Raw genomic sequence first — 56,335 nt, forward strand, 5'->3', positions numbered from 1 at the left:
AAGGAGGAGGCCGCAGGCCGGGGGACATTCGCGGAGCAAGGTACCCCGTCGGCGTGATCGCGCCCCGAACGACGACGACGACAGCTATTCACCTCAGTCCTCGATGCCGCGCTGCGCCGGGATGCCCGCCTTGAAGGCATGCTTGACGAGCGTCATCTCGGTCACGGTATCGGCCAGCTCGATGATCTCCGGCGGGCAGCGCCGCCCCGTGAGGACCACATGCACATGCTTGGGCCGCGCTCGCAATGTTTCGAGCACGCCTTCGAGCGGTAGCCAGCCATAGATCAGCGGGTAGGTGATTTCGTCGAGCACCACGAGGAAGTGCTCGCCCGACAGGATCGCCGCCCTGGCCTTCTCCCAGCCGTCGCGCGCGAGCTGGCCCGAACGTTCGAGGTCCTGGCTCTTCCAGCTGAAGCCGTCGCCGAGGCCTTCGATCGGGATGCCGATCTGTTCGAACATGCGGTGCTCGCCGAAGCGCGCCGATGGCACCTTCATGAACTGGTAGATCTTCACGGCCTTGCCGCGGCCGTGCGCGCGCAGCGCAAGGCCGAAGGCCGCGGTGCTCTTGCCCTTGCCGTCGCCGGTGTTGACGATGACGAGGCCGCGGCGTTCGCCTTCGGGCTTCTCGTAGGGCTTCTCGCTGGGAGGGGCTTCTATTTGCATGGGTTCTCTTGTCAGTTTCGGGGCTGCTGTTTCGGGGTGTGCGCGCACCCCGAACAACGCGCAAAAAACACAGCGCACGTCATAGCGGCAACGCAATCCACTGGTCCGCCACCCGGTGCACGCGGATGCGGTGGTCGAACACCTGTTCCAGTGCGGCGTGAGTAGTGGGGTCGCCGCAGCCGCCATGATGAACCACGCGGCCGCGGTCCATCACGACGAGCTCGTCGGCGGCCAGTGCCATCGGCAGCTCGTGCAGCACGCTGACCACGGTGCGGCCCTCGGCGACAAGCGCGCGCGCAGTCTGCATCCAGTCCGCCTGGTGCGGAGGGTCGAGGTTGGCGAGCGGCTCGTCCATCAGCAGCAGTTCGGCCTCGACCGCGAGCGCGCGCGCCAGCAGCACGCGCTGGCGCTCGCCACCGGAAAGCTGGCCCAGCGGACGATCGCGCCAGTCCCAGGCCTGCGTGCTGCGCAGGGCACGCTCCACGGCCTCGCGGTCGGCGGTACTGGGCGCAGCCAGCCAGCGTTGGTGCGGCAAGCGGCCGAGCATGGCGACGTCGTAGACCATCAGATCGTCGGCGCTGCCCTCGCCCGTGCCGCTCTGGCCCAGCCACGAGAGGCGCTGGGCGCGGATGCGCGCCGGCACCTTGGCCTGCGCCTCGCCGAAGAGCCGCACCTCGCCGCGGTGTGCGAGCAGGCCCGCGAGCGCCTTGAGCAGCGTCGACTTGCCCGCGCCGTTCGGGCCGACGATGCTGGTCCAGCGGGCGGTGGACAGCTGCAGGTCGATGTCGTGCAGCACCTCGGTAGCGCCCAGCGTAGCGCTCACGCGGTGTGCTTCGAGGGCCGGTGTGTGCCGCTCGCTCATGCCACGCCACTCCGTGCGCCGCGTCGGTGCATCAGCCACAGCAGGTAGCTGCCGCCCAGCACCGCCGTGAGCACGCCCACCGGCAGTTCCTGCGGCGCGATCAGCCAGCGCGCCAGCAGGTCGGCCGCCATCAGCAGCAAGCCGCCCATCAGCGCCGACAGGACGATCAACCGCGCGTGCGTGGTCTTGACGACCGAGCGCACGAGGTGCGGCGCGGCCAGGCCGACGAAGGCGATCAACCCGGTCTGCGCCACCGCCGCACCCGTGGCCAACGCCAGCACCACGACCAGCGCCGCGCGCATCGCGCCCAGCGGCAGGCCCAGGCTGCGCGCCGTGGCCTCGCCGAGCGCGAGCCCGTCGAGCACCGGCGCCAGCGCCCAGGCCAGCAGCAGGCAGACCGCGCCGACCATGGCCATCACCGCGCAGGCGCTCCAGCCGACGAGGCCGGTGCTGCCCAGGATGAAGCCCTGGATGGCCTGGAGGATGTCGGCCGAGGCGATGGTGATGAGGTCTTTCGCGGCGCCGAGCACCACGCCGACGATCACGCCGGCCAGCAGCAGCCGCAGCGTCTGCTGCACGCCGCGCGCCAGCATCAGCGTGAGCATCACCGCCAGCACCGCACCGAGGAAGGCCGCGCCGGTCAGCCCGAGCCGCATCACCCACTGCGTGCTGGCGGCCGAGCCGCCGAACATCAGCAGCGCCAGTGCCACGCCGAGCGAAGCGCCCGAGGCACTGCCCAGCAGGTACGGATCGGCCAGCGGGTTGCGGAACAGCCCCTGCGCGACCGCACCCGCCAGCCCCAGCAGCGCGCCGGCCAGCCATGCACCGAGCGTGCGCGGCAGGCGGATCTCCCACACGATCTGCAGCGCCACCGGGTCGTGCCGCGCCGCGAACAGGCTTTCGAAACCGGTGCTGCCGATGCCCAGCCCCAGCACCATCAGCGCGGCGCCGAGTACCAGCAGGCCCGCGCCGAGCAGCAAGACGCGGCGCAGGTGGGCCGTATGCCTGAGCGCCGCGTTCACCGCTTGCCGCCCTTGTCGCTCAGGCACTGCGCCATCAGGCGCGCAGCCTCGTCCATGCGCGGGCCGGGGCGCACGAGCACGTCGGATTGCGCAGCGTCGAAGCGGCAGATGCGGCCTTCGCGCACCGCGCGGATGCCGGCCCAGCCGGGGCGCTGCTCCAGCCCTTGCGCACTGCGCACGCTGACCATGATGAGATCGGGATTCGCGCGCACCACGTACTCGGGGTTGAGCTTGGGAAACGGCCCCAGCGATGCCGGCACGATGTTCCTCTCTCCGAGCCGCTTGAGCGTCTCGCCGATGAACGACGACTCGCCCGCCGCATACGGCGCGCTGTTCACTTCGAAATACACACGCAACCCCTTCGCACTCGCGGGCACCGACTGCGCGGCGGCCGACACGCTGGCATCGATCACGCGCCAAACCTTGGGCGCTTCATGCGTGCCGAGCACCTGGTCGAGCTTGTCGAGCACGCGCTGCACATCGGCGTGGCTCTTGGGTTCGAGCACCAGCACCTTCAGGCCCAGCGCTTCGAGCCGCTGCGTGACGCGCGACGACTTGGCGAGCAGCACCGCGTCGGGCCTGAGCGCGGCGATGGCTTCCACGTTCGGGTCGATGCCGCCGCCGAGCTGGGGCAGCGCCCTCACCTGTTCGGGCCAGTTGGAGTAGCGGTCGACGCCCACCAGCCGGCCGCAGGCGCCGAGCGCGCAGACCGATTCGGTCAGCGCCGGCAGCAGCGAGACGATGCGCTGCGGTGGTTGCGGGAGGCTCACGGAAACGCCGCGCTCGTCGACCAGGTCGAGTGCGTGCGCGGCCAGGGCGAAAAAGGCGAGGCCGAATGCCGCCAGCGGACTACGGATCTTCTTCATGCAGCAGGTGCCTTCAGACTCAGCGGCAGTCCGGCCGCCATCAGCGTGACGCGGCCGCAGGCGGCGGCCACGTCCTGGTTGAGCCGGCCGAGTGCGTCGACGAAGGCGCGCGTCTCGCGGCCCAGCGGAATCACGCCCAGTCCGATCTCGTTGCCGACCAGTACCACCGGCCCGCGCGCCTCGCGCAGCGCGGCCAGCAGCATCGCCACGTGCGTTGCCGGGGTGCGTGTCACGGGCCGAGCGTCTTCGGAGGGCATCGGCATCAGCAGGTTGGTGAGCCACAGCGTGAGGCAGTCGATCACGACCAGCGTCTCGGGCGAACTCTGCGTGACGACGGCGCGCGCGAGTTCGATCGGCTCCTCGATGGTGCGCATGCCGGGCACGCGCTCGGCACGGTCGGCCTGGTGGCGCACGATGCGCTCCAGCATCTCGTCGTCGTAAGCCTGCGCGGTGGCGATCAGCACGGCGCGGTGCGTGCGAGGCTCGGCGGCGATCCAGTCGATGGCGCGCTGCTCTGCCCGACGCGACTTGCCGCTCTTCTGGCCGCCCAGGATGAATTCGTGCTCGGCGGTCTTCGGCTTACTCGGTTGCGGCATGGCTCTCCAAATCGATGGGCATGGCGCCGAAAAGGCGGGCCGTGGCTTGCGGACTGGAGGCAAACCACGCGTGGAAATAGCTCGCGCGCACCGGGCCGTGCACGTACAGCGCCTCGCCGCTGCGCGCGCCCACGGCCTGCGTTGCGCCGGGCCGGGCCGTGTGGGCGGCAGGCGCGAGCGTCGTTTCGCAGCGCGAATAGTGGAAGGTGTGGCCGCGCAAGGTGTCGCTGCCGAGCGTGAGCTGCTGGGGTCCGAGGCCGGCGAGCCGCTTCTGCATCGTCACGCGGCCGGGCAGCAGGCCCCAGAGACGGTGGACCTGTGCATCGTCCTGCGTGGCCAGTTCGTCGAACAGCGCCATCATGCCGCCGCACTCGGCCCAGACCGGCTTGCCCAATGCAGCATGCGCGGCGAGCGATTCGCGCATCGTTGCGCAGGCGGCCAGCGCTTCAGCGTGCAGCTCGGGATAGCCGCCGGGCAGCCAGACGGCGTCGCAGGCCGGCAGGGCATCGCCCGCAAGTGGCGAGAAGAAGGAGAGCCGCGCGCCCAGCGCAGTGAGCACGTCGAGGTTCGCGGGATAGATGAACGAGAAGGCCGCATCGCGCGCGATGGCGATGGTGCGCCCGGCCAGCAACGCCGGGATCGCTGCTTCAGGTTCAGTCGCTTCGAAGCGCACCTGCGGCAGCTGACTGGCCTGCATCCTGCCGAGCGGCGTGGCGGCCAGCACATCGGCCGCCGCATCGAGCCGCGCCATCGCATCGCCGAGTTCGGTGGCGGCAACGAGGCCCAGGTGCCGCTCGGGCAGCGTGAAGCCTGCGTCGCGCGGCAAGGCGCCGAGCCATTGCGAAGGCTCGCGCAATGCGTCCTTCAGCATGCCCGCATGCCTTTCGCTGGCCACCCGATTCGCCAGCACGCCAGCCCACGGCAATCCGGGCCGGAAGTTCTGCAGCCCGTAGGCCAGCGCGCCGAAGGTACCGGCCATGGCGTGCGCATCGATCACCGCGAGCACCGGCAGGCCGAAACGCTCGGCAAGGTCGGCCGCGCTGGGCGTGCCGTCGAACAGACCCATCACGCCTTCGACGATCAGCAGGTCGCATTCGGCCGCTGCGGCGCGCAGGCGCGCCCGGCAATCGGCCTCGCCGGTCATCCAGAGGTCGAGCGAATGCACCGGCGCGCCGGTGGCCAGCGCCAGCCAGTGCGGATCGAGGAAATCGGGCCCGCACTTGAAAGCGCGCACCCGGCGGCCCTGGCGCGCATGCAGCCGCGCGAGCGCCGCCGCGACGGTGGTCTTGCCCTGCCCCGAGGCCGGGGCAGCCACCAGCACGGCGGCGCACGAGGCCGCCTCGGCACCGGCGGCGCCGCTTCGTGGCGAGGGTTGGCTTAGTGAGGCGTCCACTTGAGACCGACGTACGCAGTGCGGCCGGCATTGGCGTACAGCCGCGCGTACTGGTAGTCCTTGTTGCCCACATTGTCAACGCGCGCCACGAGGTTGAGGTCACGCGTGATCTGCGTGGAGGCCGACAGGTTCAGCACGGTGTAGCCGCCGAGCTTCACGCTGTTGGCTGCATCGTCGTAGCGGCGGCTCGATGTCTGCACCTCGGCGCCCAGCGTCCAGCCGGCAATGCGCCAGTCGGCGCCCAGGGTGGCGTGGCGCTGCGCGCGGCGGGCCAGCAGGTTGTGGGTGGCGAGGTCGCGCGGGTCCTGGAAGTCGAACGAACTGCGCAGCGTGACGTCGCCCAAGCGCTGGCTGCCCGACAACGTGACGCCCTGGTAGCGGGCGCGCGCGGTGCTCGAGTAGCAGCCGAACGAGGAGGCGCAGCCCTTGGCCGTTCCATCGAACCCGATCAGGTTGCGCACGCGGCTGCTGTAGACGACGATGCCCGCCTGCGTGGCGCCTTCGGTGAACTGCAGGCCCAGCTCGGCGTTGCGGCTCGATTCCGGCTTGAGCGTGGCCAAGCCGAATTCACTGAAGCGCTGATACAGCGTGGGCACGCGGAAGGCCGTGCCCGCAGAAGCCGTGAAGCGCAGCGATGGCGTGATGGCATAGCCGTAGGCCGCGCTGCCGGTGGTCTTGCCGCCGAACTCGCTGTCCTTGTCGTGGCGCACGTGCAGCTGCAGCGAATGCGGGCCCTGCACGAAGCCGTAGCCGAGCGAAATCGCATCCTGCGAACGATCGCGCGACAGCAGCTTGGATGTAGTGGTGGGCGCGTTTTCGAGTGCGTCCTCGCGGCGTTCGAGCGTGGCCGTCACCAGGTGCGGGCCGAAGCGGAACTCGTTCTGGAACAGGTAGCCGCGCAGGTTGGTTTCGGTGCGGTAGAACGAAGGCTGCGTCTTGTAGACCGACTGCGAATCGGTCACCTGCACGCGGGTGCTGTAGACGTCGTTCCACTTGGCTGACCAGGTCAGGCCGGCGGTGCGCAGGGTATTGGTCGACTCGTCGTCGCGAAACAGGATCGGCGGCCTGGTCCTGTAGGACACGGCGGCGTCGTAGCCGGCCTTGATCTCGCTGGTGAGCAGCGTGGCATCGATGCGCTGGTCGGGCGTGATCTGGAAGCCCAGCTTCACGTTGCCCGAGGTGCTGGTGTAGCCGTCGCGGTCGGGGCTGGCGTAGCCGTCCTTGACCACGTTGCGCTTGTTGGCGGGCTGCACGTTGTAGCCCTTGCTTTCCTCATGCGCCACGCCGAACGAATAGTCGAACAGGCCCGACTTGCCGCTCACGCCGCCTTCGATCTTGCGCAGGCCGTTGCTGCCGAAGCCGATGCCCGCGTAAGGCGCCACACCCTCTTCGCCGCGCCTGGTGAAGAGCTGGATCACGCCGCCGATGGCATCCGAGCCATAGACCGCGGCGGCCGGGCCGCGCAGCACTTCGATGCGGTCGATCTGCGAGAGCGGAATGCCTTCCCAGCCGGCGCCTCCGGTCGATTGCGAGTCGATGCGCACGCCGTCGAGGTAGACCGCCGTGAAGCGCGTTTCCGCGCCGCGGATGTACAGGCTGGTGGCGTTGCCCAAGCCGCCCGAGCGCGAGATCTCGATGCCGGGCAGGCGCGAGAGAACGTCGGCCACGCCGGTCGCGCCGCTGCGCTCGATGGTTTGCCGGTCGACGATGGACACGTCGCCCACCAGGTCCGACAGCGCCTGCGGCGTGCGGTTGGCCGTGACCACCGTTTCGCCGAGCGTGGGGGCCTCCTGTGCATGGGCCAGGCCGCCGAAGGCGGTAGCCAGCGCCAGCGGCAGGCAGGCGTGGCGGAAACGGCGCGCAGGAGCGCGGCCGCGAGAAAAGCAAACGTGGGAAATCATGGAATGAGCCGAACGAACGTCAATACCCCTCGCCGGCCTCCCCGCCGGCGCCTGGGCGCCATGGCCGCCCCATGCAACGATCACGCATGCGGCAGCCGCCTTGTTGGCCGGTATCCGGGCTGGCAGAACGACCCCTGCCGCCTTCCCAGGCGCCTGTTTCAGGGCACCCAGTGGCTTCGATGGAAAGGGGTTGGCGCCTTGCGGCGCCGTCTGCTTGACCGTTGCGGGGGCAGCGCAGGCGGCTTCGGCCTTGTTCCGACCTGGTGAGGTCGGGGCATCCACTCCTGCTTCCCGTTGAACCGCGGCGCGTGAACCACGCCGCAGGCACCAACGGGCGGGATTTTAGAGCCTGCCGGCGGCCGGTTAATTCGAAAGTTGCGGTCGCCGCTAACATCGGCGGCCATGATGCGGCCCGCCTCGGTTTTCCTGGATCTTCGTTCGGCGCTGCAGCGTCTCTTCGGCATCTCGGGCTGGCAGTCGATGCTGCTGTGGTCCATCGGGGCCGGCCTGCTGGGCACGCTGGCGACCGAAGTCTTCCGCGCGGCGCTCCTTGCCTTCGAGCACCTGGTGCTCGGGCCGGGCGAAGGGCTGGTGGCGATGGCGAAGCACCTGCCGTGGTGGGCGCGCGTTGCCTGCCCCACGCTGGGCGGGCTGGTGGCCGGGCTGCTGCTCGTGCTGGCGAAACGCGTCGCGCAGCGCAGCGCCACCTCCGACTACATGGAAGCCATCGTGCTCGGCGACGGACGCATCCCGGTGGCGCAGACGCTGGCGCGCAGTGCGTCGTCGCTGGTGAGCATCGGCAGCGGCGGCTCCATCGGGCGCGAGGGCTCGATGGTGCAGCTGGCGGCGCTGGCGGCTTCGCTGTTGGGGCGGGTGTTCCGCTTTCCGGCCGAGCGGCTGCGGCTGCTGGTGGCCTGCGGCGCGGCGGCGGGCCTGACCGCGGCCTACAACGCGCCCATCGCCGGCGCCTTCTTCGTCGCCGAGATCGTGCTGGGCTCGATCGCAATGGAGAACGTGGGGCCGATCATCATCGCCTCGGTGGTCGCCAACGTGGCGATGCGGGCGCTGCCCGGCTACCAGCCGCCGTACAGGATGCCGGCGTTCCCGGAGATCCATGGCGCCGACGTCATGCTGTTCTGCGTGCTCGGCGTGCTGCTGGGCTTTGCCGCGGTCGGCTTCCTGCGTGCGCTGCAGGGCAGCCGCGCACTGTTCTCGCGATTGCTGCTGACGCTGCCGTGGCGGCTGGCTTTGGGCGGCTTGGTGATGGGCGTGGTGTCTGTGCCCGTGCCCGAGGTCTGGGGCAACGGCTACAGCGTGGTCAATGCGGTGCTGCACACGCCCTGGCCGTGGACGTTGATCGCGATGGTGCTGGCAGCCAAGGCGGTCGCCACGCTGGCCACGGCCGGTTCGGGCGCGGTGGGCGGCGTGTTCACGCCCGCGCTGTTCTTCGGCTGCATGGTGGGTGCGCTGTTCGGCCAGGGCGTACAGGCGCTGTGGCCGGCCGCAAGCTCGGCGCCGTTCGCCTATGCCATCGTCGGCATGGGTGCGTTCCTGGCGGGCGCGACGCAGGCGCCGCTGATGGCGATCCTGATGATCTTCGAGATGACGCTGAGCTACCAGGTCATGCTGCCGCTGATGGCGGCGAGCGTCATCGCATATTTCGTCGCGCGCTCGGCCAACGCCGGCTCGATGTACGAGATCACCCTGCGCCGCAACGAACAGCGCGACGCACAGATGCGCTTGCGCGGGCTGCACATGCGCGACCTGGTGCAGCCGGCCGAAACGGTGGTCAGGCCCGAGGCGGACCGCGAGGCGATGAGCAAGCTCTTCCTGCAGCACCCCGTGAAGTACCTGTACGTGGTCGATGCGGACAACCGCTATCTCGGCGTGGTGCCGCTGTCGGCTCTTGGTACGGCACCTGCCGAGACGACCGCGAGCGCCTTGCTCTCACAGGCCATCCTGCCGCTGACCGCCGACACTGGCCTGGGCGAAGCGCTTCAGCGCTTCCTGGACCACCTGGGCGAGCGGCTGCCGGTGATCGAGAGCACGGCCAACCCGGTGCTGCTGGGCGTGGCAGCGAAGAGCGCGCTGCTCGCCACCTACGTGCGGCTGAGCGAGCCATGAAAGGTTTGATCGACGGACTGCGAGGTCGCAGAATCCGGATTGCGCCGCGTGCCGCGCCAGGCCTCGGCGGGACCGCCTCCCCGTGAAACTACAATCGCCAACCATGCCCGCCTCCAGCCCCATCGACCAGATCGCCGAGCGTGTTGAACGACTGCTCGTGCGTCACGAAGAGGTGCAACGCACCAATGCGTTGCTGCAGGAGCAGGTCGATGCGCTCACGCGCGAACGCGACGGCCTGAAGTCGCGCCTCGCCGCGGCTCGCACGCGTCTCGATGCCCTGCTCGAACGGCTGCCGGCTGAACCACCTTCCGAAGATTCCCCCGCATGAAGCAGATTGAAGTACAGATCATGGGCCAGAGCTATCTGCTCGGCTGCCCCGATGGCGGCGAGGCGCAGCTGCGCGAAGCCGTCGAACGCGTGGACGCGGCCATGTGCAAGATCCGCGATGCGGGAAAAGTCAAGGCCCGCGATCGCATCGCGGTGCTGGCCTCGCTGAACCTGGCGTTCGATCTGGCGGCACAGCAGCAGGCCGCAGCCGCACCAATGGCGGCGCCCGCCGTTGCCGCCACAGCAGACAGCGGCGATGCCGACCCGAAGGCCGCGCAACTCATTCAAAGACTCGATCAGGCCCTGGCCGGCGATGGACATTTACTCTGAATGAATCCCGCAGGGAGACAGACGAAGCGTAAAATCCACTCCGTCTGCAGACTGTGTCGGGCTTAATATTTCCTTGTTCCAATGCTCTCCGGAGCCGGGCTTGGTACATCGCTCGACGGGCGTGATCATCTCGCGTCAGATGAACCCGAAGTCCTGCTGCCCTCGCCCACCTGAACCCTGGTTCAGGATGCGGGTCCGGCACATCACCTGCAGACACCTATTCCTGCCACGGCCCCCTGCATCCACTGCATGGGGCCGTTGCTTTTTCCAAACTCCCCTCGCCTGACCTTCCCGTGAACTTCGCTGCCCTGCTCGACCCCATCCTGATTGCCGAACTCGCCGCCCTGGGCCTTGGCACCGGTTTTCTCGCGGGCCTGCTGGGCATCGGCGGCGGCATGCTGATGGTGCCGTTCATCACGATCATCATGGGCCATCGCGGCGTGCCGGCCGACCTCGCGGTGAAGATGGCGATCGCGACCTCGATGGCGACGATCATCTTCACGTCGGTGTCGAGCGTGCGCGCGCATCACAAGCGCGGCGCGGTGCGCTGGGACATCGTGCGGCGGCTCGCGCCCGGCATCGTCATCGGCAGCCTGGTGGGCAGCCTCGGCGTGTTCTCGCTGCTCAAGGGCACGGCGCTCGCCATCTTCTTCGCGCTGTTCGTGGGCTTCTCGGCCACGCAGATGTTCCTCGACAAGAAGCCCGCGCCTACACGGCAGATGCCGGGTGCGGGCGGCCAGCTCGCGGCGGGCGGTGTGATCGGCTTCATCTCGGGCCTCGTGGGCGCGGGCGGCGGCTTCATCAGCGTGCCGTTCATGACGTGGTGCAACGTGTCGATCCACAACGCGGTGGCGACCAGCGCGGCGCTGGGCTTTCCGATCGCAGTGGCGAACGTGCTCGGCTATGCGGTCAGCGGCCAGTCGGTGCAGGGCTTGCCGGCGGGCTCCTTCGGCTACATCTGGCTGCCCGCGCTGGCTGTGATCGCCATTTGCAGCGTGTTCACCGCGCCGTTGGGCGCGAAGGCCGCGCACAGCCTGCCGGTGAGGAAGCTCAAGCGCGTGTTCGCGAGCATCCTGTACCTGCTGGCGGCCTACATGCTCTGGAAGGGGCTGCACGGCTGATCCGTCGGGCGAAAAAGCCCTTCGCGCCCGAGGTCCGTCCCATTGCGGCGCGAAGGACCGCGCCGTATAACGGCCTCATGAAAATCCTCATCGCCGTCGATGGCAGCGCCTACACCCGCAAGGCGCTCGACTACCTGTTGTCCAACCGGGGCATGTTCGTGGACGGGCATCAGCTGGTGGTGGTGAACGTGTGCACCGGCATCTCGGGCCACGTCTCGCGCCACCTGAGCAAGGAGATCGTCGCGGACTACTACGCGGAGGAAAGTGCCAAGGTGCTCGACCCCGTGAAGGCGCTGTTCGCCGAGAGCGGCGTGAGCAACTACACGGTGGAATCGCGCCACGGCCACGTGGCCGAGGAAATCCTCAAGTCGGCCACTGCAGCGCAAGCGGGGCTGATCGTGCTCGGCACCCACGGCCATGGCATCTTCGGCCGCGCGCTGATGGGCTCGGTCGCCACCAAGGTGATCGCCGAGACGAACACCACGGTGCTGCTGGTGCAGTAGTTTTCTTCGTCGCTACTGCGTGCGCTGCTGCCGCCATTCGCGCGGCGAGCAGCCGAAGCGCTCCTTGAACGCGCGGCTGAAATGCGCCGCGTCGTTGAATCCCCGGCTGTAGGCGATGTCGGCCACGGGGCGGCCCGCGAGGCGCGGCTCCAGCAGGTCGCGGCTGCATGCCTCCAGCCTGCGCTCCCAGATGTACTGCGAGGGCGTGAGCGGCTCGCTCTTGAACACGCGGTGGACGTGGCTCACCGACGCGCCCAGCCCGGCCGCCAGCGTGCTCACCGACAGCGATGGATCGGCTAGCTGCTCGTCGATGCGCCGCTTCACGCGCGCGAGGTGGTAAGCCGCGAGATTGCTCAGCGAAGGCGCGCTCGCCACCGGCAAGGTCTGCAGCCCGGCCACCAGGATGTTCTGCACGCCGTTGGCCACCGCGAGGGCCGATGCCGGCTGCAGCGTGTCGATGTCCTCACGCAGCGTGCGGATCATGCTCAGCAGCAGGTGCCCCGCGCCTTCGCGTCCCGAAACCGTGGTGGCCGTCAGCGCCTCGGTGTCGCGCAGCTCGCTGCGCAGGCGCTCGCCGGGCAGCTTGAGCACGATCTGCTCGAAGGACTGGTCGAACAGCAGTTGGTAGGGCCGCGTGCTGTCGTACAGCGCGAAGTCGCCGGCCGACAGCACCGCATCGCGGCCGTCCTGCCGCACCACGCCCTGGCCGCGCGCCTGGATGCTCACGAGGAAGTAGTCGTCGCTGGAATGCGAGATATGCCCCGGCGTGCGCATCACCTTCTGCGGCCCCGAGGTGACGACCGACACGTCGAGCCCGGGCAGCGTGTGCTGGCGGATGCTGCCTTCGAAATCGCCGGCCTCGCCCTCGCGCACCGGGTCGCAGCCGAGCTGCACGTAGACGTTGCAGATCATGTCGGTCCAGTAGGCGAGCCGCTGGTCGCGCGGGACGGCGTCGGTGCTGAGCAACTGGGTCATCGGGGGTTCCTCGGAAAGCCTGGACAGCAGGAGCAGGCAAGGCATGCAACGCTGGAACAAGAACGCCGCCAAACCGGGTCAAGGCGTTCCGGCGGCGCGAATCTACGCTTCAAGCAACCCGCATGCCACAGCGCAAACCCGGTGCTTGCGGCCCACGCCCCGTTACTTCCATTGCATCTGGAGAAGCTTCATGCCGACCACCGTTCATCCCAAGCTGCGCGTTGCAGCAGTACAAGCCTCGCCCGTGTTCCTCGACCTCGACGGCACCATCGACAAGACCATCGACCTCATGGCGCAGGCCGCGAAACAGGGCGTGAAGCTCGTCGCCTTTCCCGAGACCTGGGTGCCCGGCTACCCATGGTGGATCTGGCTCGACTCGCCGGCCTGGGGCATGCAGTTCGTGCAGCGCTATCACGACAACTCGCTGGTGGTCGGTTCGGCCGAGTTCGACCGCGTCAGGGAGGCCGCGCGCAAGCTCGGGATCTGGGTGTCGCTGGGCTACAGCGAGAAGGCCGCGGGCAGCCTCTACATCGCACAGGCGCTCATCGACGACCAGGGCGACACGGTGCAGACGCGGCGCAAGCTCAAGCCCACGCACGTGGAGCGCACGGTGTTCGGCGAAGGCGACGGCTCCGACCTTGCCGTGGTCGAGACACCGCTGGGCAACATCGGTTCGCTCTCGTGCTGGGAGCACCTGCAGCCTCTGAGCAAGTACGCGATGTATTCGCAGAACGAGCAGATCCACTGCGGCGCCTGGCCGAGCTTCTCGCTGTACCGAGGCGCTGCCTACGCGCTGGGGCCCGAGGTCAACAACGCCGCGAGCCAGGTCTATGCGGCCGAGGGCCAGTGCTTCGTGATCGCGCCCTGCGCCACCGTGTCGAAGGCCATGAGCGAACTGATGTGCACCGATGCCGGCAAGCAGCAGATGCTGCGCACCGGCGGCGGCTATGCGCGCATCTACGCACCCGACGGCTCGCCGCTGGGCACGCCCTTGGCGGAAGACGAGGAAGGCCTGGTCGTTGCGGACATCGACCTCGGCATGATCTCTCTCGCCAAGGCTGCCGCCGACCCCAGCGGCCACTACTCGCGGCCCGATGTCACGCAGCTGCTGCTCAATAAGACGCGCCGCGAACCGGTCGTGGTGCAGCAGGCGGCGTCGCCGGGGCCCAAGGCCGAGCCCGAAGGCGCCGTGTCCGAGCCGGTCTCAGCCTGAAGCAGCGGAGGCACGCCATGGAATCCGCCATCGACGAGCACCTGAAGTGCCCCCGCACGCGCCATCGCCGCGTGGAAAACGACTACGTGCCGCCCTACCCCGTGTGGTCGGCGCGGGCCCCGGTCGCGGTGAAGCAGGTGGTGATGGGCTACTTCGGCGTGCAGTCGCGCGGCGCTGAAATGCAGGGCCGTGCCTGCGCCGCGCTGATGAAGATCGCACGCGACTTCGCCCTGCCCGACGGCCCCGGCCATCACGACCTGACGCATTACGTCGACGCCGAAGGCTTCGACAACATGATCGCCATCGCCTATTGGAGCGATCCCGCAGCCTACGCGCGCTGGTGCGCGACGCCCGCGGTCGACGCCTGGTGGCGCTCCGACGAGCGGCTCAGGGAAGGCCTGGGCTACTTCCGCGAGATCGCCTCGCCGCGCGTCGAGCACTTCGAGACCATGTTCAACACACCCGACCGCTTCGAAGGGGTCGGTGTGGTGATGGGCGGGGTCAGCGGCGAGCTGCAGGAGCACGGCTACTGGGGTTCGATGCGCGACCGCATCCCGCTCTCGCAGACCGACGCGATGGCGCCCTCGGGCATGCGCGCGGTGATCGCGGGTACGCCGGCGCCGGGGCAGCGCGTTCGCATCGCGGGCCACGAGAACCTCGCGATGATCCGCTCCGGCCAGGAATGGACCGAGACCACCGGCCAGGAACGCACGCTCTACCTGCAGGACATGGAACCGGTGCTGCGCGAAGGCATGGACTTCCTGCGCGACCAAGGGCTGGGCATCGGCTGCTACAGCAACCGCTATATGCGCCACCTCGACGCGCAGGGAGCGACACTGCAGAAGTCATTCGGCCTGAGCTACTGGCGCGCGCTGGCCGATATGGAGCGCTGGGCCGAGTCGCACCCCACGCACGTCGCGATCTTCGGCAGCTTCATGCGCTACGTGCAGGCGCTGAACTTCCAGCTGCAGCTGCGCGTGTACCACGAGGTGTCGGTGCTCAAGGCCGACGAGCAGAGCTACGAGTACGTCAACTGCCACGCGGGCAGCGGGCTGATGAACGGGCTCGCGCCCGCTTCGTAGGCAGTCTCAGGCGGCGAACAGCCCCTTGTGCTCAGCGCGCAGCAGCGCCTTCTGCACCTTGCCCATGGTGTTGCGCGGCAGCTCCGGCACCACGAAGCAGCGCTTGGGGATCTTGAAGTTCGCGAGCTTCGACTTGAGCTCGGCCACGATGGCATCGGCATCGAGCGAAGAGCCCGCCTTGGGAATGACGATGGCCACGCCCACCTCGCCGAAGTCGGGGTGCGGCACGCCGACCACGGCGCTTTCCGCCACACCGGCCATCTCGTTGATGTAGCCCTCGATCTCCGCCGGGTACACGTTGTAGCCACCGCTGATGATCAGGTCCTTGCTGCGCCCGACGATGGTGATGTAGCCCCGGCCGTCGATCTTGCCCACGTCGCCGGTCTTGAAGAAGCCGTCGGCGGTGAACTCTTCCTTCGTCTTCTCGGGCATGCGCCAGTAGCCCGCGAACACGTTGGGGCCGCTGACTTCGATGTTGCCGATCTCGTCGGTGGCGCAGCTGCGGCCGCTGTCGTCGCGTACGCGCAGTTGCACGCCCGGCAGCGCAAAGCCGACGGTGCCGCCGCGGCGTTCGCCCTGTTCCGGCCTGTAGGGGTTGGACGTGAGCATGGCCGTCTCGCTCATGCCGTAGCGCTCGAGGATGGTGTGGCCGGTGCGCTCGCGCCATTCGTCGAAGGTCTCGATCAGGAGCGGCGCCGAGCCCGCGACGAACAGCCGCATGTTGCGCACCGCCTCGCGCGTGAGGCCCGGCTCGGCCAGCAGCCGCACGTACAGCGTGGGCACGCCCATGAACACCGTCGCCTCGGGCAGCTTCGCGACGACGCGCTTCGGCTCGAACTTCGAGAACCACAGCATCTTGCTGCCGTTGAGCAGCGCGCCGTGCAGCGCCACGAACAGGCCATGCACGTGGAAGATGGGCAGCGCGTGGATCAGCACGTCGCCTTCGGTCCAGCCCCAGTAGTCCTTCAGCACCTGGGCGTTCGACAGCAGGTTGCCGTGCGTGAGCATCGCGCCCTTGCTGCGGCCGGTGGTGCCGCTGGTGTAGAGGATGGCGGCCATGTCGCCGGCCTTGCGCTGCGCCACCGTGTGCCGGTCGCTGCACTGCGCGGCCATTTCGAGCAGCGTGCCGGTGCGGTCGTCGTCCAGCGTGAAGACGTGCTTCGTACCCGCCGCGGCGGCAATCGGCGCGACCCACGAGGCACTGCGGCTGGTGCACACCACCACGGCCGGCTCGGCGTTGCCGATGAAGTATTCGATCTCGGCGCTCTGGTAGGCGGTGTTGAGCGGCAGGAACACATAGCCCGCGCGCAGCGTGGCAAGGTACAGCAGCATCGCCTCGACCGACTTCTCGACCTGCACCGCGATGCGTGCGCCCTTCTCCAGGCCCAGCGCGTCGAGCAGGTTCGCGATCATGGCGCTTGCGCGCTCGATGTCGCGCCACGAGTAGCGCAGGCCGTTGTCGGTCTCGACGGCGATGCGGTCGAGGTCGGCGGGAAATGCCGCGCGCAGGGCGGCGAACAGGTTGGCGTTGGCGGTCTTCTTCATCGGACGGTTTCTTCTCTTCAGAAATTCGGGGGCCGCTTCGCGAGAAAGGCGGCGATGCCTTCGCGGTGCTCCGCGGAGTCGGCGTAGTCGTAGGCACTGGCAAGCAGGCCGTGGGCGGATGGGGCGCCGGCACGCAGCGCGGCAAAGGTCTTCTTGTGCAGGCGTGCGGCCTGCGGCGCGAGCGCGGCGATGCGTGCGGCATGGGATTGCACCGCGAGCGCCACTTCGTTGTCCGGCAGCACCTGCAGCAGAAAGCCCGCGTCGTACAGACGCTGCGCCCCGTGCACGCCGGCGGCCAGCAGCATGTCGCGCGCGAGCACATCGCCGATGGCGCCATGCACCAGCGCGGCTTCGCGCGGTGCCATCGGAAAACCGAGCCTGGCGATGGGCGCGCCGAACTTCGCCGACGCGCCGGCCAGGCGGATGTCGCAGCAGCTGGCGATCTCGACGCCCGCGCCCATGCAGGCGCCCTCGATCTGCGCGACAAGCGGCAGCGGGCAGTCGAGCATGGCCTGCAGCGCGGCCCACACTTCGTTCTCGTGGAACTCGCGCAGGCTCGGCTCTTCGAAGCGGAACGACGGATATTCGGAAATGTCGCCACCCGCGCAAAAGGCTGCGCCCTCGCCGCGCACGACGACGCAGCGCAGGCCATCGTCGTCACCGCCGAGGCCGTCGAACACGGCGCGCAGCTCGCGCCACATGGCGCGCGTCATGGCGTTGAGGCGCCCTGGGTTCGACAAAGCGACGACCGCGATGGCGCCTTCCCGGCGCAGCGAAATGCAGCTGTCGGTCATTCGAGCTTGGCGCCCGATGCCTTCACCACCGCGGCCCAACGCCTGATCTCGGCATTGACGAAGCTGCCGTAGGCGGTGGTGGTGAGGTTCGGGATCTCGGAGCCGTTCTGGGCCCAGATGGCTTTCAGGTCATCGGTGGCGAGCGCCTTCTTCATGTCGTCGATCGCGCGCGCCTGCGCTTCGGCTGGCGTGCCCTTGGGCGCCCACAGTCCGTACCACGTGGTGACGGTGTAGTCGGGCAGGCCCACTTCGGCCGCGCAGGGCACGTCGGGGAAGGCGGGGTTGCGCTTGCTGCCCGCGACCATCAGCGCCTTGATGCGGCCACTCTTGATGTGCTGGGCCGAGGAGCCCAGGCCGTCGAACATCAGGTCGACGTTGCCCGAGATCAGGTCGGACAGTGCCGGGCCCGCGCCGCGGTACGGAATATGGGTGATGAAGGTGCCTGTCTGGAGCTTGAACAGCTCGCCCGCCAGATGGTGCGAGGTGCCCGAGCCGGCCGAGCCGTAGTTGAACTTGCCGGGGTTGCGCTTGGCCAGCGCGATGAACTCCTGGACCGTGTTGACCTGCACGCGCTTCGGGTTGATCACCACCACCTGCGGCACGTTGGCCAGCAGCATCAGCGGCACGAAGTCTTTCTCGATGTCGTAGTCGAGCTTCGGGTAGATCGACGGCGCGATCGCATGGTGCACCGCGCCCATGAACAGCGTGTAGCCATCGGCAGGCGCCTTGGCGGCGATGCTCGCGCCCAGTGTGCCCCCTGCGCCACCGCGGTTGTCGATGACCAGCGTCTGCCCCGCGATGCGCGAGAACTGGCCCGAGAGCGGCCGCGCGAACGCATCGGTCCCGCCGCCGGCCGGGAACGGCACGATCATCGTCACCGGTTTCGTCGGCCAGCCCTGCTGGGCCCGGGCAGCACCGCAGAGAACGGCCGCACCGGCGGCAGCCGCGCGCAAGACGTCACGGCGTTGAAAGCTTGGATTCATTTGTCTCATCTCCAGTTTGTCGTTGTGGATCTTGCCGCCCGATGCGGTGTCCGGCGTACTGTTTGCCACCGGCCTGCGAACGCCATCAGCCTTTTTTGAAGTACAGGCTTTCGATGTCTCCCGATACAGCCACCTTGCCGTCCGCCAGCCAGGTGCGATGTTTGTCCAGGCGTTTGAGGTCGTAGAGATAGTTGACCATGAGCCCGTACGACTGCTTGTGCCCCTTGGGCGACGGGTCGCCGGCCCAGTTCAGGCGCTCCACGCGGGCACCGTTGCCCAGGTGGAAGCGCGCGACCGGGTCGGCCGGCGTGCCGTCGACCAGCGCGCGGCCGAGGTATTCGGCGGCGGCCTGCATCAGCCATTGGCGCAGCGGCGACTTCGCGTCGAAGGTGGCGGCAGAGTCCGCCGCGGCGAGCAGGCGCTCGGCGGTCGGCGGCAGCGAGCCGACGAGGCGGCCGAGTTCGGCTTCGCGCTTCTCGTCCAGGCGCGGCAGCAGGTCGACGACGTTCTTCGCGAGCCAGGTCCGAAAGCCCGGAATGGGCGACAACGTGGCGAAGGTCTTCAAGCGCGGCAGTTCGTCCTGGAGCGTCTCGACCACGCGCTTGATGAGCGAGTCGCCGAAGCTCACGCCGCGCAGGCCGTTCTGCGTGTTGCTGATCGAATAGAAGATGGCGGTGGTGGCCCTGGCCGGCAGCACGGGCACGGCAGCCTCGTCGAGCAGCGGCGTGATGCCGTCGCTGATGCGGTCGACCAGCGCCACCTCGACGAAGATCAGCGGCTCGTTGGGCAGGCGCGGATGGAAGAAGCCATAGCAGCGGCGGTCGCTGTCGTCGAGCCGGTTCTTCACGTCGGACCAACTCTTGATGTCGTGCACCGCCTCGTAGCGGATGAGCTTCTCGATCAGCGAGGCCGGCGAGTCCCAGTCGATGCGGCGCAGTTCGAGGAAGGCCACGTCGAACCAGGTGGAGAACAGATGCTCCAGCTCGGCATCGAGCGCAAGAAGGCGCTTGTCGGCCTTCAGGCACGGCAGCAGCTCCGCGCGCAGATCGACCAGGAAGCGCATGCCTTCAGGCTCGACCGCGAAGCGCTGCAGCAGGCGCATGCGCGGCGACACCAGCGCGCGGCGCAGGCGCAGCTCGGCCTGGCCTTCGTCGGGCGTGCCCACGGCAGCCTGGTGCTGGTTGCGGGCGGTCTCGAGCTTTTGCGCGTCGGCGGCGAAATGCTCGCTCATCAGGGCCCAGTAGTCGCGGCGCTCCTCGGGCGTGGCGGCGCGGTAGGCGTCGGCGATGGCATGCGCGCGGCGGCCGCCCTCGACCTCGCTCACGCGCGGATCGATCACGGCCTGCAGGTCGGCCAGCACGCGGCGCAGCGCGCGCGGCGACAAGGCTTCGTCAGCCTTGCGCAGCGTGGCCTGCAGGCGCTCGGCGGTGGAACGTGCGCTGGGCTTGGGCGCGCTCTTCGACGCGCCCTTGGCGGCGCCTTCCGACGCCACCGGCACCTTGGACTTTTCGCCAGAACGCAGCCGCGCCTGGAACCATTCGGTCGCACTCATCGGGGCACTCCAATGCTTGGGGGGGCGGGCATGGCGCGTTCGGCGGTCACGGCATTACCCTGGATTTCTGCTGGCGCGCGACTTCACGCAGCGCTTCGCGCTGGCGCGTCATGTGCGTGCGCATGGCGGCGTCTGCACCTTCGCTGTCGCGCGCCTTGAGCGCAGCGAACACGGCCAGGTGCTCGGACAGGCTCTGGTCGAGCCGCCCCGGCGCATGCAGCTGCTGCAGCCGCGCGAGTTTGAGGATCTTGCGCAGGTCGCCGATCACCTGCGCCAGCCACTTGTTGTCGGCGAGCTTGATGATCGCCTCGTGAATGATGTGGTTGGTGGCGTAGTAGTCATTGATGCGGCGCGCCCTGGCGTGGCGCACCAGCCGCTCGTGCAGCGCATCGAGTTCATTGAGCTCGGCGTCGCTGGCGTTGCGCGCGGCCTCGTAGGCACAGCGGCCCTCGAGCAGCGCGATGACGGGAAAGATCTCGTCGAGATCGCGTTCGGTCACCTCGTTGACGAAGCAGCCGCGCCGCGGCTCGTGCCGCAGCAGGCCCTCTGCGGTGAGCACCTTGAGTGCCTCGCGCAACGGGGTACGGGAAATTGAGAGCCGCTCGCACAGCGCCGCCTCGTCCACGAAGCTGCCGGGCGCCAGCGTGCCGTCGAAGATCTGCTCGCGCAGCGTGGCAGCGACTTCGTCGTGCAGGGAGTTGGGAACCAGGCGCATTGGAATGGCGTAATTTCCTGTAATTACGCGTAATTCTGAGCCCGCCGAACATTTGGCGCAAGAGCCGCGCACGCCCTGCGCGGCTGGGACTTACCCTGCAAGCTTCCGGCTGAACGAACTCACGCCTGCGCGGGGGCGGTCTTGTTGTTGGCGCGGCCGAACCAGAACCACAGTGCGATGCCGGCGATCACCATCGGCACGCTGAGCCATTGCCCCTGGCTCAGGTTCAGCGCGCGCAGGCCGAGGAAGTCGTCGGGCTCGCGAAAGTACTCGGCCACGAAGCGCAGCACGCCATAACCGATCAGGAACACCGCGGCCACCTGCCCCTGCTTGCGCTCCTTGCGCGCATAGAGCCACATCACCACGAAAAGCAACAGCCCCTCGAGCAGGAACTGGTAGACCTGCGAGGGATGGCGCGGCAGCATCGATCCGCTTTGCGGGAACACCATGCCCCAGGGCAGATCGGGGCTGCTGAAGCGGCCCCACAGTTCGCCGTTGATGAAGTTGCCCACGCGGCCGGCTGCAAGCCCGGTCGGCACGCAGGGCGAGACGAAGTCCATCACCTGCCAGAACGGCCGCGCACGCGAACGCGAGAACCAGACCATCGCACCGATCACGCCGAGCAGCCCGCCATGGAAGCTCATTCCGCCCTGCCACACGTAGAGGATTTCGAGCGGATGCGTCAGATAGAACTCGGGCTTGTAGAACAGGCAGTAGCCCAGCCGCCCGCCGACGATGACGCCCATCACGCCGAGAAAAAGAATGTCCTCGATGTCCTTGCGCTGCCACACCCCCGCGCCCACCAGCGAGCGGTACGGCTCGTGATGCAGCCGGCGCGTGCCGAGAAAATAGAACAGCGCAAACGCGGCCAGGTAGGTCAGGCCGTACCAGTGGATGGCCACCGGCCCGAGCTGCAGGGCGATGGGATTGATCTGCGGATACATGAGCATCCGCAGATTGTGCCCGGAGCGAATGACTCGCTCCCAGGCTTCGCGCACTTCGCGTCGCTTCGCCCTCCCCCTGCCGGGGGCAACACCTGCGGCCCGGCAAAGCCGGTTCCGCGGTGTTCTGCGAATTTGCTGGTCAGCGAGCGGACCCTGCGCCCTGCTTGGCCCCCGCCGTGCGCTCGCGCACGAACGCCACGAACCGCGCCAGCGCCGGGTGCGCAGCCTGCGCCGGCCATACGAGGCTCGTCTCGCAAGCCGGCAGCGCCACGCGGCGCCGGCCCACGCCCTTGAATTCGCCGGCCTGCCGGTAGACGACGCCAGCGCGCCGAAACTGCATCACGCTGTGCGGCACCCAGGCCACGCCGATGCCACCCGACACGAGGTTGACGATGGTCTGCATCTGGATCGCCTCCTGTGCCACCTGGGGCACTCGGCCAGCTGCGTGATAGAGGTCGAACACCGCATCGTGCAGCGACGGCACGATGCGGCGCGGAAAGATCACCAGCGGCTCGGCCAGCACCTCTGCCAGCGGCACGGGCCGTGCGCGGGCGAGCCGGTGCTGCGCCGGCAGGGCCAGCACCAGCGCCTCTTCCTCCACCGGCAGGCGGGACAGGCCGGGCGGCGCCGCGCCGGGCGAATGCAGCATCAGCCCGGCATCGATCTCGCCGCGCGCAAAGGCTTCGAGCTGCACGTCGCCGGTGGCCTCGACCAATTCGAGCGCAACCTCCGGGCACAGCACGCGGAACTCGCGCACCCAGGCCGGCAGCTGCTCGAAGCCGACCGTCGAGACGAAGGCGATGCGCACCCGCCCCACCTGCCCCGCCGCTGCCGCCCGTGCCCGCGCGGGAAGCGCCTGCGCGCGCGCCAGCAGCTCGCGCACGTCGGGCAGCAAGGCCTCGCCGGCGGGCGTGAGCGCCACGCGTCTTCGCGTGCGGTCGAACAGCACCACGCCCAGCGTCTTCTCGAGCTGGGCAATGGCCTGCGTCACCGGGGGCTGCGTCATGTGCAGCCGCAGCGCGGCGCGGCCGAAGTGCAGCTCCTCGGCCACGGCCACGAACTGCCGCCAGGCCCGCAGGTCGATCAGGGCTTCATTCATATGCGAAGCATATCAATCCGTGCTCGAAAACGGATTGGAACCAATCAATCAGAAGTCCGATACTTGGGTTCCCCCCGATCCCCCACGACAGAAGAGACACCATGGACACCAAGCCGATCCAGATCAACCGCCGCAGCGCCAACATCGTCGAAGGCAAGAGCCGCGCGCCCAACCGCTCCATGTTCTACGCCATGGGCTACGAGGAAGGCGACTTCAAGAAGCCGATGGTCGGCGTCGCCAACGGCCACAGCACCATCACGCCCTGCAACTCGGGCCTGCAGAAGCTGGCCGACGCTGCCATCGCCGGCATCGAGGAAGCCGGCGGCAACGCACAGGTGTTCGGCACGCCCACCATCTCCGACGGCATGGCCATGGGCACCGAGGGCATGAAGTACTCGCTGGTCAGCCGCGAAGTCATTTCCGACTGCATCGAAACCTGCGTCGGCGGCCAGTGGATGGACGGCGTGCTGGTGGTCGGCGGCTGCGACAAGAACATGCCCGGCGGCCTGATGGGCATGCTGCGCGCCAACGTGCCGGCCATCTACGTGTACGGCGGCACCATCCTCCCCGGTCGCTACAAGGGGCAAGACCTGAACATCGTGAGCGTGTTCGAGGCCGTGGGCCAGAACGCCGCGGGCAACATGAGCGACGAAGACCTGCACGAGATCGAGAAGCGCGCCATTCCCGGCACCGGCTCGTGCGGCGGCATGTACACGGCCAACACCATGTCCAGCGCCTTCGAGGCGCTGGGCATCTCGCTGCCCTACTCGTCGACCATGGCCAATCCGCACGATGAAAAAGCCAACTCGGCCAAGGAATCGGCCAAGGTGCTGATCGAAGCCATCAAGAAAGACCTGAAGCCGCGCGACATCGTGACCAAGAAGGCCATCGAGAACGCAGTGGCCGTGATCATGGCCACGGGCGGCTCGACCAATGCGGTGCTGCACTTCCTGGCGATCGCGCACGCGGCCGAGGTCGAATGGACCATCGACGACTTCGAGCGCATGCGCAAGAAGGTGCCGGTGCTGTGCGACCTGAAGCCATCGGGCAAATACCTCGCGGTCGACCTGCACCAGGCGGGCGGCATTCCGCAAGTGATGAAGGTGCTGCTGAACGCAGGCCTGCTGCACGGCGATTGCATCACCATCTCGGGCCAGACGATTGCCGAAGTGCTGAAGGACGTGCCCGATGTGCCGCGCGCCGACCAGGACGTGATCCGCCCGATCGACAAGCCGATGTACGACCAGGGCCACCTCGCCATCCTGAAGGGCAACCTCTCGCCCGAAGGCGCGGTCGCCAAGATCACCGGCCTGAAGAACCCCGTCATCACCGGCCCGGCGCGCGTGTTCGACGACGAGCAGTCAGCACTGCAGGCCATCCTGGCCGGCAAGATCGTGGCCGGCGACGTGATGGTGCTGCGCTACCTCGGCCCCAAGGGCGGCCCGGGCATGCCGGAAATGCTGGCACCCACGGGTGCGCTGATCGGCGCGGGCCTCGGCGAAAGCGTCGGCCTGATCACCGACGGCCGTTTCTCCGGCGGCACCTGGGGCATGGTGGTCGGCCATGTGGCGCCCGAAGCGGCCGCCGGCGGCACCATCGCCTTCGTGAACGAAGGCGACTCGATCACCATCGACGCGCACAAGCTGGTGCTCGAACTGAACGTGCCCGAAGCCGAGATCGCGAAGCGCCGCGAAGGCTGGAAGGCACCGGCACCGCGCTACACGCGCGGCGTGCAGGCGAAGTTCGCGTTCAATGCGTCCAGCGCCAGTTCGGGCGCAGTGCTCGACAAGTTCTGATCGGGGCTATTGCGTGAAACACCGAGGAACCGGCTTCGCCGGGCCTCAGGTGTTGCCCCCGGCAGGGGGAAGGCGAAGCGGACACGAAGTGCCGCGCAGCCTGGGGGCGAGCCCTACTTCCGGCGCTGCCCGTTGCCGGTCTTCATGCCCATGTTGGTCTTCTGGCGATCGATACGATCCTGCTTGCGCCGGTCTTCCCGCTCGATGACCCTGCGTTTGGTATAGCCCGACGAATCGGCCCAGGCCCACCATGCGACGGCCATTGCAAACGGGGACAGCACGATCCACCAGCTCCAGCCGGCGACCATGCCCACTTCCAAATACTTGAGGGCCAATCCAAGCAGGCCCAGCGCCAGAAACCACATCGCGAATCCCTCCGGGTTGTATTGGCACGCACCCGTACGACGTGCACGGCGCTACCTACAATCGCGTTGAGTCGAATGTAACTCAGCCCTTACGAAATACGCCCCATGAAAAGAGTCTTGTTGTCGGCAGCCCTCGGCCTCGGCCTTGTCGGACTCGCCGCACCCGCCTTCGCCGACCTCGCCCTGGCAACCTCGAAGAACTGCATGAGCTGCCACGCGGTCGAGCGCAAGGTGCTCGGCCCGGCATTCAAGGACGTGGCCGCCAAGTACAAGGACGACAAGGGTGCCGTCGACACTCTTGCCAGCAAGATCGTCAAGGGCGGCTCCGGCGTATGGGGGCCGGTGCCGATGCCGGCGAACAACCAGGTCAGCGAAGCCGACGCCCGGAAGCTCGCAGCCTGGGTGCTGTCGACGAAGTAGGTTCCGGGGGCATCACGCCTGCGGGTTGATGTCCACCGGCAGCGGCCTGCGCTCGATGCGGTCTTCGAGTTGGCCGATGTGCGCGGCCACGGTGTTGTCGGTCTGATCCGAGCGCAGGCGGATCGCGGTTTCGAGCTGCTCCAGGCGCGCCAGCATCGCCGCCTGCCGGTCGGCGTTCTGCGCCATGTGCTTGTTCTCCTGCGCCTCCAGGAAGTTGCGCAGTTCGGTGAAGCGCGAGGCCTCGGCCTTGTCCGCAAGGTCGCGCTGGACCTGCATTTCCTTGGTGTGGCGCTTGGTTTCGATCAGCACCGAGCTGTGCAGGTACAGCACGTAGACGAGGAAGAAGGCAGCCAGCACCACCGTCAGCCCCAGCATGATCAGGCCCAGCGGCGCCGAGACGGTCATGAAACCCAGCCATACGTTGGTGGGTGCGGACAGCGTGCCCCAGTTCAGCGCGGCGAGCGCTGCGATGAGCAGCACGATGACAAGAAGAAAAGCGGATCTCACGCCCATGGGGGCCTCCTTCGGAAAGATCGGACACATCGGAAACGCCCATGCGCGTCGAGGCGCACGGTGCTCCGGATGGTTTTACCTCAGCGAAGGGCCCGGTTCGGCGTGGATGGCCGCTTAAACGGCCATGTCCTACAGCACCGTTCAGTTGGTCTGTGACAACTGTTCCAGAATGGCCGGATTCTCAAGCGTCGAGGTGTCCTGCGTGATCGCCTCGCCCTTGGCGATGCTGCGCAGCAGGCGCCGCATGATCTTCCCGCTGCGCGTCTTGGGCAGGTTGTCGCCGAAGCGGATGTCCTTGGGCTTGGCGATGGGGCCGATCTCCTTGGCCACCCAGTTGCGCAGTTCGTTGGCAATCTGCCTGGCTTCCTCGCCGGTCGGGCGAGCGCGTTTCAGCACGACGAAGGCGCACACGGCCTCGCCCGTCACGTCGTCCGGACGGCCGACCACCGCGGCTTCGGCCACGAGATCGGTCTTGGACACGAGGGCCGACTCGATCTCCATCGTGCCCAGGCGGTGGCCCGACACGTTCAGCACGTCGTCGATGCGGCCCGTGATGCGGAAGTAGCCGCGGTCGGCGCTGCGCACCGCACCGTCGCCGGCCAGGTAGATGGTGCCGCCCATTTCCTCGGGGAAATAGCTCTTCTTGAAGCGCTCGGGATCGTTCCAGATGGTGCGGATCATCGAGGGCCACGGCCGCTTGATGACCAGCATGCCACCGGCGCCGTTGGGCAGGTCCTTGCCGGTCTCGTCGACGATGGCGGCCATGATGCCCGGCAGCGGCAGCGTGCACGAGCCCGGCACCAGCGGCGTGGCGCCCGGCAGCGGCGTGATCACATGGCCGCCGGTCTCGGTCTGCCAGAAGGTGTCGACGATCGGGCAGCGCTCGCCGCCGATATTGCGGTGGTACCACATCCAGGCTTCGGGATTGATGGGCTCACCGACCGAGCCGAGGATGCGCAGGCTCGTCAGGTCCCAGTTCTTCGGATGCACCTTCTCGTCGCCCTCGGCCGCCTTGATGAGCGAGCGGATCGCGGTGGGCGCCGTGTAGAACACCGACACCTTGTGCTTCTCGATCATCTGCCAGAAGCGGCCCGCATGCGGGAAGGTAGGAATGCCCTCGAACACCACCTGCGTGGCGCCGGCCGCGAGCGGGCCGTAGGCGACGTACGTGTGGCCGGTGATCCAGCCGATGTCGGCGGTGCACCAGAACACGTCTTCGGGGCGGATGTCGAAGGTCCAGTCCATCGTGAGCCTGGCCCACAGCAGGTAGCCGCCGGTGGCGTGCTGAACGCCCTTGGGCTTGCCGGTGGAGCCCGAGGTGTAGAGGATGAAGAGCGGGTGCTCGGCATTCACCGGCACCGGGGCGCATTCGGTGCCCTGCCCTTTCAGCGCCTCGGCAAAGGTCTTGTCGCGGCCTTCGACGCGCGTCCATGCGGTGGGCGTGCGCTCGTAGACGAACACGGTCTTGATCGATTCGCAGCCGCCCAGCGCGATGCCGTCGTCCACGATGGCCTTGAGCGGCAGTTCCTTGCCGCCGCGCATCTGGTAGTTGGCCGTGATGACCGCCACCGCGCCCGCATCGATGATGCGCTCCTGCAGCGCCTTGGCCGAGAAGCCGCCGAACACCACGCTGTGGGTGGCGCCGATGCGCGCGCAGGCCTGCATGGCGATCACGCCCTCGACCGTCATCGGCATGTAGATGACGACGCGGTCGCCCTTCTGGATGCCCGCGGCCTTCAGCGCGTTGGCGAACTGGCTCACGCGGGCCAGCAGCTCCTTGTAGGTGACGTTGGTGACGGTGCCGTCGTCGGCTTCGAAGACGATGGCGGTCTTGTTCTCGACCGGGGAGCCCATGTGCCTGTCGAGGCAGTTGGCGCTGGCGTTGAGCTCGCCGTCGCCGAACCATTCGTAGAACGGGGCCTTCGATTCGTCCAGCGTCTTCGTGAAGGGCTTGGTCCATTGCAGGTTGCTCTTGGCCAGGCGGGTCCAGAACCCTTCGAAGTCCTCCTCGGCCTCCTTGCACAGGGCCTCGTAGGCGGCCATGCCGGAGATGCGGGCGCCTTCGGTGGCGCGGGCGTCAGGGGGAAATACACGGTTCTCGACGAGGACGGATTCAATGTTCTTCGATGCGCTGCTCATGCTTGTTGTCTCCTGGAAGGTGCGGCCGTAATGTCGGTGGCCGCACTTACGGGTCACTGACGGGTTCGATGTTAGTTCGCAGGGTTATCACGAGTACGACACAGGGGCACACCTAGAATCCGCGGTCTTTCATCTCTCGCCCGCCAATGTCCGCTACCGATCCTTTCGACACCCGGAACCCGCCCGTACCAGCCCGTGGTTCGCCGCTGCGCCCCCTGCCCAAGCTGATTTTCGCGAGCCGCTGGCTGCAGTTGCCGCTCTACCTGGGCCTGATCGTGGCGCAGGCGGTGTACGTGGTGCACTTCCTTGTCGAGCTGCTGCACCTGGTCGAAGCCGCCTTCGGCAGCCAGGATGCTCTGCAGGCGCTGATCACCAGCATCGGCTACAAGACCACGGCGCCGGTGGGCACGCTCAACGAGACGGTGATCATGCTGGTGGTACTCGCGCTGATCGACGTGGTGATGATCTCGAACCTGCTGATCATGGTGATCGTGGGTGGCTACGAGACCTTCGTGAGCCGCATGGACCTCGAAGGCCACCGCGACCAGCCCGAATGGCTGAGCCACGTGAACGCCTCGGTGCTCAAGGTGAAGCTGGCCACCGCCATCATCGGCATCAGCTCGATCCACCTGCTGAAGACCTTCATCAACGCGGACAACTACACCGACCGCGTGCTGATCGCGCAGACCGCGATCCACATCGCCTTCCTGTTCTCGGCCATGGCCATCGCCTATACCGACAAGCTGATGAACGAAGCCGCAGCCGCCAACACGCACCACTAAGGCGTGTCCCAGGCCGGCGTTTCAGTGAAGCGCGCGGCCAGGAAATCGAGCATCGTGCGCAGCGTGGCCGGCATGTGCTTGCGCGAGGCATATACCGCGTACATGCCCACCACCTGCGGCTCGAAATCGCCGAAAAGCCGCACCAGTTCCCCTTCCTGCAGCAGTGGCGCCGCCAGATAGGTCGGCAGCATCGCGATGCCTGCCCCGGCCCGGGCCAGGCACATCAGGCTGGCTGCATCGTTGGCCGAGACATTGCCGCCCACGGCCACCGAGGCCGGCTCCCCCGTGCCCTTGCGCGTGAAATTCCAGAGGCTGCGCCCGAAGTACGAATGCGTGAGGCAATTGCGCTGCGCCAGCTCTTCCACGCGCAGCGGCTGGCCGTGCTCCTTCAGGTACGCCGGTGACGCGCACACGACCGAGCGGCAGTCGGTGAGCCGGCGCGCGATCAGGTTGGGGTCGATCTCCGCGGCCACGCGAATGGCCAGGTCGATGCGCTCGTCGACCAGGTTCACGGCCCTGTCGAGCAGCACCAGGTCGACAGCCACACCCGGGTAGAGCCGCACGTAGTCGGCCACCGCATCGGCCAGTTGCGCCTGCGCGAACGAGGTGCTGGCCGTGATGCGCAACTGCCCACGCGGCGCCTCGGCCGGATGCCGCACCGCGGCCTGCATGTCGCCGGTGAGCTCGAGCACCTGGCGGCAGCGCGGCAGCAGTTCTTCGCCAGCGGCTGTGAGGCTCAGCCGGCGCGTCGTGCGGTGCAGCAGGCGCGCACCGGTCCATTGCTCCAGCTCGGCCACGTAGCGCGTGACGACCGGCCGGGACAGGTCGAGCTTGTCGGCCGCGGCCGAAAGGCTGCCCGAATCGACCACGTTCACGAACACGCGCATTGCATTCAGTCGGTCCATTTGAACGATTTTAGGAATAAACAAGCGCGCAAATCGAGGTATTTCTTTCGAAAACAGAAACCTAAGATGCGATTCATTCCATCCGATCCTTTCGATCTTTCACAGGAGTCCCTCATGAGCCACATCGCCATCATTGGAGCCACCGGACGCGCCGGCGGCCGCCTTCTCGAAGAAGCCCTGCGCCGCGGCCACACGGTCACTGCCATCGCGCGCAAGGCCAGCGCCAAGCTGGCGGGCCGCGCCAACGTGAAGGCCGTCGACCTCGACGTGCTCGACGGCGCCGCGCTCGAGAAAGCCCTGGCCGGCCATGACGCCGTGTTCAGCGCCGCGCACTTCTCCACCGTGCCGCCTGCGGCCATCATCGAACCCGTGAAGCGCGCGGGTGTGAAGCGCCTGCTGGTGGTCGGCGGCGCCGGCAGCCTGTTCGCGGCGCCCGGCCTGAAAGTGATCGATACGCCGAACTTCCCCGACGCCTACCGCGCCGAAGCCTCGGCCGGCGGCGTGTTCCTCGAGGCGCTGCGCAACGAGAAGGAACTCGACTGGACCTTCCTGTCGCCCTCCGCCGAGTTCGTCGAAGGCGAGCGCACGGGCAAGTTCCGCCTGGGCAAGGACGACCTGCTTGTGAGCGCCGAAGGCCGCAGCTGGATCACGTTCGAGGACTACGCAATCGCGTTCATCGACGAGCTCGAAAAGCCGGCGCACCCGCGCCAACGCTACACCATCGGGTATTGAAGCTCGCCCCCAGGCTGCGCGCACTTCGTGTCGCTTCGCCAACCCCCTACCGGGGGCGGGCCGGCCGCTTCGGGCGGCCGTGCGCGGCGGCCCCCGCGAGTGACGGCCCCCACCACGGCATCAGCGGCCGGTCATGTTCTCCGGCACCACCCACTGGTCGAACTGCTCGGCCGTGAGGTGGCCCGATGCAATTGCCGCCTCGCGCAGGCTCGTGCCTTCCTTGTGCGCCTTCTTCGCGATGTACGCCGACTTGTCGTAGCCGATGTGCGTGTTCAGCGCCGTCACCAACATCAGCGAGCGCTGCACCAGCTCCGTGATGCGTTCACGATTCGGCTCGATGCCCACGGCGCAGTGGTCGTTGAAGCTCACCATGCCGTCGGCCAGCAGGCGCACGCTCTGCAGGAAGTTGTGCGCCACCATCGGGCGGAACACGTTCAGTTCGAAGTTGCCCGAGGCGCCGCCGATGTTGATGGCCACGTCGTTGCCGAACACCTGTGCGGCGAGCATCGTGACGGCTTCGCTCTGGGTCGGGTTGACCTTGCCTGGCATGATCGACGAGCCGGGTTCGTTCTCCGGGATGCTCAGTTCGCCGATGCCGCTGCGCGGGCCGCTGGCCAGCCAGCGCACGTCGTTGGCGATCTTGTTCATGCTGGCGGCCAGCGTCTTGAGCGCGCCGTGGGCGTGTACCAGCGCGTCGACGCTGGCCATGGCTTCGAACTTGTTCGGCGCGGTGACGAAAGGCAGGCCCGTGAGCTTGGCCAACTCGGCGGCCACCTTCTCGGCATAACCCTTGGGCGCATTGAGCCCGGTGCCGACGGCCGTGCCGCCCAGCGCCAGTTCGCACAGGTGCGGCAACGCGGCACGCACATGCGCCTCGCCGTGCGCCAGTTGCGCCACGTAGCCCGAGAACTCCTGGCCCAGCGTGAGGGGCGTGGCGTCCTGCAGGTGGGTGCGGCCGATCTTCACGATGTCGGCGAAATCCTTGGCCTTCTGGTCGAGCGTGCCGCGCAGCTTGGCGATGGCCGGCAGCAGCTTGTGCGTGATCGCCTCGACGGCGGCCACGTGCATTGCGGTCGGGAACACGTCGTTGCTCGACTGGCTGCGGTTAACGTCGTCGTTCGGGTGCACGAGGCGCCCTTCCCCGCGTTCGCCGCCGAGGATTTCGCTCGCCCGGTTGGCCAGCACCTCGTTGACGTTCATGTTGGTCTGCGTGCCCGAGCCGGTCTGCCAGACCACCAGCGGGAACTCGCCCGGGTGCTTGCCGGCGATGACTTCATCGGCCGCTGCCACGATGGCGTTCGTCTTCTTCTGGTCCTGCAGGCCCAGCGCGTGGTTGACCACGGCCGACGCACGCTTCACCTGGGCCAGCGCCTTGATGATCTCGCGCGGCTGCTGCTCGCCGGAGATGTCGAAGTTCTGCAGCGAGCGCTGCGTCTGCGCACCCCACAGCTTGTCGGCCGGCACGTCGATCGGTCCAAAGGTATCGCGCTCGGCACGGGTCTTGGGGGAAGTCGTCATGGTGAAAAAGCTCCGCAGTCTTGGATGGTCGCGCCGCCTGATCGGGCGCGAGGCCGAGTATCGGCCAATAAGAATAGCTCGCATCTGACGGGGCCATTGGGCCGCCGCCGACATTACGTTACGCCCGTTGGGTTGACTCGCGTCATGTCAAAAAGTTATAATCATGGGCTTCAGACGACCAACAAGTCATGTTGATCGGCCCTGCACTACTCGCGGATCTCCGAATCCCGTCGCGGTGCAAGGTTCTCCCCGCCGGGCCCTGCCCGGCAAACCGGCCGGATCGTTTCCGGCCCCACTGCCACGCCACCTTTCGGCGGGCACTGGTTTCGTCGCCACGTCGTCTTCAGTGCCTGTCGGCAGCCCCAGAGGCTCGCCGGGCCATTGCACGCGTTTTCCTCACGCGCTCTCTGTTCGGACAGTCCCATCGGCTGATGGCGTGACCGTTGCCGTCCTCCGGGGCGGTGCTGTGTCCAACCTTCACCCAAGGAGCCCCGGCATATGGCCAAAGGAATTCTCATCGACCATGTTTTCAAGGTGTTCGGCGACGCGCCCGGGCAGGCCCTGAAACTCGTGCGGCAAGGTTTCTCGAAGAAGGAAATCCTCGCCGAGACAGGCCAGTCGATCGGCGTGTTCGATGCCACCTTCGAAATCCAGGCCGGCGAGATCTTCGTGATCATGGGCCTCTCGGGATCGGGCAAGTCGACGCTGGTGCGCCTGTTGAACCGGTTGATCGAGCCGACCGCCGGGCGCATCGTGATCGATGGCGCCGACATCAACGAGCACTCCGACGCCAAGCTGCGCGCGCTGCGCCGCAAGGACATCAGCATGGTGTTCCAGTCGTTCGCGCTGATGCCGCACATGACGGTGCGCGAGAACACCGCCTTCGGCCTCGAACTGTCGGGCACGAGCAAGAAAGAGCGGCTCGCGCAGGCCGATCAGGCGCTCGCGCAAGTAGGCCTTGCAGGCTGGGGCGACAGCTATCCCGATGAGCTTTCCGGCGGCATGCAGCAGCGCGTGGGACTGGCGCGCGCGCTGGCCTCGGACCCGTCGATCCTGCTGATGGACGAGGCCTTCTCGGCGCTCGACCCGATCATCCGCACCGAAATGCAGTCGGAGCTGCTGCGACTGCAGAAGGAACAGCGCCGCACCATCGTCTTCATCTCGCACGACCTGGATGAAGCGATGCGCATCGGCGACCGCATCGCGATCATGAAGGACGGCCAGGTGATCCAGGTCGGCACGCCCGACGAGATCCTGCGCTGCCCCGCCGACGATTACGTGCGCAGCTTCGTGCGCGGCGTGGATGCGGCGGCGGTGTTCAAGGCAGCGGACATCGCGCGCAAATCGCTCACCGTCGTGTGCGAGCACCCCGAGCGCGGTGCGCGCGCGGCGCTCAAGGTGCTGGAAGACCAGGACCGCGACTTCGCCTACGTGACCAGCCCGAACAGGCGCTACCTGGGCGTGGTGTCGGCGGACACGCTGCGCAGCGCGCTCGATGGGCATTCGGGTCCGCTGGGGCTGCAGCACGCGTTCCTCGACGACCTGCCGCGCATCGACGCCGAAGCCCCCGTGGCGGGCCTGATCGGCCAGCTCGCGCAGGCACCGTGCGCGCTGCCGGTGGTGGCCAGCGACGGCCGCTTCTGCGGTGCGATCAGCAAGACGACGCTGCTCAAGTTCCTCGACCGCGACACGCCGCCGATCGAGCCCGTCTTGCCCAACGCCGCCCCCGCGCTCGCCGCCGAGCCGCACTGAATTCACGGAGGACCTTGAACGATGAACGACAACACACTTCCTTCCGACCTGGGCACGCCGGTGCTGGACACGCCCGCAGCCCCCACCTTCGTCGATCCGTGGGAAGCACTCTCGGCCGCGCCCGACACCTCTGCCACCAGCGCCTGGCTCGATGCCCCTGTCGACACGGCCCACCAGCTGGCCGGATCGGCCAATGCCGCGACTGACGGCCTCCAGCTGCACCGCCTCTGGGACGGGTCCCTGCCCGTCGAATCCTGGATCAACCAGGGCCTCGGCTGGGTGGTGGAACATTTCCGGCCCTTCTTCCAGACCGTGCGCCTGCCCATCGACAGCACGCTGAACTGGGTCCAGGGCCTGCTCACCGGCTTGCCTACGCTGGCGATGATCGCGTTGATCGGCCTCTTCGCCTGGCAGTTCGCCGGCCGCGCGCTGGCCGTCGGCACCACGGTCGCGCTGCTGCTCGTGGCGATGCTGGGCATCTGGCCCGAAGCCATGGTGACGCTGTCGCTGGTGCTGACCTCGCTCGTGTTCTGCATGTTCATCGGCCTGCCGCTGGGCGTGCTGCTGGCCAGCAGCGACCGGGCCCAGCGCCTCATGCGCCCGCTGCTCGACGCCATGCAGACCACGCCAGCATTCGTGTACCTCGTGCCGGTGGTGATGCTGTTCGGCATCGGCAACGTGCCGGGCGTGATCGTGACGATCATCTTCGCGCTGGCGCCGCTGGTGCGCCTGACCAGCCTGGGCCTGCGCCAGGTGCGGCCCGACCTCATCGAGGCCGCTCGCGCCTACGGCGCTTCGCCATGGCAGATGCTGGTGAAGGTGCAACTGCCGTTGGCCATGCCGTCGATCATGGCGGGCATCAACCAGGCGCTGATGCTGTCGCTGTCGATGGTGGTGATCGCCTCGATGATCGCCGTGGGCGGCCTGGGCCAGATGGTGCTGCGCGGCATCGGCCGGCTCGACATGGGCCTGGCGACGGTCGGCGGCCTGGGCATCGTGCTGCTGGCGATTTCGCTCGACCGGCTGACGCAGGCGATGGGCAAGTCGCGCCGCAGCGCGGGTCGCCGCTGGTGGCACACCGGGCCGGCCGGCTTCTCGCTGCGCGTGCTGCAGCGCTTGCTGGGCACGCCGTCGCGCGCTGCGAACGCGCCTGTTCCCGCCTTGTCCACGCAAGCGCAATGACCCGCCACGGAGGAATTCAACGCATGAAGAAAACCACTCTCATCGCACGCAGCTTTCTGGCCCTCGGCTTCGTCGCCTTCGGCATGGCCGCGCAAGCCGCCAACGACCTCCCCGGCAAGGGTGTGACCGTGCAGCCGCTCAAGAGCTCGCTCGCCGAAGAGGCGTTCCAGACGCTGCTGGTGATGCGCGCGCTCGAAAAGCTCGGCTACACGGTCTAGCCCATGAAAGACCTGGAGCCCGCCACCGAACACCTCGCCATCGCCAACGGCGACGCCACCTTCATGGCCAACCACTGGAGCCTGCTGCACGCCGACTTCTACAAGAACAGCGGCGGCGACGCCAAGCTGTGGCGCAGGGGCGTGTACTCCGACGGCGCGGTGCAGGGCTACCTGATCGACCGCAAGACAGCCGAGCAATACAACATCACCAACATCGCGCAGCTCAAGGACCCGGCCATTGCGAAGCTGTTCGACACAGACGGCGACGGCCGTGCCGACCTGACAGGCTGCAACCCCGGCTGGGGCTGCGAACTCGCGATCGAAAAACACCTGACGGCCTATCAGCTGCGCGACACCGTCACGCACAAGCAGGGCAGCTATGCCGCGCTGATGGCCGACACCATCGCCCGCTTCAGGCAGGACAAGCCGGTGCTGTACTACACCTGGACGCCCTACTGGGTGAGCGCCGTGCTGCGTCCGGGCGCGGACGTGGTGTGGCTGCAGGTGCCGTCCTCTTCGTCGCAGGGCGACGGCGCCGACACGCGGTTGCCCAACGGCAAGAACTACGGCTTCCAGGCCAACCAGGAGCAGATCGTCGCCAACCGGGCTTTCGTCGAGAAGAACCCCGCGGCCGGCAGGCTGTTCGAGGTGATGAAGCTGCCGATCGGCGACATCAATGCCCAGAACCTGCGCATGAGCCAGGGCGCCAATACCCAGCAAGACCTGGAGCGGCACACCGATGGTTGGATCAAGGCGCATCGGCCGCTGTTCGACGGCTGGATCGAGGAAGCCCGGGCGGCGGCGAGGTAGGCGCGCCGGCTGAGATAATCGGGGGGCGTTCCACACTCCAAAAAACACCCCCCCACCATGACGACCACGATCCAGCAGGCCGACCTGATCGAATCGATCAGCGCCGCGCTGCAGTACATCAGCTACTACCACCCCGCCGACTACATCGCCCATTTGGCCCGCGCCTACGAGCGCGAGCAGAGCCCCGCGGCCAAGGACGCCATCGCGCAGATCCTGACCAACAGCAAGATGAGCGCCACGGGCCACCGCCCGATCTGCCAGGACACCGGCATCGTCAACGTGTTCCTCAAGGTGGGCATGGACGTGCGCTGGGGCGGCTTCACCGGCAGCCTGGACGACGCCATCAACGAAGGCGTGCGCCGCGGCTACAACCACCCCGACAACACGCTGCGCGCCTCGGTCGTGGCCGATCCGCAGTTCGACCGCAAGAACACCAAGGACAACACGCCCGCGGTGATCTTCACCGAGATCGTTCCCGGCAACACCGTCGAAGTGACGGTCGCGGCCAAGGGCGGCGGCAGCGAGAACAAGAGCAAGCTGGTCATGCTGAACCCCGGCGACAGCGTGGTCGACTGGGTGCTCAAGACCGTGCCGACCATGGGCGCCGGCTGGTGCCCGCCGGGCATGCTGGGCATCGGCATCGGCGGCACGGCCGAGAAGGCCGCGCTGATGGCCAAGGAAAGCCTGATGGACGACCTCGACATGCACGAGCTGCAGGCCAAGAAGAAGTCGGGCGCCGAACTCAGCAAGGTCGAGGCGCTGCGCATCGAGCTGTACGAGAAGGTCAACGCGCTGGGCATCGGTGCGCAGGGCCTGGGCGGCCTGGCCACCGTGCTCGACGTCAAGATCCAGATGTACCCGACGCACGCGGCCAGCAAGCCAGTGGCGATGATCCCCAACTGCGCGGCCACCCGCCATGCACACTTCGTGATGGACGGCAGCGGCCCGGTGTACCTCGATCCGCCGTCGCTCGACCTGTGGCCCAACGTCAACTGGGCACCCGACGAAAAGAAGAGCAAGCGCGTCGACCTCGACAAGCTCACGCCCGCCGAAGTGGCGAGCTGGAAGCCCGGCGACACCCTGCTGCTCAACGGCAAGATGCTCACCGGCCGCGATGCCGCACACAAGCGCATCCAGGACATGCTGGCCAAGGGCGAGAAGCTGCCGGTGGACTTCACCAACCGCGTCATCTACTACGTCGGCCCGGTCGATCCGGTCGGCGATGAAGCCGTGGGCCCCGCCGGCCCCACCACCGCCACGCGCATGGACGGCTTCACCGAGATGATGCTGGCCCAGACCGGCCTGATCGCGATGATCGGCAAGGCCGAGCGCGGCCCCGTCGCCATCGAGGCGATCAAGAAGCACAAGAGCGCCTACCTCATGGCTGTGGGCGGCGCCGCCTACCTCGTGAGCAAGGCCATCAAGACCGCCAAGGTGGTGGGCTTCGCCGACCTGGGCATGGAAGCGATCTATGAATTCGACGTGGTCGACATGCCCGTGACGGTGGCGGTCGATGCCGGCGGCACCAGCGCGCACATCACCGGCCCTGCCGAGTGGCAGAAGCGCATCGCCAGCGGCGAGTTCAAGACCATCATGATGGAAGAAGCTTGAGCGCCGCTCGGCCGCCCGCAGGCGCTCGCACCGCAGTGCGCAGCACGGAGGTTTCCGAGTGACCGCTGTAGGCGTCTTCGACAGCGGGGTCGGCGGCCTCAGCGTGCTGGCCGCGCTGAGGGCCGAGCTGCCGCAGGAGAACTTCGTCTACTTTGCCGATACGGCCTATGCGCCGTACGGCGAGCGCGGGGACGCCTACGTGATCGAGCGCTCGCGCTCGGTGGTCGAGCATCTGCGGCGCGAGCATGCAGTCAAGGCGCTCGTGGTGGCTTGCAACACAGCCACCACGGCCGCCATCCACTTGCTTCGGGCCGAGCATCCCGACCTGCCCATCGTGGGGCTGGAGCCCGGCCTCAAGCCCGCGGTGTCGGCCAGCCGCACCGGACGCGTGTCAGTGATGGCCACGCGAGGCACCCTGGCCAGTGCCAAGTACGCGGCCCTGCGCGCTTCGTTCGCCGGATCGGCAGACGTACGCTCCGTGCCGTGCGACGGGCTCGTGAAGGCCATCGAAGGCTTCGACGCTGCGGGTATCGCGGCGCTGTGCGAGCGCTACATGAAAGAGGCCGGGCCTTTCGGCGACGGCCCCGATGGTGTCGACACCGTGGTGCTGGGCTGCACCCACTACCCGCTCGTGAAAGACGAATTGAGCCGGCATGCACCGGCGACGCTGCGCTTCATCGACACCGGCGTGCCGGTCGCGCAGCAGGCGCGGCGCCTGCTCGCGTCGGCAGGTCGACTCGCGGATGGCGGCGTCGGCAGCCTGCTGCTGCAAAGCAGCGGCAACGTCGCCGTGCTCGAAGCGGCGGCCGCCCGCTGGCTCGGGCTTCCCACGGCCACCGAAGCCTGACCTCGATGCGCCTGCTGCGCCACGCCGCTCTACTCTTCTGCCTCTCGGCCGCCGGGCTGAGCCACGCGGCCTGCGAAAGCGGACTGGCCGAGCGCATGCACGCCAAGCTGCATCCCCACCGGCCGCTCGACGAGCGGCTCGCGGCCTGCAAGGTCTGGCCGGCTTTTCCGGGGCGCAGCATCGTCGTGCTGCCCATGCCGCGCGAAACGACCGACCACGGCGCCAAGGTCTTCGATCTCGAGATCCTGCTGATCCAGCGCCCCGACAACGGCAACACCGAACGCGACACCGTCATCGCCCGGCTCCTCCAGCCCGAGGCGCTCGACGAGGACGCCACCACCTCGATCCAGGACATCCGCATCGACACCTCGCGCTACGTGCTGTCGCCCGAGGCCCGCGCCTTCGGCCTGCGCGTGCGCTACCGCGGCAGCAACGCGCCCGGCAGCCCGCTGGCCAGCGAAACCGTGCGGCTCTACGTGCACCATGGCAAGCAGTTGCGCGAGGTTCTGCAGGAGATCGAGCTGGACCACGACCATGGTGGATGGGACGCCACCTGCACCGGCCACTTCGACAAGCTGCGCACCATGTTGTCCGTCGGCAAGGGCAGCAGCAACGGCCTTGCCGACCTGCAGCTGTCGCGTACGCTGCTGCAAAGCCGCGCGCAGGAGCAGGAAGACCAGGGCTGCGTGGAAAAGGCATTGCCCCCGAAATTCAACACCGTCACGCTGCGCTACGACGGCGAGCGTTTCAAGGTGCCGAAGTCGCTTCGCCAGCAGGTGCCCTGAACGCCTTCAGGCCGGGCTGCGAAGAGCGGCAGCGCGGCCCCGCTCCATGCGGATTGGCAACAGGAGCAGCAACCCCGCCACGAACAGCACCGCTGTCGAGAGAATCGCGATGCGCTGGTTGCCGCCGAAGTAGGCCGCAAACACCGCCGTGATGACGACCGTGGTGTAGCCCGAATTGGCGAAGTCGTACATCGCCCAGCCGAACACCTCGCGCTTGCGTACCCCTGGGCGCAGCGCGGAGGCGGGAAACAGGGCCACGAGGCCTTGTCTATGAAGAGTGGATCAATGCAGGTGGCGCGGACGGCGGCCGCCGCCGTGGCCACCGCCGCTGCCGGGACCGCCCGTGCCGCGCGGACGCTTGCCGATCTCGAGCGAGTTCACGAGCGCGTCGAAACGGTCGCTGAAGAGGCGGTCGATCTCGGAGACCACGCCACCCAGTTCGGCGCCGTCGAAGTGGCGCTCCATGAGATTGACGACGTCTTCCACCAGCAGATCGCGCTGCACCTGCATGATTGCTGCCGGGTTCGGGCCGACGAACAGCATCAGGAAGTCGTCGCGTGATTCTTCCTCGGGGTCGCCCTCTTCCTCGTCGAAGTCGGTGTCGTAGAAGGTGACCTCGATGGCCGCACCGCGCTCGGAGAGCTCGTTCAGGGCCATGCACATCTCGTCGAGGGCCTGGCGGAAGTCTTCATCGCCGGGCACGGTCCAGCACATCTGCAGCGTGTGGTCCTTCTGCTCGAAGCGGATTCCGGGCTCTTCTTCGTAGGTGCTGGTGGCACCGTCGGCCAGCGATTTGGCACCGGCGTACTTCCAGAGGGGCTTGAGCGCCTCCTGGATCTGGTCGAAGGTCACGTCCGAACGCAGCGGCACGTCGCCGTGCACATGGATCTCAAATGGAGCGTTGTAGCGAGGCATCGAATGCTCCCTTGTAAGTGTGGTACCCGGAACGGGGGTCGAACCCGTATGCCCCGATTAAGGAAGCGGCGGATTTTAAGTCCGATGTGTCTACCAATTTCACCATCCGGGCGTCAGGTTGAACATCGACGATAACCCAAACAAAACAAGCCCCGGCAACATGGGTTGGCGGGGCTTGGTCGTCGGGGTCGAATCGAGTTGAACGAGAAGGTGGAGGCGCGACCCGGAGTCGAACCGGGCTAGACGGATTTGCAATCCGTTGCATAACCGCTTTGCTATCGCGCCACGCAGAAATACGAAATCGACCTAGCGAAAAAAAGGGAAGCTGCTGCTTCCCTTTTTCAAAACTGGAGCGGGAAAAGAGTCTCGAACTCTCGACCTCAACCTTGGCAAGGTTGCGCTCTACCAACTGAGCTATTCCCGCGTTTCGAGCCTCGAATTATATATCAGTTTTTCGAGGCTCCACAAGTTTTGCGATCAACCAGTCAGTGCTTGATCGAACCTTCCGCGGCGGGTGCCGCCGCTCGCTGCTTGGCCAGTTCGGCCACGGCAGCAGCAGATGCAGCCACCTCTTCGTCGGACAGCGGCTCGGGCATCTTCTCGAGCGCGATCTCGAGGACCTTGTCGATCCACTTCACGGGCACGATCTCGAGGCCGTTCTTCACGTTCTCTGGGATGTCCTGCAGGTCCTTGGCGTTTTCCTCCGGGATCAGCACGGTCTTGATGCCACCGCGCAGTGCCGCCAGCAGCTTTTCCTTCAGGCCGCCGATGGCGGTGACCTCGCCGCGCAGCGTGATCTCGCCGGTCATCGCGACGTCGCCGCGCACGGGGATGCCCGTGAGCGCCGACACGAAGGCCGTCGTCATCGCCGCGCCCGCGCTCGGGCCGTCCTTCGGCGTCGCGCCATCTGGCACGTGGATATGGATGTCGCGCTTCTCGAACACCTCGTCCTTGATGCCCAGGCGGCGCGAGCGGCTGCGCACCACGGTGCGTGCAGCCTCGACCGATTCCTTCATCACATCGCCCAGCGAACCGGTACGGCTGATCACACCCTTGCCGGGCATGGTCACGGCTTCGATCGTCAGCAGGTCGCCGCCGACTTCGGTCCACGCAAGGCCGACCACCTGGCCGACCTGGTTCTGCTTCTCCGCGAGGCCGAAGCTGTACTTGCGCACGCCGAGAAACTCGTTGAGGTTCTTGCCGTCGACCGTGACCTTGGGCGTGAGTTGCTTGAGCAGCAGGCCCTTCACCACCTTGCGGCAGATCTTGGACAGTTCGCGCTCGAGCGAACGCACGCCCGCTTCACGCGTGTAGTAGCGCACGATGTCGCGCACGGCCTCTTCGGTGACGAAGAGCTCGTCGTCCTTCACGCCGTTGTTCTTCATCTGCTTGGGCAGCAGGTACTTGATCGCGATGTTGGTCTTCTCGTCCTCGGTATAGCCCGAGAGGCGGATGACCTCCATGCGGTCGAGCAGCGCCGGCGGGATGTTCATCGAGTTCGAGGTGGCGACGAACATCACGTCGCTCAGGTCGAAGTCGACTTCCACATAGTGGTCGCCGAAGGTGTGGTTCTGCTCGGGGTCGAGCACCTCGAGCAGCGCGCTCGACGGGTCGCCGCGGAAGTCGGTGCCCAGCTTGTCGATTTCGTCGAGCAGGAACAGCGGATTGCGCGTGCCGATCTTGCTCAGGCCCTGCAGCACCTTGCCCGGCAGCGCGCCGATGTAGGTGCGGCGGTGGCCGCGGATCTCGGCTTCGTCGCGCATGCCGCCCAGCGCCATGCGGGTGTACTTGCGGCCGGTCGCTTTCGCGATCGACTGCCCCAGCGAGGTCTTCCCGACACCCGGTGGGCCCACGAGGCACAGGATGGGTGCCTTCACCTTGTCTACGCGCTGCTGCACCGCGAGATATTCAAGGATGCGATCCTTGACCTTCTCGAGGCCATAGTGGTCGGCATTGAGCACCGCCTCGGCATTGGCGAGGTCGTGCTTGATCTTGGTCTTCTTGCTCCAGGGCAGGCCGATCAGCACGTCGATGTAGTTGCGCACCACGGTAGCTTCGGCCGACATGGGCGACATGAGCTTGAGCTTCTTGAGTTCGCCTTCGGCCTTCTTCAGGCCTTCCTTGGACATCTTGGCGAGCTTGATCTTCTTCTCGATCTCCTCGATGTCCGCGCCCTCTTCGCCTTCGCCGAGCTCCTTCTGGATGGCCTTGACCTGCTCGTTGAGGTAGAAGTCGCGCTGGTTCTTCTCCATCTGGCGCTTCACGCGGCCACGGATCTTCTTGTCGACGTTGAGGATGTCGACCTCGCGCTCGAGCTGCCCGAACAGATTCTCCAGGCGTGCCTTGACGTCGTCGAGGTCAAGCACGGCCTGCTTGTTGTCGAGCTTGAGCGGCAGATGGGCGGCGATGGTGTCCGCGAGGCGGCCCGGATCGTCGATGCTCGAAATCGAAGTGAGGATCTCGGGCGGGATCTTCTTGTTCAGCTTGACGTACTGGTCGAACTGCTGCATCACCGCACGGCGCAGCGCCTCGACCTCGGTGCCCTTCTCGCCGCCTTCGGGCGCCACGACGGGCGTCACGTTGGCCGAGAAGTGCGTCTCGCCGTCATCGATGCGGTTCACGCGTGCGCGCTGCTGGCCTTCGACCAGCACCTTCACGGTGCCGTCGGGCAGCTTGAGCATCTGCAGGATGGTCGAGACGCAGCCGACTTCGAACATGTCCTCGACCGAGGGCTCGTCCTTGGCGGCAGCCTTCTGCGCCACCAGCATGATGCGGCGCTCCGCCTCCATGGCAAGTTCGAGTGCCTTGATGCTCTTGGGGCGTCCCACGAAGAGCGGGATCACCATGTGGGGAAACACCACGACGTCGCGCAGCGGCAGCAGCGGCAGGTCGAGGGCTTCGGAAGGCAGAGGGGTGTGGCCAGACATGCAGATCCTTCGGGTCTTTGGCTTTAGGCCTTTTTCGCCGCTTCGCGGTACACGAGCAGCGGGGGCTTGTTTTCGTCGATGGTCGATTCCTCGACCACCACCTTGTCGACATTGGTCGCGTTCGGCAATTCGAACATGGTGTCGATCAGCGACTGTTCAAGGATCGAGCGCAGGCCGCGTGCGCCGGTCTTGCGGGCCAGCGCCTTGCGTGCGATCGCCTTGAGCGCCGCCGGACGGATCTCCAGATCCACGCCTTCCATCTGCAGCAGCTTGGTGAACTGCTTCACCACGGCGTTCTTCGGCTCGGTCAGGATCTGGACCAGCGCATCCTCGCTGAGTTCCGCGAGCGATGCGACCACGGGCATCCGGCCCACCAGTTCGGGAATCAGGCCGAACTTGATCAGGTCTTCAGGCTCGACTTCGCGGAACACCTCGGTGATGCTGCGCTGGGCCTTGCTCTTGACCGCAGCGCCGAAGCCGATACCCGAGGCCTCGGTGCGGTTTTCGATGACCTTCTCCAGGCCCGCGAACGCACCGCCGCAGATGAACAGGATGTTGGTCGTGTCGATCTGCAGGAAGTCCTGGTTTGGGTGCTTGCGCCCGCCTTGCGGCGGCACGCTGGCCATCGTGCCTTCGATGAGCTTGAGCAGCGCCTGCTGCACGCCCTCGCCCGACACGTCGCGCGTGATCGAGGGGTTGTCGGACTTGCGCGAGATCTTGTCGATCTCGTCGATGTAGACGATGCCGCGCTGGGCGCGCTCGACCTCGTAGTTGCAGCTCTGCAGCAGCTTCTGGATGATGTTCTCGACGTCCTCGCCCACGTAGCCGGCTTCGGTCAGCGTGGTGGCGTCGGCCATCACGAAAGGCACGTCGAGCATGCGCGCGAGCGTCTGCGCCAGCAGCGTCTTGCCCGAGCCCGTAGGGCCGATCAGCAGGATGTTGCTCTTGCTGAGCTCCACGTCGTCGCCCTTGGCCTTTTCCTTGTGGCGCAAGCGCTTGTAGTGGTTGTAGACGGCCACCGACAGCATGCGCTTGGCCGGCTCCTGGCCGATCACGTAGTTGTCGAGGTTGGTCTTGATCTCGAGCGGCGTCGGCAGGTCGCTGCGTGCTTCACGCGCTTCTTCGCCCGCGGGGAGCTCGTCGCGGATGATCTCGTTGCAAAGGTCGATGCACTCGTCGCAGATGAAGACCGAAGGGCCCGCGATCAGCTTCTTGACCTCGTGCTGGCTCTTGCCGCAGAACGAGCAATAAAGCGTTTTTTCGCTGGAGGAGCCTTTTTTATCGGCCATGGACTTTTGCCTCGTTACAGGGTAGGGACAATGATAACTAAACAAAAACGGCGTTTCCCGTGTGGAAAACGCCGTTTTTTGCCTTTTGCGCCACAGGGCGCCGGACAGTTTTAACCGCGCTTGGCGACGACCTGGTCGACCAGACCGTATTCCTTGGCCTCGTCGGCCGTCAGGAAATAGTCGCGTTCGGTGTCGGTCTTGACTTTTTCCAGCGGCTGGCCGGTGCGTTCGGCCAGGATGCGGTTCATCTGGTCCTTGGTGCGCAGGATGTCGCGCGCATGGATCTCGATGTCGGTGGCCTGGCCGCGTGCGCCGCCAAGCACCTGGTGGATCATGATCTTCGAGTTGGGCAGCGAGAAGCGCTTGCCCTTCTCGCCGGCCGCCAGCAGGAAGGCGCCCATGCTGGCCGCGAAGCCGAGACACATGGTCGACACGTCGGGCTTGATGAACTGCATGGTGTCGTAGATCGCCATGCCGGCGCTCACGCTGCCGCCCGGGGAGTTGATGTAGAACGAGATGTCCTTGTCCGGGTTCTCGCTCTCGAGGAACAGCAGCTGCGCCACGACGAGGTTGGCCGTCTGGTCGTTGACCTCGCCCACCAGGAAAATGATGCGCTCCTTGAGGAGGCGCGAATAGATGTCATAGGACCGCTCGCCGCGGCCCGACTGCTCGATGACCATCGGGACCATGCCGAGGCCTTGGATTTCCTGTGCGCTCATGAATTTGCTCTCCGAGAAATGGAATCGTTCGCTGTTTCTGAACTGTACGCCTGAGTGAAATGGGGCTCGTGCCGCAAAGCACAAGCCCCATTGGCGTTACCGTAGCGGCGGATCAACCCTGCTGCTGCGCCATCAGCTCGTCGAACGACACCGACTTTTCGTTGACCTTGGCCTTGCCCAGGACGAAATCGGTCACGTTGTTCTCGATGACCACGGCTTCGACTTCCGCCAGGCGGTTGTTGTCGCTGAAGTACCAGCGCACCACGTCGGCCGGCTTTTCGTAGCTGGCGGCCAGCTCGTCGATGTGGGCCTTGATCTGCTCGGGCTTGGCCTGCAGGTTGTTGGCGCGCACCAGTTCGGCGACCACCAGGCCCAGGCGCACGCGGCGCTCGGCTTGCGGGCGGAACACTTCGTCGGGGATCGGAGCCTTGTCGGCGTCCTTGATGCCGCGCTGCTTCAGTTCGGCGCGGGCGCCTTCGACCATGCGGTTGACTTCCGACTGCACGCTGGCGTTCGGCAGGTCGAGCTCGGCATTGGCCACCAGGGCGTCCATCACGGCGTTCTTGTTGCGCGCCAGCAGGCGGAACTTCACTTCGCGCTCGAGGTTGCGCTTGATGTCGGCGCGCAGGCCTTCGACGGTGGCTTCGGCAATGCCGAGCGACTTGGCCAGTTGTTCGTTGACTTCGGGCAAGTGCGAGGCTTCGATCTTCTTCAGGGTGACCATGAAGTCGGCCTGCTTGCCGGCCACGTCCTTGCCGTGGTAATCGGCCGGGAACGACAGTGGGAAGGTGCGGCTGTCGCCGGCCTTCATGCCGCGCACGGCGTCTTCGAATTCCTTCAGCATCTGGCCTTCGCCGACCACGAATTGGAAGTCTTCGGCCTTGCCGCCCTGGAAGGGCTCGCCGTCGATCTTGCCTTCGAAGTCGACGGTCACGCGGTCGTCGTCCTGCGCAACGGCGTCTTGCGCGCGCTGGGCGAAGGTGCGGCGCTGCTTGCGCAGGATGTCGAGCGTCTTGTCGATGGCTTCGTCGCCCACTTCGGCCGAGAGCTTCTCGACTTCGGCGCCGGTCAGGTCGTTGATCTTGACTTCGGGGAACACCTCGAACACCGCGTCGAAGGCCAGCTCGCCTTCGGGCGACTCTTCCTTCTCGGTGATGCGGGGCTGGCCGGCCACGCGCAGCTTGGCTTCGTTGGCGGCTTGCGAGAAGGCCTCGCCGACCTTGTCGTTCATGACTTCGTAGTGCACCGAATAGCCATAGCGCTGGGCCACCACGTTCATCGGCACCTTGCCGGGACGGAAGCCGTCCATCTTGACGGTGCGCGCGAGCTTCTTGAGGCGCGAATCGACTTCGTTCTGGATGGTGCCGACCGGCAGGGTCAGCGTGATCTTGCGTTCGAGCTTCTCGAGAGTTTCAACGGTCACGGTCATGATGTCTTCCTGGTAAGGGGGCCGGTGCGCGGGGCCTGCATCTTTTTTATCAATACAGATCAAGGACTTACACGCGCTGGCGGGATTTATGCGGAGGCACGCACGTGCCGCCTGCAAAACTGGGCAACCCAGGATTCTAATCCGCCGGGAAAGCGGGTTTTCACGGGGGCCTGGCGCGGCGCGAACGATGGTCAGGCTTGACCAATATTCCAGCCGTAAAGTCAGTTCCGATTCGTCCCCTCTCCACAGGAACGCACAGGAAAAATCATGCTTCAGCGACTGTTCGCCGCCCTCGCCTTCACCCTTGTCGTGGCATTCGGCATGCCCTCGTTGGCACAGGCGAAGGCCGATTCGCCCACTCCGGCCGAGCCCACCATCCAGCAGATCTACGAGGCCGCGAACGGCGGCAGGATGGCCGAGGCCGACACCATGATCGCAAAGGTACTGAAGGACCACCCCAAAAGCGCCAAGGCCCATTTCGTCCAGGCCGAACTGCTCGCAGCGCAAGGCAAGTTCGACGGCGCGCGAAGCGCGCTGGCCCAGGCGAAGGCGCTCGCGCCCGACCTGTCTTTCGCCAAGCCCGAGGCCGTCGAGCGGCTCACGAGCAAGCTCGACAAGCCCGCCGCCGCACCGGCCCGGACCGAACCCGCGCGCATGAGCACACCAGCCCCGGCCCCGCCGCAGACCGAAGCCAAGAGCGGCTCGACGCCATGGCTGCCGATCGCGCTCGTGGGCTTGCTGGTCGCGGGTTACCTCGCCTTCCGTCGCCGGGTGGCGCCGCCTGTGGCCCAAGCTCCGTCGTACGGCCCTGCAGCGGGCGCACCAGGCGCTGGATACGGAAGCTACGCGCCGGGCGGCAACTGGACGCCCGCGGCCCCACCCACAGCCGCTCCCGGCATGGGCCTGGGCTCGGCGCTGGCCACCGGTGCGGCGGTGGGCGTAGGCGCGGTGGTGGCCCAGGAGGCCGTGCGCCACTGGATGAACAACCGGTCGGACAACACCGACCGGAACGACACTTCTCACATCGCAGACAGCGGCAACGCAGAGATGGGCCGCAGCCTCTGGCCTTCTTCCTCGCCCTCCGCCGACCAGGCGCCCGAACGCATCGTCGACAACGACTTCGGCATCACCGATACCGGTTCGTGGGATGACGGGGGCAGCAGCGACGGCGACAACAGCGACTGGTGAAGACGCGCAAAAAAGAAAAAGCCCCCGTCTCTCTCGAAACGGGGGCTTCGTCAATGCCCGATGGAACGGGCTACTCGGCAGGCTGGTGCGCGGGGCCGGACTCGAACCGGCACGTTCTTGCGAACGTCAGGACCTAAACCTGGTGCGTCTACCAATTTCGCCACCCGCGCAATGCCAATCTTTCAGGTGAATGCAAAAGCGGACGGCCTCTTCGCGCCGTGGAACCTCACGGGCCAAAGACCATCCGCTTGAAATCGGTCAGCTTTCGATTTTAGACGCTAATCGGCGCCTCTTTCGGCTCCCGCTTCACACGAAATGCCGCGGCATACATCGCGGGCAAGGCCAGCAGCGTCAGCACCGTCGCGACGATCAGGCCGCCCATGATGGCCACGGCCATCGGCCCCCAGAACACGCTGCGCGACAGCGGAATCATGGCCAGCACGGCCGCCGCGGCCGTCAGCACGATCGGCCGCAGCCGCCGCACCGCCGACTCCACGATCGCGTCCCACGCCGGCACGCCCGCCGCGCGGTCAAGCTCGATCTGGTCGATCAGGATCACCGCGTTGCGCTGGATCATGCCCATCAGCGCGATCACGCCCAGCAGCGCCACGAAGCCGAAGGGCCGGTTCAGTACCAGCAGCGCGCCGGCCACGCCGGCGATGCCCATCGGGCCGGTGACGAACACCAGCAGCGAGCGGCTGAAGCTGTGCAGCTGCAGCATCAGCAGCGTGAACACCAGGAACAGCATGATCGGCACGCCCGCCACGATCGAGGCCGAGCCCTTGCTGCTTTCTTCCACCGCGCCCGCCACCTCGATGCGGTAGCCGCCCTGCCCGGCCTCTACCCAGCCGGCCTCGAGTTGGCGCAGTTTCGGCAACAGTTGCGCCGTCACGGTCGCGCCCTGCAGCCCCTCGATCACGTCGCCCTGCACGGTGATGGCGTAGTCGCGGTTCTCGCGCCACATCACGCCCGGCTCCCAGGTGAACACCGGCTTGGCGATCTGCGTGAGCGGGATCGAGCGGCCCGAGGTGGTCGGGATGTAGGCGTTGCCGATATCCGAGATGGCCTGGCGCTCGTCGGGCGCCTGGCGCAGCACGATGTCGATCAGCAGGTCGTTCTCGCGGTACTGGCCCACTGTCGTGCCGCTGAACATGGTCTTCGAGGCCTGCGCAATGGCCTGGCTCGTCACGCCGAGCGCGCGCGCCTTGGCCTGGTCGACTTCGAGGCGGATCACCTTGACCGATTCGTTCCAGTTGTCGTTCACGCCGCGCATGTTGGCGTTCTCGCGCAACACGGCCTTCACCTCGTCGGCGTGGCCGCGCAGCTGCACCGGGTCGGTGCCGATCACGCGGAACTGCACCGGGTACGGCACCGGAGGCCCGTTGGGCAGCAGCTTGACGCGCCCGCGCACCTCCGGAAATTCCTGCGCCAGCACCTGCGGCAGCTTCAGGCGCAGCGTCTCGCGCACCTTCAGGTCCTTGGCGAGCACGATCAGCTGCGACACGTTGGTCTGCGGAAACACCTGGTCCAACGGCAGATAGAAACGCGGCACGCCCGAGCCGATCCAGGTGCTGACCGTCTTCACGCCAGCTTCCTGCATGAAACGCTTCTCGACGCGCTTGGCCACCTCTTCGTTGGCCGCGAACGAGGTGCCCTCGGGGAACCAGATGTCGACCAGGATCTCGGGCCGGCTCGAATCCGGAAAGAACTGCTGCTGCACCTTGCCCATGCCGAAGATGCCGAGCGCGAAGATCAACACCGTGGCGCCGATGGTCATCCAGCGGTGCTGCACACACCAGTTCACCGCGCGGCGAAAGGCGTTGTAGAAGGCCGTGTCGAACAGCTCGTGCGGCGGCGCCTCGGGGTCGTGCGGTTTCACCTTCAGCAAGAGCGTGCCGAGGTAGGGCACGAAGTACACAGAGACGATCCACGACAGCACCAGCGCGATCACCGTCACTGCGAAGATCGCGAAGGTGTACTCGCCCGTCACCGACTTGGCGATGCCGATCGGAAGGAAGCCCGCGGCCGTGATGAGCGTGCCCGTGAGCATCGGCTTGGCCGTCACGTCGTAGGCGAAGGTGGCGGCGCGGACCTTGTCGTAGCCCTCTTCCATCTTGCGCACCATCATCTCGACCGCAATGATCGCGTCGTCCACCAGCAGGCCGAGCGCGATGATCAGCGAGCCCAGCGATATCTTGTGCAGCCCGATGCCGAAGTAGTTCATCGCCAGGAAGGTCACGGCCAGCACCAGCGGAATGGTGATCGCCACCACCAGCCCGGGTCGCATGTCGATGTACCAGCCGAAGCGCCCGCCCTTGTGCAGGCCGAGCGAAATGATGCTCACGGCCAGCACGATGGCCACGGCCTCGATCAGCACGCCGACGAACTCGTTGACCGAGCTGGCCACCGACACCGGCTGGTCCTGCACCTGCGCCAGCTTCACGCCGGCCGGCAGGCGCTGGTCGATGGTGGCGGTGGTGGCCTTCAGCGCCTTGCCCAGCGCGATGATGTCGCCGCCCTTGGCCATCGACACGCCAAGTGCGATCACTTCCTTGCCCTGGTGGTGCACCTTGACCGCCGGCGGATCGATGTAGCCGCGATGGATGTCGGCGATGTCGCCGAGCTTGATCTGGCTGCCCGAGCTGCCGCGGATAGGCATCTCGCGCAGCTGGTCGACGCTGGTGAACTGGCCGGCCACGCGCACCTGCACCACGTCGAGCGGCGACTGGATCGAGCCCGCGCTCTCGATCGCGTTCTGCGAGCCGAGCTGCGCCAGCACTGCGTTGAAATCGAGCCCCAGCTGCGCCAGGCGCTTCTGCGAGATCTCGATGTAGACCTTCTCGTCCTGCACGCCGAACTGGTCGACCTTGGCCACGTCCTTCACGCGCAGAAGCTGCTGGCGCACGTCATCGGCCAACGTCTTGAGCTCGGCGTAGCTGAAGCCTTCGCTCTCCAGCGCGTAGATCACGCCATAGACATCGCCGAAGTCGTCATTGAAGAACGGCCCCTGCACGCCGGCGGGCAAGGTGGCGCGCATGTCGCCGATCTTCTTGCGCACCGTGTACCAGACGTTGGCCACTTCGGTGGACTTCGACGAGTCCTTGATGTTGAAGATGATCTGCGACTCGCCGGGCTTCGAGTAGCTGCGGATCTTGTCGGCGTACGGCGCTTCCTGCAGCGTGCGTTCGAGCTTGTCGGTGACCTGCTCGGCCACCTGCTGCGCGGTGGCGCCGGGCCAGTAGGTGCGCACCACCATCGCACGGAAGGTGAACGGCGGGTCCTCGTCCTGGCCGAGCTGAAAGTACGCGAAGGCACCCAGCACCATCAGCACCACCATCAGGTAGCGCGTGAGGGGCGCGTGGTCCAGCGCCCACTTGGAGAGATTGAAGCCGGCGGGCTTCTCAGCGGGGGGAGTTGCTGCGCCGCCGCTCATTTGGCGGCACCCGCTGCGATCTCCTTGTTCGTCGCAGCGACAGCCGCCACGGGCTGTGCCGAGTCCTTCGCACCGGCATTGGCGGCGGCCGCGGCCGCCTCCTTGGACTGGTAGATGGTGACCTTCTGCCCCGGCGACAGCACGTGCACGCCCGCAGCCACGACCATCATGCCGGGGGCGATGCCACTGGCGATCACCGCCTCGTTGCCGTCAGCCGTGGCGACCTGCACAGTCTGCGAACGCACCGTCATGGTCGGCTTGTCGAGCACCCACACGGCAGAGCCCTTGCCCTCCTGGCGCAGTGCGCTGGTCGGCAGCTTCATCACCGCGGTGGTGCCATGCGCGAGCGCCTGCGGACGCGCATAGACCGTGGCGCCGAGCGGCGGCGAGGCGGCCGCATCGATGGCGACCTTGACCGAGTAGGTGCGCGTGACCGCGTCGGCGCTGGCCGCTACTTCGCGCACCTCGCCCTGCAGCTCGCTGCCGCCGGACCAGCCGCGCACCGTGACGGGTGACCCCGCCTTGATCAGCGTGGCGCGGTCTTCGGGCACCGCGAACACCACGTCGCGCGCGCCGTCCTGTGCGATGCGCACGACCGGCGTGCCGGCCTGCACCACCTGGCCCGGCTCGGCCTCGATGGCCGTGATGATGCCGGCCACGTCCGCCACCAGCGTCGTGTAGTTGGCCTGGTTGCCCTGCGAGGCGAGCTGCGCCTGAGCCTGTTCGAGCTGGGCCTGCGCGGCCTTCCAGGTGGTTTCGCGGCGCTCGAGCTCGGCGCCGCTGATGAAGTTCTGCTGGCGCAATTCGGTGTAGCGCTTCAGGTCGGCGGCAGCCAGGTCGCGGTTGGTCAGCGCGGCGGCCTGCTGGGCTCGAGCGGCCTCAGCGGCGAGCTTGTAGTCCTGCGGGTCGAGCTGGGCCAGCACCTGGCCGGCCTGCACATGCTGGCCGAGTTCAGCCTGGCGCCTGGTGATCTTGCCCGCCACGCGGAAGCCCAGGCGCGATTCGACGCGCGCCCGAACCTCGGCCGAGAACTCGGGCTGGGCATCGAATTCGCTCGTGCCCACGGTCACGAACTTGACCGCGCGCACGGGATCCTCGGCGGCGGGTTTCGGCGAGCAGCCGGCCAGAAAAATGGCGGGAAGCAGCAGCCATGCGGCACTGCGGACACGGGACGAGAGGACGGCGGAGGCGGTCATGAGACACCCTGGAAAGGACGAACCGGATCATTAATGACCCACTGGTTAGTAATCTAGGGTAAACGTGAAGCACTGTCAATGACCCGCCGGTCACTAGGTTCGTTGGCCCATCTCCACGAGGCGGTTGTCGGGCAGTTCGAAATAGTCCGAAGCGCGCCCCGCGTTGCGCTGCAGCCAGCCGAACAGGGCACGCCGGATCGGGTTCATGCCAGGCAGGGTTTCCTCGCCGATCGAGGCGCGCGAAACGAAGTAGGAGGTCTTCATCGAATCGATCGCCAGCGTCTTCTGGTAGGCCAGGATGCGGATGAATTCCGGCACGTCGGGCCGCTCCATGAAACCGTGACGCGCCGTGACCATCCAGATGCCGTCCATCAGTTGCTCTGCCTCGATGCGAATGCGCGCGTCGACGCGCGGTGTGTCGCAAGGCAGCACGCGCAGCACGATCACCTGCTCGTGCAGCACCTGGTTGTGCTTGAGGTTGTGCAGCAGCGCGTGCGGCACCGCGGTGGCGTCGGGGTTCAAGAACACCGCGGTGCCGCTCACCCGGTGCGGCATGTGCAGCGCCAGCGACTCGACGAAGGCGCGCAGCGGCAGGCTCTCGGCCGCGGCCGCCTCCAGCCCCAGGCGACGGCCCTTGGCCCAGGTGGTGAACACCACCATCACCACCGCGGCCACCGCCAAGGTGAGCCAGCCGCCCTCGGCGACCTTCAGGCTGTTGGCAACCACGAAGGTCAGGTCGATCACCGCGAAGGCTGCCACGCCGACCACCACCGCCACCTTGTTCCAGCGCCACAGCCCCCAGGCCACGATGCCGGCCAGCAGCGTGGTCGTGACCATCGTGATCGACACCGCGATACCGTACGCCGCCGACAGCGCGCTCGAGCTGCGGAAGCCCACCACCAGCAGCAGCACGCCCACCATCAGCAGCCAGTTCACGGCTGGCACGTAGATCTGCCCGATGGCCGCGCCCGAAGTCTGGATCACCCGCATGCGCGGCAGGTAGCCCATGCGCATCGCGTGTGCCGTGAGCGAGAAGGCGCCAGAAATCACCGCCTGCGAGGCGATCACCGTGGCCATCGCGGCCAGCACCACCATCGGCAGCACGCCCCACGAGGGAAAGAGCCGGAAGAAGGGGTTGTCGATGGCGCCGGGGTTGGCCAGCACCAGCGCGCCCTGCCCGAAGTAGTTCAGCACCAGCCCCGGCAGCGCGATGAACAGCCATGCCAGCCGGATCGGCCGCGCACCGAAGTGCCCCATGTCCGCATACAGCGCCTCGCCGCCCGTGAAGGCCAGGAACACCGCGCCCAGCACCGCCAGCGACTGCGCCCGGTGCTCGACAAGAAAGCCCACGGCCCGCCGAGGATCGAGCGCCGCCAGAACCTGCGGCTGCTGCAGCACCTGCCACAGGCCGGCCGCTGCCAGCACCAGGAACCACAGCAGCATGATCGGCCCGAACACCTTGCCGACCACGCCCGTGCCCTTCTTCTGTACCGCGAACAGCGCGATCAGGATCATGATCGTGATCGGAATCACCGCGCGCTGCAGCACCGGCGCCTGCACCTCCAGCCCTTCCACCGCCGAGAGCACCGAGATGGCCGGCGTGATCAGGCTGTCGCCGTAGAACATGGCCGCGCCCACCAGGCCCAGCATGCCGATCACGTTCCACACCCAGGGCCTGGTCTTCGGTCCGCCCACGGCGCTGCGTGCCAGGGCCTGCAACGCCAGGATGCCGCCCTCGCCGTCGTGATCGGCGCGCAGCACGAACACCACGTACTTCAGCGTCACCACGAACATCAACCCCCAGAAGATCAGCGAGAGCAGCCCCAGCACCGAATCGGGCGAGAACGGGATGCCGTGCTCGGGGTTCATCGTTTCCTTGAAGGCATACAGCGGCGAGGTGCCGATGTCGCCGAACACGACGCCCAGGGCCGCGATCATGAGCACCGGGCCTTTCGGGTGCGCCGCCTCGCCGTACGCGGAAACCTGGGGCCCGGAAGCCGGAGCGGATGCTTTCATGAAGCGGGGAATTCAAAGTGGCGACGCTGCGAGCATAGTGCCGGAGCGTGGCGTCGTCGCTGACAATCGTGGCGTGTCCGCCACTCCCCACCTTGCCGCGCCGTCCGCGCACTACGAGAACTTTCCGGTCGCCTCGTGGCTGTGTCCGCCGCACCTGCGCCCGCCGATCGCCGCCATCTACCACTTCGCGCGCACCGCCGACGACATCGCCGACGAAGGCAATGCCTCGCCCGGCGAACGCCTGGCCGATCTGAATGCCTACCGCGAGGAACTCGCCGCCGCCGCCCGGGGCGAGGTGCTGCCCGCATCACGCTGGCCACAGGTGTTCGAGCCGCTGGCCCACAGCATCGCCCGGTACGACCTGCCCGAAGACCTGCTCGCTGACCTGCTGAGCGCCTTCATGCAGGACATCGAGAAGACCCGCGACCGCGGTACGTACGCCGACCGCGCCGAGCTGCTCGACTACTGCCGCCGCTCCGCCAACCCGATCGGCCGCCTGCTGCTGCATCTCTACGGCGTGCACGACGCGCAGGCGCTCGCGCAGAGCGACGCCATCTGCAGCGCGTTGCAGCTCATCAATTTCTGGCAGGACCCGAGCGTCGACCTGCCGCGCGACCGCTTCTACTTTCCGCTGGCCGACTGCGAGCGGCGCAGCCTGACACGCGAGAACTTCAAGGTTTTTGCACCGCTCGCGAGCGGCCCGCCTCCGCAGGAGGCCATCAACCTGATGGCCATCGTGTCGCACTGGGCGCGCGAACTCATGCACCAGGGCGCCCCCCTCGTGCACCGCCTGCCGGGCCGCGCCGGCTGGGAGCTGCGCCTCGTGGTGCAGGGCGGCCTGCGCATCCTCGACAAGATCGAGGCCCTGGGCTTCGACACCTTCTCGCAGCGCCCCACCATCGGCAAATTCGATGCGCCCGTGCTGCTCTGGAAGGCCATGCGGATGCGGAGACAATTGCGGCCCATGAAAGCAGCGCCTCCCCGATGAATCCCGAGCAATACGTACAAGACAAGGCCGCCGCCTCGGGCAGCAGTTTCTATTACGCCTTCCTGTTCCTTCCCAAGCCGCGCCGCGCCGCGATCACGGCCTTCTATGCGTTCTGCCGCGAGGTCGACGACGTGGTCGACGAGGTCTCCGACCCCGGCGTGGCCGCCACCAAGCTCGCCTGGTGGCGCACCGAGGTCGCCCAGTCGTTCGCAGGCACGCCGCGCCATCCGGTGACGCAGGCACTGATGCCGCATGCCGTGGCCTACGGCATCGAGGCACGCCAGCTCAACGAAGTGATCGACGGCTGCCAGATGGACCTGGAGCAGACCCGGTATCTCGACTTTCCCGGCCTTGCGCGCTACTGCCACCTGGTGGCCGGCGTGGTCGGCGAAGTCGCGGCGCGCATCTTTGGCCAGACCGATCCGCAGACCACCGCCTACGCCCACAAGCTCGGCCTGGCGCTGCAGCTCACCAACATCCTGCGCGACGTGGGCGAGGACGCCCTGCGCGGACGCATCTACCTGCCGGTGAACGAGTTGCAGAAGTTCGACGTGAAGGCGCACGAGATCCTCAACCGCGTGCACTCCGATCGCTTCGTCGCGCTGATGAAGTTCCAGTCCGAGCGCGCCCACGCGGCGTACGACGAAGCGCTCGCACTGCTTCCGCTGGCCGATCGCCGCGCGCAGAAGCCCGGGCTGATGATGGCCAGCATCTACCGCACCTTGCTGCGCGAGATCGAGCGCGACAACTTCCAGGTGCTGAACCAGCGCGTGAGCCTGACGCCGGTGCGCAAGTTCTGGCTGGCGTGGAAGGTCCAGGCTTTGGGACGCATCTGAGCTTGAAGAAGAAAACCGCCGTCATCGGCGCCGGCTGGGCCGGCCTCGCCTGCGCAGTGGAAGCCACACGCCTCGGGCACGCCGTCACGCTGTTCGAGGCCGCGCACATGCCGGGGGGGCGCGCACGGCGGGTCGACAACATGCACGGGCTGGCGCTCGACAACGGCCAGCACATCCTGATCGGCGCGTACACCGCCACGCTGAAGCTCATGCGAGACGTTGGCGTGGACGTCGATGGCGCGCTGCTGCGCATGCCTCTCTCGCTGCGCTTCGCCGATGGCGGCGGGCTCAAGCTGCCGCGGCTGCCTGCGCCGCTCGACCTGCTGGCCGGCATCTTCACGGCGCGCGGCTGGACATGGCGCGACAAGTCTTCGCTGCTGCGCACCGCGATCCGGTGGCGGCTTGCAGGCTTTC

Annotated in this window: 48 protein-coding genes, 4 tRNA genes, 2 pseudogenes and 1 riboswitch (1 of these 55 cut by a window edge); of the genes and pseudogenes, 21 read left to right on the plus strand and 33 right to left on the minus strand. The window is 67.1% G+C overall.

The genetic code is table 11. The annotated features are described in order from the left end of the window. Positions 1-93: 93 nt before the first annotated feature. The 7 genes from cobO to PMI12_RS04890 form a co-directional block, all read right to left on the minus strand. Positions 94-663 (minus strand): cob(I)yrinic acid a,c-diamide adenosyltransferase, encoded by a 570-nt coding sequence (gene cobO, locus PMI12_RS04860; RefSeq protein ID WP_007829710.1) that lies wholly within the window; start codon positions 661-663, stop codon positions 94-96. A gap of 79 nt (positions 664-742) precedes the next feature. Then, complete coding sequence (locus tag PMI12_RS04865) at positions 743-1,525, minus strand: ABC transporter ATP-binding protein (protein ID WP_007829711.1); 783 nt, start codon at positions 1,523-1,525, stop codon at positions 743-745. Then, a complete protein-coding gene (locus PMI12_RS04870; protein WP_007829712.1) occupies positions 1,522-2,547 on the minus strand; it encodes a FecCD family ABC transporter permease in 1,026 nt (341 codons plus the stop codon). Before PMI12_RS04870 ends, PMI12_RS04865 begins: the two co-directional genes overlap by 4 nt. Then, on the minus strand, positions 2,544-3,413 hold the full coding sequence (locus tag PMI12_RS04875) for an ABC transporter substrate-binding protein (RefSeq protein WP_007829713.1): 870 nt from the start codon (positions 3,411-3,413) through the stop codon (positions 2,544-2,546). The genes PMI12_RS04870 and PMI12_RS04875 overlap by 4 nt, the downstream gene beginning before the upstream one ends. Then, positions 3,410-4,009: a bifunctional adenosylcobinamide kinase/adenosylcobinamide-phosphate guanylyltransferase gene (locus PMI12_RS04880; protein WP_007829714.1), complete on the minus strand. Its 600-nt coding sequence runs from the start codon at positions 4,007-4,009 to the stop codon at positions 3,410-3,412. Before PMI12_RS04880 ends, PMI12_RS04875 begins: the two co-directional genes overlap by 4 nt. Then, positions 3,993-5,402 carry a cobyrinate a,c-diamide synthase gene (locus PMI12_RS04885; RefSeq protein WP_042672843.1) on the minus strand — a complete coding sequence of 470 codons (1,410 nt, stop codon included), beginning with the start codon at positions 5,400-5,402 and terminating at the stop codon, positions 3,993-3,995. Before PMI12_RS04885 ends, PMI12_RS04880 begins: the two co-directional genes overlap by 17 nt. Further along, positions 5,387-7,303, minus strand: a complete 1,917-nt coding sequence (locus PMI12_RS04890; protein WP_007829719.1) for a TonB-dependent receptor domain-containing protein — start codon at positions 7,301-7,303, stop codon at positions 5,387-5,389. The genes PMI12_RS04885 and PMI12_RS04890 overlap by 16 nt, the downstream gene beginning before the upstream one ends. An 88-nt stretch (positions 7,304-7,391) precedes the next feature. Next, positions 7,392-7,650, minus strand: a riboswitch (cobalamin riboswitch). Positions 7,651-7,705: 55 nt separating this feature from the next. Here PMI12_RS04890 and PMI12_RS04895 point away from each other — a divergent pair. From PMI12_RS04895 to PMI12_RS04915, 5 genes are all read left to right on the plus strand, one after another. Beyond that, positions 7,706-9,427 (plus strand): ClcB-like voltage-gated chloride channel protein, encoded by a 1,722-nt coding sequence (locus PMI12_RS04895; protein ID WP_007829721.1) that lies wholly within the window; start codon positions 7,706-7,708, stop codon positions 9,425-9,427. 103 nt (positions 9,428-9,530) lie between these two features. Next, on the plus strand, positions 9,531-9,755 hold the full coding sequence (locus PMI12_RS04900) for a hypothetical protein (protein WP_007829722.1): 225 nt from the start codon (positions 9,531-9,533) through the stop codon (positions 9,753-9,755). After that, positions 9,752-10,084 carry a cell division protein ZapA gene (locus PMI12_RS04905; RefSeq protein ID WP_007829725.1) on the plus strand — a complete coding sequence of 111 codons (333 nt, stop codon included), beginning with the start codon at positions 9,752-9,754 and terminating at the stop codon, positions 10,082-10,084. Before PMI12_RS04900 ends, PMI12_RS04905 begins: the two co-directional genes overlap by 4 nt. 293 nt (positions 10,085-10,377) lie before the next feature. Continuing rightward, positions 10,378-11,205: a sulfite exporter TauE/SafE family protein gene (locus PMI12_RS04910; RefSeq protein ID WP_007829727.1), complete on the plus strand. Its 828-nt coding sequence runs from the start codon at positions 10,378-10,380 to the stop codon at positions 11,203-11,205. 77 nt (positions 11,206-11,282) lie between these two features. Then, the gene (locus PMI12_RS04915) at positions 11,283-11,708 is read left to right on the plus strand and encodes a universal stress protein (protein WP_007829729.1); all 426 of its coding nucleotides are present in this window, start codon (positions 11,283-11,285) and stop codon (positions 11,706-11,708) included. A 12-nt stretch (positions 11,709-11,720) separates the two neighbouring features. On the opposite strand, the gene PMI12_RS04920 is transcribed toward PMI12_RS04915, so the two are convergent. Next, positions 11,721-12,683 carry a helix-turn-helix domain-containing protein gene (locus PMI12_RS04920; protein WP_007829730.1) on the minus strand — a complete coding sequence of 321 codons (963 nt, stop codon included), beginning with the start codon at positions 12,681-12,683 and terminating at the stop codon, positions 11,721-11,723. A 190-nt stretch (positions 12,684-12,873) separates the two neighbouring features. Here PMI12_RS04920 and PMI12_RS04925 point away from each other — a divergent pair, with 190 nt between their 5' ends. Continuing rightward, positions 12,874-13,896, plus strand: a complete 1,023-nt coding sequence (locus PMI12_RS04925; RefSeq protein ID WP_007829732.1) for a carbon-nitrogen hydrolase family protein — start codon at positions 12,874-12,876, stop codon at positions 13,894-13,896. Between the two features lie 17 nt (positions 13,897-13,913). Further along, a complete protein-coding gene (locus tag PMI12_RS04930) occupies positions 13,914-14,978 on the plus strand; it encodes a phenylacetaldoxime dehydratase family protein (RefSeq protein ID WP_007829734.1) in 1,065 nt (354 codons plus the stop codon). A 6-nt stretch (positions 14,979-14,984) separates the two neighbouring features. Here the strand turns inward: PMI12_RS04930 and PMI12_RS04935 are convergent, their stop codons facing one another. The 7 genes from PMI12_RS04935 to PMI12_RS04965 all read right to left on the minus strand — a co-directional run bounded on the left by PMI12_RS04935 (position 14,985) and on the right by PMI12_RS04965 (position 22,610). Beyond that, complete coding sequence (locus PMI12_RS04935; RefSeq protein WP_007829737.1) at positions 14,985-16,523, minus strand: malonate--CoA ligase; 1,539 nt, start codon at positions 16,521-16,523, stop codon at positions 14,985-14,987. A gap of 17 nt (positions 16,524-16,540) precedes the next feature. Then, positions 16,541-17,317 carry an enoyl-CoA hydratase/isomerase family protein gene (locus tag PMI12_RS04940; protein ID WP_007829739.1) on the minus strand — a complete coding sequence of 259 codons (777 nt, stop codon included), beginning with the start codon at positions 17,315-17,317 and terminating at the stop codon, positions 16,541-16,543. Continuing rightward, positions 17,314-18,300 carry a Bug family tripartite tricarboxylate transporter substrate binding protein gene (locus PMI12_RS04945; RefSeq protein ID WP_042672844.1) on the minus strand — a complete coding sequence of 329 codons (987 nt, stop codon included), beginning with the start codon at positions 18,298-18,300 and terminating at the stop codon, positions 17,314-17,316. Before PMI12_RS04945 ends, PMI12_RS04940 begins: the two co-directional genes overlap by 4 nt. Before the next feature lie 85 nt (positions 18,301-18,385). Further along, positions 18,386-19,852, minus strand: a complete 1,467-nt coding sequence (locus tag PMI12_RS04950; protein ID WP_007829741.1) for a malonyl-CoA decarboxylase — start codon at positions 19,850-19,852, stop codon at positions 18,386-18,388. Between the two features lie 46 nt (positions 19,853-19,898). Then, a complete protein-coding gene (locus PMI12_RS04955) occupies positions 19,899-20,567 on the minus strand; it encodes a GntR family transcriptional regulator (RefSeq protein WP_007829742.1) in 669 nt (222 codons plus the stop codon). Between the two features lie 119 nt (positions 20,568-20,686). After that, positions 20,687-21,517 (minus strand): prolipoprotein diacylglyceryl transferase, encoded by an 831-nt coding sequence (gene lgt / locus PMI12_RS04960; RefSeq protein ID WP_042672845.1) that lies wholly within the window; start codon positions 21,515-21,517, stop codon positions 20,687-20,689. Positions 21,518-21,650: 133 nt separating this feature from the next. Continuing rightward, complete coding sequence (locus tag PMI12_RS04965) at positions 21,651-22,610, minus strand: LysR family transcriptional regulator (RefSeq protein ID WP_007829744.1); 960 nt, start codon at positions 22,608-22,610, stop codon at positions 21,651-21,653. 101 nt (positions 22,611-22,711) lie between these two features. On the opposite strand from PMI12_RS04965, the gene ilvD reads away from it, so the two are divergent. Further along, positions 22,712-24,406, plus strand: a complete 1,695-nt coding sequence (gene ilvD, locus PMI12_RS04970; protein WP_007829745.1) for a dihydroxy-acid dehydratase — start codon at positions 22,712-22,714, stop codon at positions 24,404-24,406. Positions 24,407-24,519: 113 nt separating this feature from the next. Here the strand turns inward: ilvD and PMI12_RS04975 are convergent, their stop codons facing one another. Next, a complete protein-coding gene (locus tag PMI12_RS04975; protein ID WP_007829747.1) occupies positions 24,520-24,771 on the minus strand; it encodes a TIGR04438 family Trp-rich protein in 252 nt (83 codons plus the stop codon). A gap of 105 nt (positions 24,772-24,876) precedes the next feature. Between PMI12_RS04975 and PMI12_RS04980 the strand changes: the two genes are divergently transcribed. Beyond that, positions 24,877-25,191, plus strand: a complete 315-nt coding sequence (locus PMI12_RS04980; protein ID WP_007829749.1) for a c-type cytochrome — start codon at positions 24,877-24,879, stop codon at positions 25,189-25,191. A gap of 12 nt (positions 25,192-25,203) precedes the next feature. Here the strand turns inward: PMI12_RS04980 and PMI12_RS04985 are convergent, their stop codons facing one another. Then, on the minus strand, positions 25,204-25,704 hold the full coding sequence (locus PMI12_RS04985; protein ID WP_007829756.1) for a hypothetical protein: 501 nt from the start codon (positions 25,702-25,704) through the stop codon (positions 25,204-25,206). Positions 25,705-25,845: 141 nt separating this feature from the next. Then, a complete protein-coding gene (gene acs / locus PMI12_RS04990) occupies positions 25,846-27,843 on the minus strand; it encodes an acetate--CoA ligase (protein ID WP_007829758.1) in 1,998 nt (665 codons plus the stop codon). A 146-nt stretch (positions 27,844-27,989) separates the two neighbouring features. Between acs and PMI12_RS04995 the strand changes: the two genes are divergently transcribed. Beyond that, on the plus strand, positions 27,990-28,625 hold the full coding sequence (locus PMI12_RS04995; protein WP_007829761.1) for a YqhA family protein: 636 nt from the start codon (positions 27,990-27,992) through the stop codon (positions 28,623-28,625). Here PMI12_RS04995 and PMI12_RS05000 read toward each other — a convergent pair. Further along, on the minus strand, positions 28,622-29,530 hold the full coding sequence (locus PMI12_RS05000) for a LysR family transcriptional regulator (RefSeq protein WP_042672848.1): 909 nt from the start codon (positions 29,528-29,530) through the stop codon (positions 28,622-28,624). The genes PMI12_RS04995 and PMI12_RS05000 overlap by 4 nt on opposite strands. Before the next feature lie 114 nt (positions 29,531-29,644). On the opposite strand from PMI12_RS05000, the gene PMI12_RS05005 reads away from it, so the two are divergent. Beyond that, positions 29,645-30,262, plus strand: a complete 618-nt coding sequence (locus PMI12_RS05005; protein WP_007829765.1) for an NAD(P)-dependent oxidoreductase — start codon at positions 29,645-29,647, stop codon at positions 30,260-30,262. Between the two features lie 120 nt (positions 30,263-30,382). On the opposite strand, the gene fumC is transcribed toward PMI12_RS05005, so the two are convergent. Continuing rightward, on the minus strand, positions 30,383-31,780 hold the full coding sequence (gene fumC / locus PMI12_RS05010; RefSeq protein WP_007829767.1) for a class II fumarate hydratase: 1,398 nt from the start codon (positions 31,778-31,780) through the stop codon (positions 30,383-30,385). Between the two features lie 498 nt (positions 31,781-32,278). Between fumC and proV the strand changes: the two genes are divergently transcribed. From proV to PMI12_RS05040, 6 genes and pseudogenes are all read left to right on the plus strand, one after another. Beyond that, on the plus strand, positions 32,279-33,532 hold the full coding sequence (gene proV / locus PMI12_RS05015) for a glycine betaine/L-proline ABC transporter ATP-binding protein ProV (RefSeq protein WP_007829769.1): 1,254 nt from the start codon (positions 32,279-32,281) through the stop codon (positions 33,530-33,532). A 21-nt stretch (positions 33,533-33,553) separates the two neighbouring features. Further along, on the plus strand, positions 33,554-34,714 hold the full coding sequence (gene proW / locus PMI12_RS05020) for a glycine betaine/L-proline ABC transporter permease ProW (RefSeq protein WP_007829770.1): 1,161 nt from the start codon (positions 33,554-33,556) through the stop codon (positions 34,712-34,714). Between the two features lie 23 nt (positions 34,715-34,737). After that, positions 34,738-35,742, plus strand: a pseudogene (gene proX / locus PMI12_RS05025) (glycine betaine/L-proline ABC transporter substrate-binding protein ProX). A 57-nt stretch (positions 35,743-35,799) separates the two neighbouring features. Then, positions 35,800-37,353, plus strand: a complete 1,554-nt coding sequence (locus PMI12_RS05030; protein ID WP_007829775.1) for a fumarate hydratase — start codon at positions 35,800-35,802, stop codon at positions 37,351-37,353. Positions 37,354-37,411: 58 nt separating this feature from the next. Continuing rightward, complete coding sequence (murI, locus tag PMI12_RS05035; protein WP_007829776.1) at positions 37,412-38,200, plus strand: glutamate racemase; 789 nt, start codon at positions 37,412-37,414, stop codon at positions 38,198-38,200. Positions 38,201-38,205: 5 nt separating this feature from the next. Beyond that, the gene (locus PMI12_RS05040; protein WP_007829777.1) at positions 38,206-38,985 is read left to right on the plus strand and encodes a hypothetical protein; all 780 of its coding nucleotides are present in this window, start codon (positions 38,206-38,208) and stop codon (positions 38,983-38,985) included. Positions 38,986-39,105: 120 nt separating this feature from the next. On the opposite strand, the pseudogene PMI12_RS28650 reads toward PMI12_RS05040, so the two are convergent. From PMI12_RS28650 to tig, 9 genes and pseudogenes are all read right to left on the minus strand, one after another. Further along, a pseudogene (locus PMI12_RS28650) lies at positions 39,106-39,243 on the minus strand (MFS transporter); the annotation flags it as partial. 24 nt (positions 39,244-39,267) lie between these two features. Continuing rightward, the gene (locus tag PMI12_RS05050; RefSeq protein ID WP_007829779.1) at positions 39,268-39,900 is read right to left on the minus strand and encodes a DUF6806 family protein; all 633 of its coding nucleotides are present in this window, start codon (positions 39,898-39,900) and stop codon (positions 39,268-39,270) included. A 20-nt stretch (positions 39,901-39,920) separates the two neighbouring features. Next, a tRNA-Leu gene (locus tag PMI12_RS05055) sits at positions 39,921-40,012 on the minus strand. Between the two features lie 99 nt (positions 40,013-40,111). Then, a tRNA-Cys gene (locus PMI12_RS05060) sits at positions 40,112-40,185 on the minus strand. A 63-nt stretch (positions 40,186-40,248) separates the two neighbouring features. Next, positions 40,249-40,324 (minus strand) — tRNA-Gly (locus PMI12_RS05065). Between the two features lie 61 nt (positions 40,325-40,385). Beyond that, positions 40,386-42,827, minus strand: a complete 2,442-nt coding sequence (lon, locus tag PMI12_RS05070) for an endopeptidase La (RefSeq protein ID WP_007829780.1) — start codon at positions 42,825-42,827, stop codon at positions 40,386-40,388. 23 nt (positions 42,828-42,850) lie between these two features. Continuing rightward, complete coding sequence (gene clpX / locus PMI12_RS05075; protein WP_007829783.1) at positions 42,851-44,116, minus strand: ATP-dependent Clp protease ATP-binding subunit ClpX; 1,266 nt, start codon at positions 44,114-44,116, stop codon at positions 42,851-42,853. Positions 44,117-44,226: 110 nt separating this feature from the next. Beyond that, positions 44,227-44,835, minus strand: coding sequence for an ATP-dependent Clp endopeptidase proteolytic subunit ClpP (gene clpP, locus PMI12_RS05080; protein WP_007829785.1), 609 nt, complete (start codon positions 44,833-44,835; stop codon positions 44,227-44,229). A gap of 112 nt (positions 44,836-44,947) precedes the next feature. Beyond that, entirely contained in the window at positions 44,948-46,264 is a 1,317-nt protein-coding gene (gene tig / locus PMI12_RS05085) for a trigger factor (protein WP_007829791.1), read from the minus strand. Positions 46,265-46,531: 267 nt separating this feature from the next. On the opposite strand from tig, the gene PMI12_RS27805 reads away from it, so the two are divergent. After that, a complete protein-coding gene (locus PMI12_RS27805; protein WP_007829793.1) occupies positions 46,532-47,452 on the plus strand; it encodes a hypothetical protein in 921 nt (306 codons plus the stop codon). Between the two features lie 83 nt (positions 47,453-47,535). Here the strand turns inward: PMI12_RS27805 and PMI12_RS05095 are convergent. The 4 genes from PMI12_RS05095 to PMI12_RS05110 all read right to left on the minus strand — a co-directional run bounded on the left by PMI12_RS05095 (position 47,536) and on the right by PMI12_RS05110 (position 54,019). Continuing rightward, positions 47,536-47,622, minus strand: a tRNA-Leu gene (locus PMI12_RS05095). A 101-nt stretch (positions 47,623-47,723) separates the two neighbouring features. Beyond that, positions 47,724-50,885, minus strand: a complete 3,162-nt coding sequence (locus PMI12_RS05100; RefSeq protein ID WP_007829799.1) for an efflux RND transporter permease subunit — start codon at positions 50,883-50,885, stop codon at positions 47,724-47,726. Further along, positions 50,882-52,081, minus strand: coding sequence for an efflux RND transporter periplasmic adaptor subunit (locus PMI12_RS05105; protein ID WP_007829802.1), 1,200 nt, complete (start codon positions 52,079-52,081; stop codon positions 50,882-50,884). The genes PMI12_RS05100 and PMI12_RS05105 overlap by 4 nt, the downstream gene beginning before the upstream one ends. A gap of 93 nt (positions 52,082-52,174) precedes the next feature. Beyond that, positions 52,175-54,019: a potassium transporter Kup gene (locus tag PMI12_RS05110; protein WP_007829803.1), complete on the minus strand. Its 1,845-nt coding sequence runs from the start codon at positions 54,017-54,019 to the stop codon at positions 52,175-52,177. 151 nt (positions 54,020-54,170) lie between these two features. Between PMI12_RS05110 and hpnC the strand changes: the two genes are divergently transcribed. The 3 genes in view from hpnC to hpnE are tightly spaced (at most 2 nt apart) and all read left to right on the plus strand, a layout consistent with a single transcriptional unit that may run on beyond the window. After that, entirely contained in the window at positions 54,171-55,085 is a 915-nt protein-coding gene (hpnC, locus tag PMI12_RS05115; RefSeq protein ID WP_042672855.1) for a squalene synthase HpnC, read from the plus strand. Beyond that, complete coding sequence (gene hpnD / locus PMI12_RS05120; protein ID WP_007829807.1) at positions 55,082-55,921, plus strand: presqualene diphosphate synthase HpnD; 840 nt, start codon at positions 55,082-55,084, stop codon at positions 55,919-55,921. Before hpnC ends, hpnD begins: the two co-directional genes overlap by 4 nt. A gap of 2 nt (positions 55,922-55,923) precedes the next feature. Beyond that, a protein-coding gene (hpnE, locus tag PMI12_RS05125; protein ID WP_007829809.1) for a hydroxysqualene dehydroxylase HpnE crosses the window boundary here: on the plus strand, positions 55,924-56,335 show its start. It continues 851 nt past the right edge of the window; the window shows 412 of its 1,263 coding nt (coding positions 1-412); the start codon lies at positions 55,924-55,926; the stop codon falls past the right edge of the window.

The sequence above is a fragment of the Variovorax sp. CF313 genome (assembly GCF_000282635.1).
Taxonomy (GTDB): Bacteria; Pseudomonadota; Gammaproteobacteria; order Burkholderiales; family Burkholderiaceae_C; genus Variovorax.

What these genes read in the sequence shown, in the direction of transcription:
- lgt (WP_042672845.1), bottom strand. Translation starts at nt 21,517, where the DNA reads ATGCTCATGTATCCGCAGATCAATCCCATCGCCCTGCAGCTCGGGCCG.
- PMI12_RS04915 (WP_007829729.1), top strand. Translation starts at nt 11,283, where the DNA reads ATGAAAATCCTCATCGCCGTCGATGGCAGCGCCTACACCCGCAAGGCG.
- PMI12_RS04940 (WP_007829739.1), bottom strand. Translation starts at nt 17,317, where the DNA reads ATGACCGACAGCTGCATTTCGCTGCGCCGGGAAGGCGCCATCGCGGTC.
- clpX (WP_007829783.1), bottom strand. Translation starts at nt 44,116, where the DNA reads ATGGCCGATAAAAAAGGCTCCTCCAGCGAAAAAACGCTTTATTGCTCG.
- PMI12_RS04905 (WP_007829725.1), top strand. Translation starts at nt 9,752, where the DNA reads ATGAAGCAGATTGAAGTACAGATCATGGGCCAGAGCTATCTGCTCGGC.
- clpP (WP_007829785.1), bottom strand. Translation starts at nt 44,835, where the DNA reads ATGAGCGCACAGGAAATCCAAGGCCTCGGCATGGTCCCGATGGTCATC.
- PMI12_RS05100 (WP_007829799.1), bottom strand. Translation starts at nt 50,885, where the DNA reads ATGAGCGGCGGCGCAGCAACTCCCCCCGCTGAGAAGCCCGCCGGCTTC.
- PMI12_RS04950 (WP_007829741.1), bottom strand. Translation starts at nt 19,852, where the DNA reads ATGAGTGCGACCGAATGGTTCCAGGCGCGGCTGCGTTCTGGCGAAAAG.
- PMI12_RS04925 (WP_007829732.1), top strand. Translation starts at nt 12,874, where the DNA reads ATGCCGACCACCGTTCATCCCAAGCTGCGCGTTGCAGCAGTACAAGCC.
- proW (WP_007829770.1), top strand. Translation starts at nt 33,554, where the DNA reads ATGAACGACAACACACTTCCTTCCGACCTGGGCACGCCGGTGCTGGAC.
- PMI12_RS05030 (WP_007829775.1), top strand. Translation starts at nt 35,800, where the DNA reads ATGACGACCACGATCCAGCAGGCCGACCTGATCGAATCGATCAGCGCC.
- hpnD (WP_007829807.1), top strand. Translation starts at nt 55,082, where the DNA reads ATGAATCCCGAGCAATACGTACAAGACAAGGCCGCCGCCTCGGGCAGC.
- PMI12_RS05110 (WP_007829803.1), bottom strand. Translation starts at nt 54,019, where the DNA reads ATGATCGCGGCCCTGGGCGTCGTGTTCGGCGACATCGGCACCTCGCCG.
- tig (WP_007829791.1), bottom strand. Translation starts at nt 46,264, where the DNA reads ATGACCGTGACCGTTGAAACTCTCGAGAAGCTCGAACGCAAGATCACG.
- PMI12_RS04945 (WP_042672844.1), bottom strand. Translation starts at nt 18,300, where the DNA reads ATGAATCCAAGCTTTCAACGCCGTGACGTCTTGCGCGCGGCTGCCGCC.
- PMI12_RS05040 (WP_007829777.1), top strand. Translation starts at nt 38,206, where the DNA reads ATGCGCCTGCTGCGCCACGCCGCTCTACTCTTCTGCCTCTCGGCCGCC.
- fumC (WP_007829767.1), bottom strand. Translation starts at nt 31,780, where the DNA reads ATGACGACTTCCCCCAAGACCCGTGCCGAGCGCGATACCTTTGGACCG.
- PMI12_RS05105 (WP_007829802.1), bottom strand. Translation starts at nt 52,081, where the DNA reads ATGACCGCCTCCGCCGTCCTCTCGTCCCGTGTCCGCAGTGCCGCATGG.
- ilvD (WP_007829745.1), top strand. Translation starts at nt 22,712, where the DNA reads ATGGACACCAAGCCGATCCAGATCAACCGCCGCAGCGCCAACATCGTC.
- PMI12_RS04935 (WP_007829737.1), bottom strand. Translation starts at nt 16,523, where the DNA reads ATGAAGAAGACCGCCAACGCCAACCTGTTCGCCGCCCTGCGCGCGGCA.
- PMI12_RS05050 (WP_007829779.1), bottom strand. Translation starts at nt 39,900, where the DNA reads ATGCCTCGCTACAACGCTCCATTTGAGATCCATGTGCACGGCGACGTG.
- proV (WP_007829769.1), top strand. Translation starts at nt 32,279, where the DNA reads ATGGCCAAAGGAATTCTCATCGACCATGTTTTCAAGGTGTTCGGCGAC.
- PMI12_RS04985 (WP_007829756.1), bottom strand. Translation starts at nt 25,704, where the DNA reads ATGGGCGTGAGATCCGCTTTTCTTCTTGTCATCGTGCTGCTCATCGCA.
- PMI12_RS05000 (WP_042672848.1), bottom strand. Translation starts at nt 29,530, where the DNA reads ATGGACCGACTGAATGCAATGCGCGTGTTCGTGAACGTGGTCGATTCG.
- PMI12_RS04930 (WP_007829734.1), top strand. Translation starts at nt 13,914, where the DNA reads ATGGAATCCGCCATCGACGAGCACCTGAAGTGCCCCCGCACGCGCCAT.
- PMI12_RS04875 (WP_007829713.1), bottom strand. Translation starts at nt 3,413, where the DNA reads ATGAAGAAGATCCGTAGTCCGCTGGCGGCATTCGGCCTCGCCTTTTTC.
- acs (WP_007829758.1), bottom strand. Translation starts at nt 27,843, where the DNA reads ATGAGCAGCGCATCGAAGAACATTGAATCCGTCCTCGTCGAGAACCGT.
- PMI12_RS04900 (WP_007829722.1), top strand. Translation starts at nt 9,531, where the DNA reads ATGCCCGCCTCCAGCCCCATCGACCAGATCGCCGAGCGTGTTGAACGA.
- PMI12_RS04920 (WP_007829730.1), bottom strand. Translation starts at nt 12,683, where the DNA reads ATGACCCAGTTGCTCAGCACCGACGCCGTCCCGCGCGACCAGCGGCTC.
- PMI12_RS04965 (WP_007829744.1), bottom strand. Translation starts at nt 22,610, where the DNA reads ATGAATGAAGCCCTGATCGACCTGCGGGCCTGGCGGCAGTTCGTGGCC.
- PMI12_RS04890 (WP_007829719.1), bottom strand. Translation starts at nt 7,303, where the DNA reads ATGATTTCCCACGTTTGCTTTTCTCGCGGCCGCGCTCCTGCGCGCCGT.
- PMI12_RS04995 (WP_007829761.1), top strand. Translation starts at nt 27,990, where the DNA reads ATGTCCGCTACCGATCCTTTCGACACCCGGAACCCGCCCGTACCAGCC.
- lon (WP_007829780.1), bottom strand. Translation starts at nt 42,827, where the DNA reads ATGTCTGGCCACACCCCTCTGCCTTCCGAAGCCCTCGACCTGCCGCTG.
- PMI12_RS04880 (WP_007829714.1), bottom strand. Translation starts at nt 4,009, where the DNA reads ATGCCGCAACCGAGTAAGCCGAAGACCGCCGAGCACGAATTCATCCTG.
- PMI12_RS05005 (WP_007829765.1), top strand. Translation starts at nt 29,645, where the DNA reads ATGAGCCACATCGCCATCATTGGAGCCACCGGACGCGCCGGCGGCCGC.
- PMI12_RS04865 (WP_007829711.1), bottom strand. Translation starts at nt 1,525, where the DNA reads ATGAGCGAGCGGCACACACCGGCCCTCGAAGCACACCGCGTGAGCGCT.
- PMI12_RS04895 (WP_007829721.1), top strand. Translation starts at nt 7,706, where the DNA reads ATGATGCGGCCCGCCTCGGTTTTCCTGGATCTTCGTTCGGCGCTGCAG.
- cobO (WP_007829710.1), bottom strand. Translation starts at nt 663, where the DNA reads ATGCAAATAGAAGCCCCTCCCAGCGAGAAGCCCTACGAGAAGCCCGAA.
- PMI12_RS04980 (WP_007829749.1), top strand. Translation starts at nt 24,877, where the DNA reads ATGAAAAGAGTCTTGTTGTCGGCAGCCCTCGGCCTCGGCCTTGTCGGA.
- PMI12_RS27805 (WP_007829793.1), top strand. Translation starts at nt 46,532, where the DNA reads ATGCTTCAGCGACTGTTCGCCGCCCTCGCCTTCACCCTTGTCGTGGCA.
- PMI12_RS04955 (WP_007829742.1), bottom strand. Translation starts at nt 20,567, where the DNA reads ATGCGCCTGGTTCCCAACTCCCTGCACGACGAAGTCGCTGCCACGCTG.
- PMI12_RS04975 (WP_007829747.1), bottom strand. Translation starts at nt 24,771, where the DNA reads ATGTGGTTTCTGGCGCTGGGCCTGCTTGGATTGGCCCTCAAGTATTTG.